The sequence below is a fragment of the Xenorhabdus kozodoii genome (assembly GCF_002632875.1).
Lineage (GTDB): Bacteria > Pseudomonadota > Gammaproteobacteria > Enterobacterales > Enterobacteriaceae > Xenorhabdus > Xenorhabdus kozodoii.
Genome location: NZ_NJCX01000012.1, coordinates 74,568 through 122,763, shown reverse-complemented (window position 1 = coordinate 122,763; position 48,196 = coordinate 74,568). Strand labels below are relative to the sequence as shown.

Annotated in this window: 39 protein-coding genes and 1 rRNA gene (1 of these 40 running past the window's edge); 32 read left to right on the top strand and 8 right to left on the bottom strand. The window is 44.1% G+C overall.

The window, feature by feature from the left end; translation table 11 throughout:
- Positions 1–472: 472 nt before the first annotated feature.
- The 3 genes from dnaB (at position 473) to Xkoz_RS10080 (ending at position 4,333) form a co-directional block, all read left to right on the top strand.
- Positions 473–1,882: a replicative DNA helicase gene (dnaB, locus tag Xkoz_RS10090; RefSeq protein ID WP_099142036.1), complete on the top strand. Its 1,410-nt coding sequence runs from the start codon at positions 473–475 to the stop codon at positions 1,880–1,882.
- Positions 1,883–1,984: 102 nt separating this feature from the next.
- Positions 1,985–3,064 carry an alanine racemase gene (gene alr / locus Xkoz_RS10085; protein ID WP_099142035.1) on the top strand — a complete coding sequence of 360 codons (1,080 nt, stop codon included), beginning with the start codon at positions 1,985–1,987 and terminating at the stop codon, positions 3,062–3,064.
- 72 nt (positions 3,065–3,136) lie between these two features.
- Positions 3,137–4,333 (top strand): amino acid aminotransferase, encoded by a 1,197-nt coding sequence (locus Xkoz_RS10080; RefSeq protein WP_099142034.1) that lies wholly within the window; start codon positions 3,137–3,139, stop codon positions 4,331–4,333.
- A gap of 212 nt (positions 4,334–4,545) precedes the next feature.
- Here the strand turns inward: Xkoz_RS10080 and Xkoz_RS10070 are convergent, their stop codons facing one another.
- The 3 genes from Xkoz_RS10070 to uvrA all read right to left on the bottom strand — a co-directional run bounded on the left by Xkoz_RS10070 (position 4,546) and on the right by uvrA (position 8,361).
- Positions 4,546–5,112, bottom strand: coding sequence for a disulfide bond formation protein B (locus tag Xkoz_RS10070; RefSeq protein ID WP_099142032.1), 567 nt, complete (start codon positions 5,110–5,112; stop codon positions 4,546–4,548).
- Positions 5,113–5,124: 12 nt separating this feature from the next.
- Positions 5,125–5,277 carry a DUF5993 family protein gene (locus tag Xkoz_RS22960; RefSeq protein WP_422646049.1) on the bottom strand — a complete coding sequence of 51 codons (153 nt, stop codon included), beginning with the start codon at positions 5,275–5,277 and terminating at the stop codon, positions 5,125–5,127.
- 252 nt (positions 5,278–5,529) lie between these two features.
- Positions 5,530–8,361, bottom strand: a complete 2,832-nt coding sequence (gene uvrA / locus Xkoz_RS10065) for an excinuclease ABC subunit UvrA (protein WP_099142031.1) — start codon at positions 8,359–8,361, stop codon at positions 5,530–5,532.
- A gap of 249 nt (positions 8,362–8,610) precedes the next feature.
- On the opposite strand from uvrA, the gene Xkoz_RS10060 reads away from it, so the two are divergent.
- Entirely contained in the window at positions 8,611–9,132 is a 522-nt protein-coding gene (locus Xkoz_RS10060; RefSeq protein ID WP_099142030.1) for a single-stranded DNA-binding protein, read from the top strand.
- A gap of 248 nt (positions 9,133–9,380) precedes the next feature.
- On the opposite strand, the gene glk is transcribed toward Xkoz_RS10060, so the two are convergent.
- Positions 9,381–10,349 (bottom strand): glucokinase, encoded by a 969-nt coding sequence (gene glk, locus Xkoz_RS10055; RefSeq protein WP_099142029.1) that lies wholly within the window; start codon positions 10,347–10,349, stop codon positions 9,381–9,383.
- A 543-nt stretch (positions 10,350–10,892) separates the two neighbouring features.
- Between glk and Xkoz_RS10050 the strand changes: the two genes are divergently transcribed.
- The 3 genes from Xkoz_RS10050 to Xkoz_RS10040 all read left to right on the top strand — a co-directional run bounded on the left by Xkoz_RS10050 (position 10,893) and on the right by Xkoz_RS10040 (position 15,107).
- Positions 10,893–12,239, top strand: a complete 1,347-nt coding sequence (locus tag Xkoz_RS10050; protein ID WP_099142028.1) for an NCS2 family permease — start codon at positions 10,893–10,895, stop codon at positions 12,237–12,239.
- A 296-nt stretch (positions 12,240–12,535) separates the two neighbouring features.
- Positions 12,536–14,185, top strand: a complete 1,650-nt coding sequence (locus Xkoz_RS10045) for a Na+/H+ antiporter (protein WP_099142027.1) — start codon at positions 12,536–12,538, stop codon at positions 14,183–14,185.
- A gap of 22 nt (positions 14,186–14,207) precedes the next feature.
- On the top strand, positions 14,208–15,107 hold the full coding sequence (locus Xkoz_RS10040) for a carboxylate/amino acid/amine transporter (RefSeq protein ID WP_141554411.1): 900 nt from the start codon (positions 14,208–14,210) through the stop codon (positions 15,105–15,107).
- Here the strand turns inward: Xkoz_RS10040 and metR are convergent.
- Complete coding sequence (metR, locus tag Xkoz_RS10035) at positions 14,992–15,948, bottom strand: HTH-type transcriptional regulator MetR (protein WP_099142026.1); 957 nt, start codon at positions 15,946–15,948, stop codon at positions 14,992–14,994. The two genes, Xkoz_RS10040 and metR, sit on opposite strands and share 116 nt — an antisense overlap.
- A 108-nt stretch (positions 15,949–16,056) precedes the next feature.
- Between metR and metE the strand changes: the two genes are divergently transcribed.
- The 18 genes from metE (at position 16,057) to hemB (ending at position 36,824) form a co-directional block, all read left to right on the top strand.
- Positions 16,057–18,336, top strand: a complete 2,280-nt coding sequence (gene metE / locus Xkoz_RS10030) for a 5-methyltetrahydropteroyltriglutamate--homocysteine S-methyltransferase (protein ID WP_099142025.1) — start codon at positions 16,057–16,059, stop codon at positions 18,334–18,336.
- Between the two features lie 688 nt (positions 18,337–19,024).
- Complete coding sequence (gene otnK / locus Xkoz_RS10025) at positions 19,025–20,299, top strand: 3-oxo-tetronate kinase (RefSeq protein WP_099142024.1); 1,275 nt, start codon at positions 19,025–19,027, stop codon at positions 20,297–20,299.
- A 696-nt stretch (positions 20,300–20,995) separates the two neighbouring features.
- Positions 20,996–21,769, top strand: a complete 774-nt coding sequence (otnI, locus tag Xkoz_RS10020; RefSeq protein WP_099142023.1) for a 2-oxo-tetronate isomerase — start codon at positions 20,996–20,998, stop codon at positions 21,767–21,769.
- A 34-nt stretch (positions 21,770–21,803) separates the two neighbouring features.
- A complete protein-coding gene (locus Xkoz_RS10015) occupies positions 21,804–22,571 on the top strand; it encodes a DeoR/GlpR family DNA-binding transcription regulator (RefSeq protein WP_099142022.1) in 768 nt (255 codons plus the stop codon).
- Between the two features lie 86 nt (positions 22,572–22,657).
- Positions 22,658–23,611 carry a D-erythronate dehydrogenase gene (denD, locus tag Xkoz_RS10010; RefSeq protein WP_099142021.1) on the top strand — a complete coding sequence of 318 codons (954 nt, stop codon included), beginning with the start codon at positions 22,658–22,660 and terminating at the stop codon, positions 23,609–23,611.
- A gap of 14 nt (positions 23,612–23,625) precedes the next feature.
- On the top strand, positions 23,626–25,005 hold the full coding sequence (locus tag Xkoz_RS10005) for a GntP family permease (protein ID WP_099142020.1): 1,380 nt from the start codon (positions 23,626–23,628) through the stop codon (positions 25,003–25,005).
- A gap of 258 nt (positions 25,006–25,263) precedes the next feature.
- Positions 25,264–26,649, top strand: coding sequence for a GntP family permease (locus tag Xkoz_RS10000; protein ID WP_099142019.1), 1,386 nt, complete (start codon positions 25,264–25,266; stop codon positions 26,647–26,649).
- A gap of 201 nt (positions 26,650–26,850) precedes the next feature.
- Positions 26,851–27,606 carry a uridine phosphorylase gene (gene udp, locus Xkoz_RS09995; protein ID WP_099142018.1) on the top strand — a complete coding sequence of 252 codons (756 nt, stop codon included), beginning with the start codon at positions 26,851–26,853 and terminating at the stop codon, positions 27,604–27,606.
- Between the two features lie 251 nt (positions 27,607–27,857).
- Positions 27,858–28,640 (top strand): tyrosine-protein phosphatase, encoded by a 783-nt coding sequence (locus Xkoz_RS09990; protein WP_099142017.1) that lies wholly within the window; start codon positions 27,858–27,860, stop codon positions 28,638–28,640.
- A gap of 69 nt (positions 28,641–28,709) precedes the next feature.
- Complete coding sequence (locus Xkoz_RS09985) at positions 28,710–29,246, top strand: DedA family protein (protein WP_422646048.1); 537 nt, start codon at positions 28,710–28,712, stop codon at positions 29,244–29,246.
- A gap of 188 nt (positions 29,247–29,434) precedes the next feature.
- The gene (rmuC, locus tag Xkoz_RS09980; RefSeq protein WP_208615242.1) at positions 29,435–30,790 is read left to right on the top strand and encodes a DNA recombination protein RmuC; all 1,356 of its coding nucleotides are present in this window, start codon (positions 29,435–29,437) and stop codon (positions 30,788–30,790) included.
- A gap of 75 nt (positions 30,791–30,865) precedes the next feature.
- On the top strand, positions 30,866–31,621 hold the full coding sequence (ubiE, locus tag Xkoz_RS09975) for a bifunctional demethylmenaquinone methyltransferase/2-methoxy-6-polyprenyl-1,4-benzoquinol methylase UbiE (RefSeq protein ID WP_099142016.1): 756 nt from the start codon (positions 30,866–30,868) through the stop codon (positions 31,619–31,621).
- A 1-nt stretch (position 31,622) separates the two neighbouring features.
- Positions 31,623–32,291 (top strand): ubiquinone biosynthesis protein UbiJ, encoded by a 669-nt coding sequence (gene ubiJ / locus Xkoz_RS09970; protein WP_099142015.1) that lies wholly within the window; start codon positions 31,623–31,625, stop codon positions 32,289–32,291.
- Positions 32,278–33,915: a ubiquinone biosynthesis regulatory protein kinase UbiB gene (gene ubiB / locus Xkoz_RS09965; protein ID WP_099142014.1), complete on the top strand. Its 1,638-nt coding sequence runs from the start codon at positions 32,278–32,280 to the stop codon at positions 33,913–33,915. The genes ubiJ and ubiB overlap by 14 nt, the downstream gene beginning before the upstream one ends.
- 234 nt (positions 33,916–34,149) lie before the next feature.
- A complete protein-coding gene (gene tatA, locus Xkoz_RS09960) occupies positions 34,150–34,416 on the top strand; it encodes a Sec-independent protein translocase subunit TatA (protein ID WP_099142013.1) in 267 nt (88 codons plus the stop codon).
- Positions 34,417–34,419: 3 nt separating this feature from the next.
- Positions 34,420–34,902, top strand: a complete 483-nt coding sequence (gene tatB, locus Xkoz_RS09955; RefSeq protein ID WP_099142012.1) for a Sec-independent protein translocase protein TatB — start codon at positions 34,420–34,422, stop codon at positions 34,900–34,902.
- Positions 34,903–34,905: 3 nt separating this feature from the next.
- Positions 34,906–35,694 (top strand): Sec-independent protein translocase subunit TatC, encoded by a 789-nt coding sequence (tatC, locus tag Xkoz_RS09950; RefSeq protein WP_099142011.1) that lies wholly within the window; start codon positions 34,906–34,908, stop codon positions 35,692–35,694.
- A gap of 116 nt (positions 35,695–35,810) precedes the next feature.
- Positions 35,811–36,824: a porphobilinogen synthase gene (gene hemB / locus Xkoz_RS09945; protein WP_099142010.1), complete on the top strand. Its 1,014-nt coding sequence runs from the start codon at positions 35,811–35,813 to the stop codon at positions 36,822–36,824.
- A gap of 183 nt (positions 36,825–37,007) precedes the next feature.
- Here the strand turns inward: hemB and rfaH are convergent, their stop codons facing one another.
- On the bottom strand, positions 37,008–37,496 hold the full coding sequence (gene rfaH, locus Xkoz_RS09940) for a transcription/translation regulatory transformer protein RfaH (protein WP_099142047.1): 489 nt from the start codon (positions 37,494–37,496) through the stop codon (positions 37,008–37,010).
- Between the two features lie 346 nt (positions 37,497–37,842).
- On the opposite strand from rfaH, the gene ubiD reads away from it, so the two are divergent.
- Together ubiD and fre are read left to right on the top strand one after the other, a co-directional pair.
- The gene (gene ubiD, locus Xkoz_RS09935; protein ID WP_099142009.1) at positions 37,843–39,315 is read left to right on the top strand and encodes a 4-hydroxy-3-polyprenylbenzoate decarboxylase; all 1,473 of its coding nucleotides are present in this window, start codon (positions 37,843–37,845) and stop codon (positions 39,313–39,315) included.
- A 10-nt stretch (positions 39,316–39,325) separates the two neighbouring features.
- Positions 39,326–40,027, top strand: a complete 702-nt coding sequence (fre, locus tag Xkoz_RS09930) for an NAD(P)H-flavin reductase (RefSeq protein ID WP_099142008.1) — start codon at positions 39,326–39,328, stop codon at positions 40,025–40,027.
- Between the two features lie 170 nt (positions 40,028–40,197).
- Here the strand turns inward: fre and fadA are convergent, their stop codons facing one another.
- The gene (gene fadA, locus Xkoz_RS09925; protein WP_099142046.1) at positions 40,198–41,361 is read right to left on the bottom strand and encodes an acetyl-CoA C-acyltransferase FadA; all 1,164 of its coding nucleotides are present in this window, start codon (positions 41,359–41,361) and stop codon (positions 40,198–40,200) included.
- A gap of 11 nt (positions 41,362–41,372) precedes the next feature.
- On the bottom strand, positions 41,373–43,559 hold the full coding sequence (fadB, locus tag Xkoz_RS09920; RefSeq protein ID WP_099142007.1) for a fatty acid oxidation complex subunit alpha FadB: 2,187 nt from the start codon (positions 43,557–43,559) through the stop codon (positions 41,373–41,375).
- Between the two features lie 273 nt (positions 43,560–43,832).
- On the opposite strand from fadB, the gene pepQ reads away from it, so the two are divergent.
- From pepQ to Xkoz_RS26865, 5 genes are all read left to right on the top strand, one after another.
- The gene (gene pepQ, locus Xkoz_RS09915) at positions 43,833–45,167 is read left to right on the top strand and encodes a Xaa-Pro dipeptidase (protein ID WP_099142006.1); all 1,335 of its coding nucleotides are present in this window, start codon (positions 43,833–43,835) and stop codon (positions 45,165–45,167) included.
- Entirely contained in the window at positions 45,167–45,778 is a 612-nt protein-coding gene (locus Xkoz_RS09910; protein WP_099142005.1) for an IMPACT family protein, read from the top strand. The genes pepQ and Xkoz_RS09910 overlap by 1 nt, the downstream gene beginning before the upstream one ends.
- A 37-nt stretch (positions 45,779–45,815) precedes the next feature.
- On the top strand, positions 45,816–47,267 hold the full coding sequence (gene trkH / locus Xkoz_RS09905; RefSeq protein WP_099142004.1) for a Trk system potassium transporter TrkH: 1,452 nt from the start codon (positions 45,816–45,818) through the stop codon (positions 47,265–47,267).
- 71 nt (positions 47,268–47,338) lie between these two features.
- Positions 47,339–47,881 (top strand): menaquinone-dependent protoporphyrinogen IX dehydrogenase, encoded by a 543-nt coding sequence (gene hemG, locus Xkoz_RS09900; protein ID WP_099142003.1) that lies wholly within the window; start codon positions 47,339–47,341, stop codon positions 47,879–47,881.
- A 120-nt stretch (positions 47,882–48,001) separates the two neighbouring features.
- A 23S ribosomal RNA gene (locus tag Xkoz_RS26865) occupies positions 48,002–48,196 on the top strand (it continues 2,937 nt past the right edge of the window).

Sequence of the window (48,196 nt, the reverse complement as noted above, 5' to 3'; positions counted from 1 at the left end):
GAAAACGACTCTGGGCAGAAAAGAATTTAACCCAGATTTAACCTGACAGACACCTGTATAAATAACCGGTAGTTGTCAGATCTAATCTGGACTAATACATATCTTCTCACTAGTAGTAACATTCGTAGTCGTTACTTTAATAGTTTTCAACTGAATACACACAATCCTCATATCTTGGAACGTTAAACGTACTGACCACGTTTTATTGTTCACACATTCACTCTCATTCTTTCTTTTCTTTTCCATTGTTTTTATCTTATGCTTTGCTTATAGGTTTGTTCAGTGTTCTATGTATAAACAATTATATAAATAAATAAGAGTAAACTCGTTGAAAAATGAGGTTTATTTATTCAATATCAATCGGTTGTGTTTTAATTGCGAGTATAGACTATATATAATTACTCAAGGCTGTTTTCATGGCGTATACTGATACCCTATTTTCGTTTTTTATTTAGTGGATTGATGCGGTTACATGGCTGGAAAAAAACCAACTAACAACAGTATGGCTGAACCAAAAGATCGCCAAATGGAAGGGCTGAAACTTCCACCACACTCTTTGGAAGCAGAGCAATCCGTGTTAGGCGGTTTGATGCTGGATAATGAACGTTGGGATAATGTATCCGAACGCGTTGCCAGCAAAGACTTTTTTAGTCGGCCACACAGGCGTATTTTCTCTGAAATGCAGCGTTTGCTCGAAACCGGCAAACCTATCGACCTGATCACATTATCGGAATCTCTTGAACAGCATGGTGAACTCGATAATGTCGGCGGGTTCGCCTATCTTGCTGAATTATCGAAAAATACCCCAAGTGCTGCGAATATCAATGCTTATGCCGATATTGTGCGTGAACGTGCGGTAGTGCGCGATATGATCGCGGTAGCAAATGAAATTGCAGATGCGGGATACGATCCACAAGGGCGAAGCAGCGAAGAGCTGTTGGATTTGGCTGAATCACGGGTATTTCAGATTGCAGAAAATCGGGCGAGTAAAGATGAAGGTCCGAAGGGCATTGAACAAATCCTGGAAGAAACGGTTGAACGAATTGAACAGCTTTATCAGCGCCCGCATGACGGTGTAACCGGCGTTTCTACCGGTTATCAAGATCTGGATAAGAAAACCGCAGGATTGCAAAAATCAGATTTAATCATCGTGGCGGCGCGTCCTTCAATGGGAAAAACAACCTTTGCGATGAACCTGTGTGAAAACGCGGCAATGATGCAGGATAAGCCGGTTTTGATTTTCAGCCTTGAGATGCCCGGCAATCAGATCATGATGCGTATGCTGGCGTCCCTATCCCGCGTAGACCAAACCCGTATTCGTACCGGTCAGCTTGATGATGAAGATTGGGCGCGAATTTCCAGCACGATGGGAATATTGCTGGAAAAACGCAATATGTATATCGATGATTCATCCGGTTTGACGCCAACAGAAGTGCGTTCCCGTGCGCGACGGATTTTCCGCGAACACGGTGGGCTTAGTTTGATTATGATCGACTACTTGCAATTAATGCGAGTTCCCTCGTTATCTGACAACCGGACACTGGAAATTGCGGAAATATCCCGCTCACTAAAAGCACTGGCAAAAGAGCTTCAGGTGCCGGTTGTTGCACTCTCCCAGCTTAACCGTAGCTTGGAACAGCGAGCCGATAAGCGTCCGGTCAACTCCGATCTGCGTGAATCAGGTTCTATCGAACAGGATGCTGACTTGATCATGTTTATCTATCGTGACGAAGTTTATCACGATAACAGTGAGCTAAAAGGCGTGGCAGAAATCATCATTGGTAAACAGCGTAACGGTCCTATTGGCACAACCAGACTGACGTTTAATGGTCAATGGTCACGATTCGATAATTATGCTGGGCCAAATTACAGTGACGAATAAACTTAAGCACCTATCGCTCATGTTCAATGACGTCAATCACCAACATTGAAGATAGGCTGTTATTTATCAAACCTGACTGAAAAATCATAAAAAGGGGATGGAATGAAAGCGGCAACTGCTGTTATCGACCGCCGCGCTCTGCGACACAATTTGCAACAAGTGAGAATACAAGCACCTGACAGTAAACTGGTTGCAGTTGTGAAAGCAAACGCCTATGGACATGGTTTATTGGAAACTGCGTACACAATGGAAGACGCTGATTGTTTTGGTGTCGCTCGCATTGGGGAAGCTCTTGCCCTGCGCAGTGGAGGGATCGTCAAGCCAATTTTGTTGTTAGAAGGTTTTTTTGAAGCGGCAGATCTACCTGTTTTAGTCGTCAATCATATTGAAACCGTGGTGCATAGTATTGAGCAGCTTGAGGCATTGGAACAGGCGAATTTGTCCCATCCAATTAAGGTGTGGATGAAACTCGATACAGGCATGCACCGTCTGGGGGTTAGAGTCGATGAGGCAGACGAATTCTATCAACGTCTGAGCCGCTGTCATAACGTTGAACAACCCGTTAATATCATGAGTCATTTTAGCCGGGCAGATGAGCCTACAGTTGAAACGACCCAGCAACAAATTAAACGCTTTATGGCATTTATTGCGGATAAAGCGGGTGAAAAATCCATCTCTGCATCAGGGGGGATTTTATTATGGCCCACGGCGCATTTAGACTGGGTTCGTCCCGGTATCATGATGTATGGAGCCTCGCCGATGGCGGATAAGACGGCGGCTGACTTTAATTTACGCCCTGCCATGACACTGAAATCCAGCTTAATTGCCGTGCGTAAGCACAAAGCGGGTGAAGCTGTGGGATATGGGGGGACGTGGAGCAGTGAACGTGACACCTACCTTGGTGTTGTGGCGATGGGATATGGTGATGGTTATCCGCGCAGTGCTCCTGTTGGTACTCCCGTATTTATCAATGGTCGTGAAGTGGCGCTTGTTGGCCGAGTCTCTATGGATATGATTACGGTGGATTTGGGGCCTGCTTGTCAGGATAAAGTCGGGGATGAAGTCATTCTTTGGGGTAATGCTTTGCCCGTTGAAAAAGTTGCGGAGCATTCGGGGATCAGCGCTTATGAATTGATTACGAAACTGACCTCACGTGTTGCAATGGAATATCTGGACGAATAATCGGGTAAGCTATATTGTCTGCTATTGTACTTTATATTTTATATATAACTCAGTAGCAGGGAGTATAACGTAATGTTCCAAAATGTTGATGCGTATGCGGGTGATCCTATCCTGTCGTTGATGGAAGAATTTAAAAATGATCCCCGCACAGAAAAAATAAATCTGAGCATCGGGCTGTATTACGATGAGCAGGGTATAACCCCAAAATTGCAGGCTGTTGCAACGGCTGAAGAACAAATGAGTACCTTGCCACCATCTGCTTCCCTTTACCTCCCAATGGAAGGATTGCTTGCCTATCGCACGTCAGTCCAGGAATTGCTGTTTGGCAAAGATCATCCGCGATTAAACCCGCAGTGCATTGCCACTATTCAAACACTGGGTGGTTCAGGCGCATTAAAAGTCGGCGCTGATTTCTTACACCGCTATTTTCCTGATTCTGAAGTCTGGTGCAGTGATCCGACATGGGAAAACCATGCCGCCATTTTTGCCGGGGCAGGCGTTAAAGTGAATTATTACCCTTATTTTGATGATAAAACCAAAGGGGTAAAATTTGACGAAATGTTGGCAACATTTAACCAACTGCCGGCAAAAAGCATTATTTTAATGCACCCTTGCTGCCATAACCCAACCGGCTCCGATCTTAGCAATGATCAATGGGATCAGGTAGTTCAGGTTGCCAAAGAGCGTGAATTGCTTCCTTTCCTTGATATCGCTTATCAGGGATTTGCCGATGGCATGGAAGAAGATGCCTACGCGATCCGCGCAATGGCGAATGCGGGGCTACCTTGCCTGGTTAGTAACTCATTTTCGAAAATTTTCTCGCTGTATGGTGAGCGCGTTGGTGGATTATCAGTTATTTGTGATGACGCAAAAGTCGCTAAACGTGTTTTGGGGCAATTAAAAGCAACGGTGCGCCGTATTTACTCCAGTCCGCCAAATTTTGGTGCGCAAATTGTTGCCAGAGTATTGAGCACCCCTGAATTAAAAAACCAATGGTTGGGGGAGGTTGAACATATGCGCTTGCGTATTCTGGAAATGCGCACAGTATTGGTCAATGCCCTGCAACAAGCACTGCCAGAGAAAAACTTCGATCATTTACTGAAACAGCGTGGAATGTTCAGCTATACCGGATTTAGTCAGGCACAAGTTGACAGATTACGCGAAGAATTTGGCGTCTATCTGGTCGGTTCTGGCCGTGTGTGTATGGCGGGCGTGAATCATCATAATGTACAACGCATTGCAGAGGCATTTGCTGCGGTGAGTGAGTGATTTTTTGTCTACACGCAAAGAAAATCAGAAAAAAATTGTTAACTATTCCAAGCCGTTCAGTGAGCGGCTTTATAGCATGTTGGATCGATAATCACGGATATATTTCGGGGAATTTTGGTGAAAATAACTCGCTTAAAAACACCCCATTGAAAAAAACAGAAGGTTGCTGGAATTATGCGGCCTTCTGTTTTATTGAGTTCAATATAAAAAAATTACTTTTTCAGTAACTGATAGAACGTTGGATTGTCATCACATTGCCCGCCACCACATTCCAACAGGGTGGAAACCAGATTGGCTGCAATTAAAAATGCGAACAAACCCATAGCAATTTTGCCTAAGGTTGGTGGGGTATATCTTGCCGGATCACTATTGCCTGCTTTCAGGGGCATAATGGCTGCGATGGCAATAATAGCCAGGATAGATAGAATTGCAGCCCAAGTATAAAAATGCAAACCGAAGAAAGTTGAACCATATCCCATATCTCCCGGCATGATATGGAGAGAAACCTGACGCATGGCAACGAAACCAGTCACAATACAGCCAAACAGTGAAAGGCTATAATGGGCATTCTTTATGCCAAAATAAATATTAAATAAAAAGCCAAAACCAATCATGATAATGCCTGCACGCTGCAATAAACATAATGGGCAGGGAAGTTCAAAACGCGCTAATTGATAATAAAACGCGACAATCAAAACCACGCAAATGCCGAACAGACCCAAAATATTCAAGGCCATTGCAAGGTTAATATTACGCGGCGCTGACAGGGTATTATTCATTACGGCCTCCGATTAGAAAGAAAGGTTCAATGCATCAGTGGCATGATATTTAAACCAAAATACTGTGACGATAAATAAAGCGAACCAAAGTGTATACGTCAGCTTTTTCTTGCCGGTAATAACAGTTGCAATTATAACTAGCGCAATTAAGAACGGTAAAAACATATACATGTTTCATCTCCATTATAAGTTTAAAGCATGTGTTATGCCATTATGGCATTAATACTTTGGCAATGTGAGTATTAATAATATTAGATCAACAATCGAATATTAATTCACGAAAGGTTGTTTCATCTGAATTAACGGTAAGGAAAGGCTTTTTTGCAGGTATGAGGATGAGTTTGGTTAATAATGGGCTATAAAAACTCCCCACCAAGTGGGGAGAATTATAGATAATTGAGTTTTGAAATTAATAAATTAATCTCGTTCAAGTATTGGCTGCAAAAAGCGAGCAGTGTGAGATTTCTCACATTGAGCCACTTCTTCTGGTGTTCCTGAAACCAATATTTCACCACCACCACTGCCACCTTCGGGACCCAAATCAACAATCCAGTCAGCCGTTTTGATGACATCCAAATTATGTTCGATGACGACAATCGTATTTCCTTGATCCCGCAATTGGTGCAGAACGGACAATAGTTGCTGAATATCCGCAAAATGCAGGCCAGTTGTTGGTTCATCAAGAATATACAGTGTCTGGCCTGTACCTCGCTTGGATAATTCTCGCGCCAGTTTTACCCGCTGAGCTTCCCCGCCGGAAAGTGTCGTTGCAGATTGCCCCAGACGAATATAGGAGAGGCCGACATCGATCAACGTTTGCAGTTTACGGGCAAGGGCAGGCACGGCATCAAAGAATTCACGAGACTCTTCGATGGTCATGTTCAGCACTTCATTAATATTCTTGCCCTTATATTTGATTTCCAGTGTTTCGCGGTTGTAACGCTTGCCCTTGCATTGATCGCAAGGCACATAAACATCGGGCAAAAAGTGCATCTCAACTTTGATTACCCCATCACCCTGACAGGCTTCGCAACGTCCGCCCTTGACGTTGAAACTAAAACGCCCCGGTGTATAGCCGCGGGCGCGGGATTCAGGAACGCCCGAAAATAATTCCCTGACAGGGGTGAACACGCCAGTATAAGTGGCCGGATTTGAACGGGGGGTTCTGCCGATCGGACTTTGGTCAATGTCGATCACCTTGTCAAAATGCTCAAGCCCTTGGATATCGATATAAGGGGCAGGATTAATATTTGTCGCCCCGTTTAACTGGCGCTGCGCGATAGGGAACAGCGTATCGTTGATTAACGTTGATTTACCGGAGCCAGAAACGCCTGTGATACAAGTAAACAAGCCAACCGGCAGGTTTAATGTCACTTTTTTCAGGTTATTGCCTTTTGCGCCAATCAATTTCAACATCTTGTCTGGATTGGCGGGCACGCGTTGTTCTGGAATAGCAATTTTACGTTCACCACTCAGGTATTTTCCCGTGAGCGATTGTGGGCTTTCCATGATATCGATAAGTTTGCCTTCGGCAACAATCTCACCACCATGTACGCCCGCTCCTGGTCCGATATCAATAATATGGTCAGCCGCACGGATGGCATCTTCATCGTGCTCGACAACGATAACCGTATTGCCTAAATTGCGCAGGTGGAGCAATGTTTCCAGCAAACGCTCATTATCTCTTTGGTGCAGACCAATGGAAGGTTCATCCAGCACATACATCACACCGACAAGCCCTGCACCGATCTGGCTCGCCAGACGGATACGCTGGGCTTCCCCGCCTGAAAGCGTTTCTGCTGAGCGGGAGAGCGTCAGATAATTTAATCCAACATTCACCAAGAATTTCAGGCGATCACAGATCTCTTTCAGGACTTTTTCAGCAATTTTGGCACGTTGTCCATTCAGTTTGATATTTTGGAAAAACGCCATCGCATGACCGATGCTGAAATCCGAAATTTGTGGCAGCGTGGTATTTTCGATAAAGACATAACGCGCTTCTTTACGCAATCGTGTTCCGTCACAGGAAATGCAAGATCGATTACTGATATATTTCGCCAATTCTTCCCGTACTGCGGTGGATTCCGTCTCTTTATAGCGGCGTTCCATATTATGCAGAACACCTTCGAACGGGTGGTGACGAACAGTCACGTCACCCCGGTCATTGGTGTATTTAAATTCGATGGATTCTTTACCTGAACCGTATAAGACCACTTTCTGAATGTCGGCACCTAACTGATTAAATGGGGTTTCGATATCGAATTTGTAGTGTTCTGCCAATGATCTTAGCATCTGGAAATAGTAGAAATTACGGCGATCCCAACCCCGGATCGCACCTCCGGCAAGGGAGATCCCTTCATTTTGGACAACGCGTTCAGGATCAAAAAACTGCTGAACCCCTAATCCATCACAAGTAGGGCAAGCTCCTGCGGGATTGTTGAAGGAGAACAGACGCGGCTCCAATTCGCTCATACTATAGCCACATATTGGACAGGCGAAATTGGCGGAGAAGACCAACTCTTCGGCCTTTGTATCATCCATATTGGCAATGACGGCCGTGCCATCGGAAAGCGCTAACGCGGTTTCGAAAGATTCCGCCAATCGCTGGGCGAGGTCAGCGCGCACCTTAAAGCGGTCGATGACGACTTCAATGGTGTGTTTTTTCTGTAATTCGAGTTTTGGCGGATCGGAAAGGTCACACACTTCACCATCAATACGGGCGCGGATATAGCCTTGGGTTGCAAGATTATCCAGCAGCTTGCTATGCTCCCCCTTACGCTCTTTGACGACAGGAGCCAATAACATCAGGCGTTGGCCTTCTGGCAATGCCAGAACATTATCTACCATCTGACTGATCGTTTGTGCTGCCAGCGTGATATTGTGCTCAGGACAAAGTGGCTCACCCACTCGCGCAAATAGCAGACGGAGATAATCGTGAATTTCAGTTATCGTTCCGACCGTAGAGCGTGGATTATGGGAAGTAGACTTTTGCTCAATGGAAATGGCGGGGGATAGCCCTTCAATATGATCGACATCCGGTTTTTCCATCAGTGACAAAAACTGGCGGGCATAAGCAGAGAGGGATTCAACATAGCGGCGTTGCCCCTCTGCATACAAGGTATCGAAAGCCAAAGAGGACTTACCAGAGCCAGATAGCCCAGTAATGACTATCAGCTTGTCACGGGGAATTATTAAATTGATATTCTTAAGATTATGGGTACGTGCGCCCCGAACTTCGATGTTATCCATATACCATTTCCCAGATTATTGATAGAGCAAAACTCATAAACGCATTATTATTGCACGAATATTGCTGAGTGGATATACAGTACTTAAGGGAAAAATAGGCTGTATCCACACAATGTAAAGTACGATGCGCTTCGCAAAGTATAATATAAAGGCTTTCTATATAAACTTATCCCTCGCATGGTAAACTACTTCGCTTATAATTAGAGACATCCGTTTTTAGCAAAATTCATTTCATCAGGAGTATTCCCAATGGCCAGCAGAGGCGTAAACAAAGTTATTTTAGTGGGTAATTTGGGGCAGGACCCGGAAGTTCGCTATATGCCGAATGGCGGTGCAGTTGCCAACATTACTCTGGCAACGTCTGAGAGCTGGCGCGATAAGCAAACCGGTGAGATGAGAGAGAAAACCGAATGGCACCGTGTCGTGTTTTTCGGCAAATTGGCAGAAGTCGCCGGTGAATACTTGCGCAAAGGTTCTCAGGTTTATATCGAAGGCTCTTTGCAGACTCGCAAATGGCAGGACCAGAGTGGTCAAGACCGTTACACCACAGAAGTTGTGGTCAATCCTATAGGCGGCACCATGCAGATGTTGGGTAGCCGCAGTGGCGCAGCACAGGATGCACCAGCACAAGGAAGCTGGGGACAACCACAACAGCCTCAAGCTCAAGCATCTCAGCAATTCAGTGGCGGCGCTCCATCTCGTCCAGCGCAGTCTCCTGCACCACAGAGCAACGAGCCACCAATAGATTTTGATGATGATATTCCGTTCTGAGTGGACTGAAAAGTTGCTCAGTATCTGACGAAGGTCGATCCCGACTTTTCTTTTCTGTCGTCGTTTAATTTGTAGTAGCTTAAATTTGATCTGGCAATTATTCGCTTTTTTTCGGTAATTGTCAGATCAAGCCAGCGTTCTCATAGTCAATGGAATGATGAGATACTTATGCTAAATAGGGCTCAAAATTATTATCAATAAATCAAACAAATAAATAGCATGAGTCAGTATCACTATCTCGGAAAGATTTACCCAATCTCTTTACCCAGTGATTGACGAATATAAGATCCCGCCCCCAATAAGCCTGGTTTATCATGAGTAATCAGATACACAGGAATATCTTTTAAATAGCGCTTAAATCTGCCTTTGTTTTCAAATCCTTGCCGGAAACCTGATTTTTGAAAGAAATCAAGAAAACGCGGGACGATCCCACCTGCGATGTAAACACCACCAAATGCGCCAATATTGAGGGCCAGGTTGCCACCAAAACGTCCTAACGCGGTGCAGAAGAGTTCCAATGCCTGTTTGCAGACAGGGCAATTTCCACTCAGTGCGCGATCAGAAATATCGCGAGGGGTAAGATCTTCTGCGATCTGGCCGCTGAGTTTTATCAGGGAGCGGTAAATATTCACCAAACCCGGCCCAGAAAGGACTCGCTCGGCGGAGACATGACCATATTCTTCACGCAGCACGGTCAACATATGATCTTCATCCGTACTGTCCGGCGCAAAATCAACATGACCCCCTTCACCTGGCAAACTCATCCATTGAGTTCCCGTGTGAATAAGGTGTGCGACACCTAATCCCGTACCTGCACCATAAACCGCGATAGGGCGTTTAGTCTGAGGCTGTTTTCCGCCAATCTGGATCACATCATCTGCCCCCAGAACCGGAATGGCGAGGGAAACGGCGGTAAAATCGTTAATCACCTCAAAACGTTCCCACCCCAGGGATGCCTGCATTTGGCTAACCGAAAAACGCCAACTGTGGTTGGTCATACTGATCACATCATCGGTTACCGGACAGGCAATAGCGATACAGCCATCATTAACTTCACAGTTTTGTTGTTCCAAATATTGGCGGATAACGATTTCAAGCGATGGATAATGTGCGCAGGGATAGATTTCCACTGCGCTCAGTTGCCCCGTATCTACATCACATAAGGCCAGACGTGCATTTGTACCGCCGATATCACCGACCAGAGCATAAGTTGCCATGGTTTATCTCCTTAATATTTACAGAAAATGGTCTCTATTCTAATGAGTCCGTCAAAAGTCGAATTGGGGGGATTTTACACAAGCTCTGGCCTAAAGGCCGCATAAAAATGTATCGATATTTTAGTGAAAAACGTCGTAATCTTCGCGGAGGAAATCAGTCGGAGATGTACCGTTCCTAAGCGACTTTGCCACCTTATGTTCTGCCGATGAATTAAGGCTCATTATTCCTATCTTCGTCATTATTGAACAAATAGGCATCAATGTTAATAAATGACTCTGCAAACAGACAGAACATGAGTTTTATCCTCTGCCAAGGTGATTAGCGCTTGATTCTTATCCCTGATCCACTGGATAATCATCCGCTTCACATTTTCTCACTGTTTCTTTACCCAAAAAGCCAAACGATTGCGCAAACGAATGGCTGGACTAATCAGTACAGCACTGATTTTGTTGTCTTGTGAAGTAATCGTTTTCGTTTGGTGAGTGAAGAGGCAGGACGGGCGTTTTTCAAGGCAACATATTTAACAAAAGCAGGGGAAAAACATGTCTGGTATGCAGGCACCAACTCAATGCAAACTCGATAGGTATTTTAAGATTACTGAACGCGGATCGACGGTACGTCAGGAAGTTCTCGCTGGATTGACAACATTTTTGGCGATGGTCTATTCCGTTATTGTGGTGCCAGGGATGCTTGGGCAAGCCGGATTTCCTCATACCGCTGTGTTTATTTCTGTCTGTCTGGTGACCGGTATCGGCTCATTATTGATGGGGTTGTGGGTTAATTTGCCCATGGCGATTGGTTGTGCGATCTCATTGACGGCATTTACCGCGTTCAGCCTGGTGTTAGGGCAGCAGGTCAGCATTCCTGTGGCACTTGGTGCAGTTTTCCTGATGGGATGCCTGTTTACGATCATTTCCGTGACAGGGGTGCGAGCATGGATTTTACGCAATATGCCAATGGGGATTGCACATGGAACGGGTATTGGCATTGGCTTATTTTTATTGTTGATCGCAGCCAATGGTGTTGGCCTGGTGATTAAGAACCCTCACGCTGGCTTGCCGGTTTCCTTTGGTTCATTGACCTCCTTTCCCGTGGGGATGACGCTATTGGGGCTGGCAGGGATTATCGGCCTGGAGAAGAAGAAAGTGCCGGGCGGTATCTTACTGGTGATCATCGTGATCTCTATTATCGGTTTGATTTTTGATCCCGCCGTTAAATATCAAGGATTGTTTAAATTTCCGACATTGGGGGAAGATGGCTTGTCCCTGATGTTGAGCATGGACATTATGGGGGCGTTACAGCCTGTTGTATTGCCCAGTGTTCTGGCGCTGGTAATGACAGCGATATTTGATGCGACGGGTACGATCCGGGCTGTTGCAGGGCAAGCCAATTTGCTGGATAAGCGAGGCCAGATTATCAATGGCGGCAAGGCACTGACCGCCGATTCGGTCAGTAGCATTTTGGCCGGGGTTATCGGCTCTTCCCCCGCGGCGGTTTATATTGAGTCTGCCGCAGGAACCGCGGCGGGTGGTAAAACGGGTTTAACCGCTGCCGTTGTGGGTATTTTATTCCTGTTGATTTTATTCTTGTCTCCGCTGTCGTATTTGGTTCCGGCTTATGCGACTGCCCCTGCCTTGATGTACGTCGGGTTATTAATGCTAAGTAATGTGAGAAAGCTAAACTTTGACGATTTTGTTGATGCAATGTCAGGTTTACTTTGCGCGGTATTTATCGTGCTGACGTGTAACATCGTGACAGGCATTATGCTGGGTTTCAGTGCGCTGGTTGTTGGGCGTATTTTTTCGGGTGAATGGCGTAAACTCAATATAGGTACAGTTATTCTTGCCATTGTATTAGTGGTATTTTATGCCGGTAATTGGGCTATCTGATATAAAATATTATGCGCAAACGCTCAGCGTTTGCGCATTCCTTCCATACCTTTCCATTCCACGATTAGCTATCTTGTAATAACCAGATACATTATAAAAATATACTCATTTTTCAACATATCCTGGCCGATAAGCATAAAATAGAGAAATGGATCAATGCTGATTGATTCACAATGTGATTGTTTTTTGATTTTCTTTAATAACTGTAATATTTATGGTTATTAACCCTGTTATTAATAGTAAAAAACAGTCACAATCTTTCCACTGACGGATTTTTGGCAATTTGTAAGGGTAACATGGAAATATTCTTTACTATCTTGATCTTGATTTTGGTGGTGTCAGTTTCTGGTGTTCTTACTAAAATGATCCCGTTCCGTGTTCCCTTGCCGATAGTGCAAATAGCGATGGGAGCATTGCTGGCGTGGCCTCGTTTTGGTTTACACGTTACTTTTGATCCTGAGCTATTCCTCGTTTTACTTATCCCTCCTTTGTTGTTTGTTGATGGTTGGAAAACACCGACCAGAGAATTTTTCCAGCATAGTCGTGAAATCGTCATCTTAGTTTTAGTGTTGGTATTGGTGACGGTTGTTGGCATTGGTTATTTAATCTATTGGTTATTGCCGGGTATCCCACTGATTGCTGCTTTTGCGCTGGCGGCGGTATTATCCCCAACAGATGCGGTGGCATTGTCATCGATTGTTGGAAAAGGACGTATTCCTAAGGATATGATGAGCGTGCTGGAAGGGGAAGCATTAATGAATGATGCTTCGGGTCTGGTGGCTCTGAAATTTGCCGTGGCGATTGCGATGGGTACGATGGTCTTTACCGTCACTGGTGCAACGGTGGAGTTTTTCAAGGTAGCGATTGGCGGCTTGTTGTCAGGTATCGCTATCACCTGGTTGTACAGTAAATCACTGCGACTGATGAGCCGTTGGAGTGGGGATGATCCCGCCACTCAAATCATGTTTATGATGTTGTTGCCGTTTGCCTCCTATATGATTGCTGAACATATCGGTGTATCGGGAATTCTGGCTGCGGTTGCCGCAGGTATGACCATCAGTAAAGCCGGCGTGATCCGCAACGCACCACTGGATATGCGTCTGCGAGCCGATAATGTCTGGGGAATGCTGGCCTTTGTCTTTAATGGTCTTGTGTTCATTATGCTGGGGCTGCAATTACCCGGTATTTGGGAAACATCGGTAGAGCAGGCTGAGCTTGATCCCAATGTTGAAACCTGGATGCTATTCGCTGCCGTTGGGATCATTTACGCGGCACTGTTATTATTGCGCTTTAGCTGGTTATGGCTGATGAAAAATACCAGCAAGATACTGATAAAGAAAAAACCGCTGCATTTTGCTACCTATACCACCCGTGAATTGTGGTTAGCTTCATTTGCGGGGGTTCGTGGAGCCATTACGCTGGCTGGTGCGCTGTCTGTGCCATTGTTCTTGCCGGATGGTGATCCGTTTCCCGCGCGTTATCAGTTAATTTTTATTGCCGCGGGCGTGATCTTGTTCTCCCTCTTTGTGGGCGTTATCGCCTTGCCTTTACTGCTGCGTGGCATGAAAGTCGGTGATAAGCTGGCAGACCTTAATGAAATCAGAATGGCAAAATCGGCAATGGCTGAGGTTGCGATTGTCAGTATGAATAAGATGGAAGAGCGTCTATCGGCCAATACCGAAGAGAAACTGGATGCAGAAGTCATTAGCGAAATTGCTTCCAGAGTCACCGGCTATTTGCGCCGCCGAACTGCAGGAACGGATGAAATTGAGCATAACCTGATGGTGGAAGATCTGGAACGCCGCTTCCGTCTGACGGCATTAAGGGCTGAGCGGGGGGAGTTATATCACTTGCGCGCAACCCGTAAAATTAGTAATGAAACACTGCAAACGTTGCTGCACGAGCTTGATTTGCTGGAAGCGCTTTTAGTGGAAAAAAATCAATAAAAAGGTAAAAGATCAATAAATTATGTGGCTGTTAACGATCACAACATTTTTGTGGGCCGCTTCATTTAGCTTGATTGGCGCTTATCTCGCAGGTCAGGTTGATAGCTGGTTTTCTGTTCTTGTCAGGGTCATGTTGGCCGCAATGGTATTTTTACCCTTTTTGCGCTGGCGTGGGTTATCGCTGAAAGTGATTTCGCTGTATATGGCCGTTGGTGCCTGCCAGCTTGGTGTAATGTATCTGTTTGTCTTTCACGCCTATCACTACCTGACGGTGGCAGAATTTTTGCTGTTTACCATTATGACGCCGCTCTATGTCACGTTATTTTATGATTTGATGGGGCGTCAGCGATTGCGCTGGGGTTATGCCTTGAGCTCTATATTAGCCGTGGCGGGTGCAGCGATTATTCGTTATGACCAATTGAGTGAATCGTTCTGGATTGGCCTGGTGTTAGTACAACTGGCCAATATTTTCTTTGCAATTGGGCAGGTCGGTTATAAGCGCTTGATGGAGATCCATCCGATCCCGCAGCGAACCGCATTTTCATGGTTCTATCTGGGCGCTTGCGTTGTCGCTGTTATTGGCTGGCTGATGTTTGGTGATCCCCAAAAACTGCCAACAACGCAGCTACAGTGGGGAGTCTTGATTTGGCTGGGTGTTGGAGCATCAGGTGTTGGCTACTTTATGTGGAACTATGGTGCCACTCAGGTGGATGCCGGAACACTGGCAATTATGAATAATATGCTGGTTCCGGCGGGACTGTTGGTCAATTTTGCAATTTGGCAGCAGCATCCCAACTGGCTGAGTTTTACCATTGGAGGCAGCCTGATTGTTGCGTCACTTTGGGTGCATCACCGCTGGATATTGAAACCCGTTTCACCAACGGTAAACTATCCACCGCGTGCTGGCGCGCAGAACGAATAAATGTATCAATAGCAGGTTGGCACTGCTCTCCTTCCCGGCTGGCGGCGTACAATCTGCTCCATAACCCTTCTCCCAACGTTTTAGTGACAACTAATCCTTGTCTTTCGAATGTTTCCACTGCCCAGTGCGGCAACGCGGCAATGCCCAATCGGGCGGCAACCATCTGAATCAACAATAAGGTATTGTCGACAGTTTTTAATGTTGGAGTCACGTCCGCTGGCTGGAGAAAACGTCGCCAGATGTCAAACCGTTGTCGCTGGACAGGATAAATCAGCAAGGTTTCAGCGGCAAGATCATGTGGGCGAATATCGCGTTTATTCGCCAGTGGATGATCCGGGGCAATCACCAGCTTCACCTCATAATCAAACAGCGGCGTATAATGCAGGTTGCTGTCTGCAATAATGTCAGATGTCAGGACAATATCCAGCTCGCGTTTTTGCAGTGCCGGTTGCGGATCAAATGTCACACCCGATTTGAAATCCACGTTAACCTGCGGCCAACTTTCACGAAAACGCTTAAGTGCGGGGGTCAGCCATTGGATACAGCTATGACACTCAATGGCAATGCGTAAGTTTGTCTCTTCCGGTTCATGGCATTGACGTAAGGAAGCGGTCACCAAGGGCAAAACTTGTTCTGCCAACTTTAATAAAACCTCCCCCTGAGGGGTTAGTTTCAAAGGCTGGCTTTTACGAATGAATAACTTAAACCCCAGCCGATGTTCTAATTCACTGAATTGATGAGAAAGGGCGGATTGCGTCTGATGCAAATAATTTGCCGCCGCTGCAAGTGAGCCACAATGGTTGAGTGCTTGTAGCGTTTTTAAGTGTTTTAGTTCGATCATGAAAAACCTTCAAGATGATAATGAATAATTTGCGCTTGTGGTTTATACACTACCTGTTGATTATAGAAGTGTAAACATCTAGACGGCTAAAATTTCACGGGTGACGACATGACGGTTTTGAATCATACATTAGGTTTTCCACGTATCGGCTTGAAAAGAGAGCTAAAAAAGGCGCAAGAAAGCTATTGGGCTGGCAAAATTTCTCAACAAGAATTGCTGGAAACAGGGCGTGAATTACGTACACGTCACTGGCAACAACAAAAAGAAGCGGGCGTTGATTTAGTTCCGGTTGGTGATTTTGCCTGGTATGACCAAGTATTGACCACAAGTTTGTTATTGGGCAATGTTCCTCCGCGTCATCAAAATGAAGATGGTCATATTGATCTGGATACGCTGTTCCGTATCGCCCGTGGTCGGGCACCAACAGGTACACCAGCGGCGGCTTCAGAAATGACGAAATGGTTCAACACAAACTATCACTATATCGTACCTGAATTTCAGGAAGGGCAGGAATTTAAACTGGGTTGGACGCAATTGTTGGATGAAGTCGATGAAGCCCTGGCATTGGGACACAAAGTCAAACCTGTTCTTTTGGGACCAGTGAGCTATTTATGGCTTGGCAAGGTGAAAGGCAAAACGTTTGACCGCCTGTCTCTGTTAAAAGATATCCTTCCGGTATACCAGCAAGTGCTGGCAGCATTGGCGGAACGTGGCATTGAGTGGGTGCAGATTGATGAACCCGCTCTGGTACTGGAACTCCCCGAAGAGTGGTTGGCGGCATTCTCAACGGCTTATCAATCACTTGAAGGACAAGTGAAATTATTGCTGACGACCTATTTTGATAGCATCGGCCACAATCTGGAAACGGTCAAATCGCTGCCCGTGCAAGGATTGCATGTTGATTTGGTGGCAGGACAGGATTCCCTTGAAGATTTGGATAAATCGTTGCCAGAAGATTGGTTACTTTCCGTGGGGGTGATTAACGGGCGCAATGTTTGGCGAGCCGACTTGAGTGAGAAATACCAGCTTGTCGCACCATTGGTTGGTCAGCGAAATGTGTGGATTGGCACTTCCTGTTCATTGCTCCATAGCCCCATTGACCTGAATGATGAAACGGGGTTGGATGAAGAGGTGCAAAGCTGGTTTGCTTTCGCATTACAGAAATGTGCGGAACTTTCTTTGTTGTCACAAGCATTGAATGCGCCGAAAGGCAGCAAACAGGCGGAACTTGATGCCTATAGCGCGCCAATTCGCGCCCGTCGCAGCTCTGCAAGGGTGAATAACCCAGTGGTCGCTGAGCGCATTGCGGCAATTAAGCCACAGGATAGTGAACGCAATCAGGTATACCCTGAGCGTGCCAAGCTCCAGCGCCAACGTTATAACTTACCACTGTGGCCAACAACGACCATCGGTTCATTCCCGCAAACAACGGAAATTCGTAGCCTGCGTCTCGATTTCAAAAAAGGCCGAGTGGACAATGCATATTACCGAACGAATATCAGTGAGCACATCAAACAGGCGATTCAAGAGCAGGAGCGTTTGGGGCTGGATGTCCTGGTTCATGGTGAAGCTGAACGTAACGACATGGTGGAATATTTCGGCGAGCACTTTGATGGTTATGTCTTTACCCAAAATGGTTGGGTACAGAGTTACGGTTCCCGTTGTGTGAAACCACCGGTCATTATTGGCGATATTAGCCGTCCAGAGGCGATAACAGTAAACTGGGCGACCTATGCGCAATCCTTGACGGAAAAACCCGTCAAAGGCATGTTGACAGGGCCTGTAACCATTCTCTGTTGGTCATTCCCAAGGGAAGACCTCAGCCGTGAAACCATTGCGAAACAGATTGCACTGGCTCTGCGTGATGAAGTTGATGATTTGCAGAAAGCGGGTATTGGCATCATCCAGATTGACGAACCTGCGTTGCGTGAAGGCTTGCCACTGCGCAGAGAAGAGTGGCAGGAATATTTGGAATGGGCGGTGGATGCTTTCAAACTCAGTGCAGCAATTGCGAAAGACGATACTCAAATCCATACCCATATGTGTTATTGCGAGTTCAATGACATCATGCCTTCCATTGCAGCGTTGGATGCAGATGTGATCACCATTGAAACGTCGCGCTCGGATATGGAATTGCTGGATTCATTTGAAGATTTCTCATATCCGAATGAGATAGGGCCTGGCGTATATGACATTCACTCGCCAAACGTCCCTAGTGTTGAATGGATTGAGGCATTGCTACGCAAAGCGGCTGATCGTATCCCGGTCGAGCGCTTGTGGGTGAACCCAGACTGCGGCCTGAAAACGCGTGGTTGGACAGAAACCCGACAAGCTCTGGCAAACATGGTCGAAGCGGCAAAACATTTACGTTCTTCATTAAACAGTTAACTTAAAGTTTAGACGTTCAATTTAAACGCAATACGTTGTGCAGATACCCGCCACAGTTAAGACAATGTGGCGGGTTATTCATTTCTCTGGTTGTTTATTTTTCAACAGTTCCATCCCTGCGGATGTTAGGCCTGGATTTTTCGGGACTTCGGATTTTACCGTTGGGAATCAGCTTATTGATTAGGTTAGGCAATCCCTAATTTTCAATCTAATCTATCCAGCATATGCTGGAATGGTTTTGATATTAAGAAGTTTTTCTTATGATAGGTTTGTCTTTCACACAAGTGTGTGAAATGGCATTTTATGTAATTTTATTAAAAATGCTTTAAATTCAAATTATTACGATTTTTTCTGTGATGAAATATAAACTATGAATGTGATATTTGTCGTTTTTTTGTGAAGTGACCTATGTGAAGATTAACAAAGCAACAAAATGTCGTACAACACCAGGGAACTACATAAATTAATAAAATAGAGATGATAAGAAGTGGAAGCAATGAAAGCCGGCATTCCAACTCAATCCTATTTGGCATTAGCATCACTTTTACTCAAGCTGATTATTGGTATGACATAAGGAGTCTGAAACTTATAAAAAAACGGATAAAAGATGAAATTTACTCCATCAATAAGAGATAACGTGTTGAATGATTAAGATGTACAAGATAGCAATTTTACCAGAGGAGCAGCTATGGCTATCAAACTTGGAGTGATTGCTGATGATTTCACTGGCGCAACTGATATAGCCAGTTTTATGGTGCAAAATGGCTGGAAGGTTACCCAGTTGTTAGGCGCACCAGATGAAAACACCCCTGTTCCCTATGATGTCGATGCTATCGTTATTAGTCTGAAAAGTCGTTCTTGTCCTAGTGATGAGGCGGTTGAGCAATCTTTAAAATCTTGTCGATGGCTACGATATAAGGCAGGTTGCCGACAATTATTTTTCAAGTATTGCTCCACTTTTGATTCAACCCCGGAAGGAAACATCGGACCCGTTATGGATGCCTTGATGGATGAACTTCAAACTGATCTTAGCCTGATTTGTCCAGCACTTCCCGTTAACGGACGGACAGTCTTGGACGGGAATTTATTGGTCTATGGGCAATTATTGAACGAAAGTGGAATGCAGTACCACCCCATTACTCCGATGAAAGATTCTAATTTACTGCGTCTGATAGAACAGCAAGCAAAAGGGACAGCGGGTTTGGTCGATCTTCATTGTGTACGTCAGGGGAAAGAGGCGATTTGTTATCAATTGAAATCATTACACCAACAAGGTATCCGTTATGCGGTAGTCGATACTGTGACTATGGAGGATTTGTCACCGATAGCTCAAGCAGTATCGGAAATGATTCTTGTGACTGGTGGTTCAGGTTTAGGAGCCGCTCTTGCTTGTTACCATACGAAACAAACGAGGACAACATCAGTAATTGGGGAAATTCCACCAGCCAGAGATAGAAAAGCTATCATTCTTTCTGGAAGCTGCTCAGTTATGACAAACAAGCAAGTCATTGAATATAAAAAAATTGCACCTGCCATGCCATTGAATGTAGGTGAATGTATCAATGATCCAGAATATGTCAACAAATTGATAGATTGGTTCATTCAGCAACCAGTAAATGGTTTTGCGCCGATGCTATATGCGACACAACCTCCTGAGTTATTGGAAATGATCCAGCAGCAGTATGGTGTTATAGCGGCAAGCCATGCTGTTGAGCGTTTCTTTGCTGAAATTGTAAGAAAACTGAGAGATCAGGGCGTTAATACTTTCATTGTTGCAGGCGGAGAAACTTCTGCTCAAGTTGTACAGAGTTTGGGAATTGACCAATTCAGTATTGGTACATCTATTGCTCCCGGTGTTCCTTGGGTACATGATCCACACACTGATTGCTGGTTTGCCTTGAAATCAGGTAATTTTGGTGAGATTGATTTCTTTCGGTATGCACAGGAGATGTACTCTATGTGAAAAGAGCCTTTCTGGCTTAGTTAGTATAAGCTGGTTTAATGTTTACTTTATGATATTAGAGGAAAATATAGGGAAGAGAATATCATTTATTCACCGCTACATTGTAGAATGACACTAAATGTATAGGGTAAAAAATGCACATTTAAGTATCGTATATCGAGCGATAATCGTATAAAAAATTTTTTATATATAACAAAATATCAAATAGATGGGATGCTATTGTATTTTCATATTCCCGTATTCAACCGTTACCTTCCATATATACCAATCTAACTTCAAGTTGCCGTTTGCAAACCAACGAGAGTGTTTATATCTTCCCGCTATGCGGGGAGATATAAGACGCATCTTGAAAGGCGATTGGTATATATCCTTTGTGAAAAATATCTTTTTTTTATCACGCCATGTTACGCCATGAGCGTAGACTATGTATTCTCTAAAAGGGAAAGTTATTTTTACTCTGGGATAATAAAGTTATTTAATAAATTGAGAGGATTGCCACAAAATGCAATACTATTTTGTTTGAAAATCATGATTCAGTTGTCGGAAGTAAGATATTACGGCAAGCTTTTTCGACATAAATGATTGGAAGATTACACAAAGCCTTATTTGACACCACTAAACAGGTTTTATTACTCCGTAATTAAATCGCATATAGGGGATTTGGCGGTGTATTGTCCCAGATAATAAAGGTAAATTATGGCTAAATTTGCAGCGAACTTAAGTATGATGTTTAACGAAGTTCCATTTACCGCACGTTTTGAGCAAGCAGCAAAAGCGGGTTTTAAAGGTGTTGAATATCTATTTCCTTATGAAGAATCACCGGAGGAACTTTCCAATTTATTGAAAAAAAATCAATTGATACAGGTATTATTTAATATGCCTGCAGGAGATTGGGATTCTGGTGATAGAGGGATCGCGTGTTTACCTGGACGAGAGAAGGCTTTTGCAGATGGAGTGCATAAAGCGTTGGAATATGCGCGAGCACTAGGTTGTAAACAAGTTCATGCAATGGCTGGAAGATGGGATAAAAAATTTACGAAGGAACAACAATGCGAGTGTTATATCACCAATCTTCAGTACGCCGCAGATGTGATGGCCAAACATGATATCAAAATCTTAATTGAACCGATCAATACTCGTGATATGCCTGGCTATTTTTTGACAACACAAAATCAGGCGGAAGAGTTACTGAAATATATTGATCGGCAAAATGTTTTTATCCAGCTAGATCTTTACCATTGTCAAATTATGGAAGGAGATTTATTGAAAACAATAGAACGGCTATGGGGTAAATTCAGCCATATACAGATTGCCTCGGTGCCTGAACGTAATGAGCCAGATAGAGGTGAAGTCAATTATTTCTGGTTGATTAGGAAATTGGATGAGATGGGATATCAAGGTTGGTTTGGATGTGAATATCATCCAGAAAATAGTACGGAAGAAGGACTTGGGTGGTTAGTAAGGGCTTAATCATGATTGTACTGTTAATGTAGCAGGAGAGGTCATGAACCCCTCAGAGCGCAGAGATTTTATTTATTTTTATTTACATGAACATAGGGCAGTCTCTATTAGCACTTTAGTAAAGTTGATAAGTGTTTCTCACATGACTGTGAGGCGAGACATCCGCATTTTAGAAGAAGAAGGAAAAGTTATTAGTATCGCCGGAGGTATCCAGCTAAATGATGCGTTGCGGCAAGAACTACCATGGAATGAAAAAGCACTTATCCATCATCGCCATAAACGAGCAATAGGTAAATATGCGGCCTCATTAGTGGAAGACGGACAGGTGGTCTATTTGGATGCAGGGACTACGACATTTGAAATGGCACAGGTATTGGCGGAACGCTTTAACCTGACAATCATTACGAATGATTTTTCGATTACTCAGCATTTGATGAATAAACCACAACTGAATTTGTTTCACACTGGAGGACAGGTAGATAAACGTAATTATTCTTGTGTAGGTAATAGCGCGGCTATGGTACTGCGTACTTTAAATGTAGATATTGCATTTATTAGTACCAGCTCATGGGATCTTGAGCATGGAATTTCCACGCCACATGAAGAAAAAGTATTGGTGAAACAGGCATTGTTCGAAATAGCCCGTAGGAAAGTATTGGTTTCTGATAGCAGTAAGTATGGAAAATATGGAATGTTTCGTGTTTGCCCTCTCTCATGTCTGAATGACATTGTATGTGATGGACAATTACCGATGTCAGTGCAACAACAATTAAAGGAATTAAATATGGATCTACACATTGTCAATATATAAGCGTAATAAAAAATAATATAAGGATATTAAAAAATATAACCTCACCTACAAAAATAGTTCTGAGAGACTATAAAGGAGAATTCTATATGAAAATCATTATTACTGGTGGCGCAGGTTTTTTGGGCCAGCAGTTAGCGTTTACTTTACTTCAAAATAGGTTAGCATTTAATTTTGACCAATTGGTTCTAACTGATATTCAATGTCCTGTTTCCCCTATCAATGATCCACGAGTGCAATGTTTAGCGCTGGATTTGACGCAAGAAAATTCGGCTGAAAAACTCATTGATGCAGAAAGTGATATTTTGTTTCATTTAGCTGCTATTGTCAGCAGCCATGCGGAACAAGACTTTGACTTAGGTATGAAAGTTAATTTTGATTCGACACGAAACCTATTGGAGGCTATTCGTAACAAGAATCCATCACTGAAATTTATTTTCACTAGTTCATTGGCTGTATTTGGGGGAGTTTTACCAGAAACAGTAACCGATCACTATGCTGTTAATCCTCAATCCTCATATGGTACACAAAAGGCCATGTGTGAGTTGATGATAAACGATTATTCTCGCAAGGGATATGTTGATGGACGAGTTCTCAGATTACCCACTATCAGTATCCGTCCAGGTAAACCCAATAAGGCGGCCTCTTCATTTGCTAGTGGAATTATTCGTGAACCATTGCATGGAGAGAGTTGCATTTGCCCTGTTTCCCGTGAGCTTGTGTTGTGGCTTTCGAGTCCTGAAACAGTCATTCGCAATTTTATTCATGCAGCCAAGATTTCAGCAGATAAATTGGGTTCTTCACGCATTGTAAATTTGCCTGGGATCAGTATCACAGTACAAGGGATGCTTGATGCACTGAAAGACGTAGCAGGACAGAAGACCACAGAGCTTATTTGCTTTGAGTTAGATGAAAACATCAACCGAATTGTGGAAAGTTGGCCTGGAAATTTTGATATTAGTCGAAGCCTCGCCTTGGGGTTTAGTGCTGACTGTTCATTCAGTGATGCTATTCGTTCATTTATTGCTAATGATAAAGATTGAGATGGAGCTTGATGATGACACCTTATATTCCACTAATTGGATTGGCTGTAGCTGTATTTACTTTGATCTTTCTAGTCTTGAAGACCCGAATTCATGCTTTGCTTGCTATGCTGATTTCGGCCGTCATCGCTGGAGTCACCGGTGGTTTAACTATTACGAATACCGTTGAAGTGATTACTAAAGGATTTGGATCAACGTTAGGTAGTATCGGTATTGTGATCGGCTTGGGGATCATGATGGGACGGATACTGGAGGTTTCCGGTGCTGCCGAAAAAATTGCTTATAGTTTAATTAATTGGTTAGGTAAGAAACGTGAGGAATGGGCGCTGGCAATGACTGGGTACATTGTTAGTATTCCTATTTTTGTCGATACGGCTTTTATTCTACTTTATCCTCTGGTTAAGGCATTGGTGAAGAAAGGAAAACGAAATATATTGACATTGGGAGTTGCATTGGCAGGAGGACTGGTAGTGACTCACCATGTTGTTCCACCAACGCCTGGGCCACTTGGTGTCGCTGGGATCTTTGGTGTGGATATCGGCGCAATGATGTTAGTCGGTATTATATTGGCTATTCCATGTGTTATTTGCATCACTTTCTATGCAAAATGGTTGGCGATTAAATATCCAGAATATCAGTATGTTGAGGAAAGCCCAGAAGACCTGAAACAGATTCATCAGCGTTACATGGAAGAAAAAGCGAATAAACCGCTACCAAGTTTAACGCTTTCTCTTTTGCCTATTATTGTCCCAATAGTCCTGATTTTGGTTAAAGCAATCAATAATGTGTTATTGCAATTTGACATATTTTTTGAAAAAGGAAAATATTTCTATTTTCAACTCTTTGATTTCCTTGGTTCACCTATTATTGCTTTAGCAATCAGCGTATTACTGGCGATTTATACGCTAATGCCAAAAGTCAGTAAACACGAGATTACTGAGCATCTGGAAACGGGGTTACAAACAGCAGGGATTATTCTGTTGGTTACTGGTGCTGGTGGAGCATTAGGCGCAGTCTTACGTGAAAGTGGGGTAGGAACTTTTATGGCGCAACAGATCGCTAGCCTACCAATAACGCCGATTTTAATCCCATTTATCATTGCGACATTAGTACGTTTAATTCAAGGTTCCGGTACAGTCGCAATGATAACAGCAGCTTCTATTTCAGCACCGGTAATCAGCCAGATACCCGATATCAATATGCTATTAGCTGCCCAAGCTGCAACTATAGGCGCACTGTTTTGCAGCTACTTCAATGATAGTTTGTTTTGGGTGGTCAACCGAATGATGGGCATTAAAGATGCAAAACAGCAAATGATAGTCTGGTCAATACCGACAACCATTGCGTGGGGGGTTGGGCTGTGTGGAATACTAATTCTTAACCTTATTATGTAATTTGTCATCATTAACCTTGCTCTGACAATTACCTATTTTACTCAGGTAATTGTCAGGCCATAACTCCCTTCTCTCTCGTTGCCACGCCCCCGATTTTCCAGCAAATACTCATCTTATCTCCGCAATACATCTTTGTGGATCACGTTGTCGAACAGATATTGCCTGGTCTGGATCCCTGGAAGAATATCGATTTCTGATAGCGAAAAGCATAGCAAATATGGCATGTTTCAGTTTATCCATATTTAATGAGGTTTTGTGATGGCGTTTTATATTCCAATTATTGGATTGGGAGTGGCAGTATTTACACTGATTTTTCTGGTCTTACGCACGCGTGTTCATGTACTCATTGCTATGCTAATTGCGGCAATCATCGCTGGAATATCAGGCGGTTTGACCATGAATAATGTCGTTGAGGTGATCGCTAAAGGATTTGGTTCGACACTCGGTAACATCGGTATCGTGATTGGATTGGGATGCATGATGGGGCGAATATTAGAAGTGTCTGGTGCAACAGAACGGATCGCCTATAGCCTGATTCAATGGCTAGGTAACAGGCGTGAAGAGTGGGCTTTGGCGATCACCGGTTATATTGTCAGTATCCCCATATTTGTGAATTCGGCTTTTGTGATCCTCTATCCGCTGGTGAAGGCATTGGCGAAGAAAGGTAAACGCAATGTATTGTCCCTTGGGGTGGCGCTGGCGGGAGGGTTAGTGGTCACTCATCATATCGTCCCCCCAACGCCAGGGCCGCTAGGTGTCGCCGGAATATTCGGGGTGAGTATCGGCCAAATGATGTTGGCAGGTATGCTACTGGCGGTTCCCTGTGTTATTGGGATTACCTGCTATGCAAAGTGGTTGGAGACTAAATACCCTGAATATCAGCTTGATGATACAGAAGAAAATGCCGCAAATTTGCAACAAATTTATCAGGATTATCGAGACGAAAAAGAGCAAAAAACGCTTCCGAGCCTATTTCTTTCCCTTTTACCCATCGTCGTACCCATTGTGCTGATTTTTATTGGTGTCATTAACGGAATGATACTGAAAACGGATGCGTTTGCCGGTAAGGAAAACGCTTTCTATTTTCAGATTTTTAATTTTCTTGGCTCACCCATTATTGCGCTAGCCATCAGTGTATTACTGGCGGTTTATACCTTGATGCCAAACGTCAGCAAACATGAAGTGATTGAACATTTGGAGACAGGGTTAAAAACGGTAGGCATTATTTTATTGGTGTCAGGAGCGGGAGGGGCGCTAGGTGCGGTATTAAATGAAAGTTCAACCGGGACGATATTAGCGCATTATATTGCCAGCCTGCCGATAACACCCGTTTTGATCCCATTTATCATTGCAACGCTTATACGCATCATCCAAGGCTCTGGTACGGTCGCCATGATAACTGCGGCCTCTATTTCTGCACCTGTTATCAAGCAGATACCGGATGTGAATATGCTGGTGGCAGCTCTGGCTGCGATGATGGGGACACTGTTTTTCAGTTACTTCAATGACTGTTTTTTCTGGGTGGTTAACCGGATGATGGGGATTAAGAATGTGAGGCAGCAGATTATCGTCTGGTCGATTCCTACCACGATTGCATGGGGAATTGGGTTGTGTGGTGTGCTGCTTCTTAATCTCGTTATGTAGATTTTGATGTGAATATTTTTGTGTGAATAGTGATAGCCCCCAATCGAGTGGGTTTGTACTTAATTGTGATATTTATCACAAATATATGTACGTGTTTCTTTTTAATGTCAATTAAAGATGATTTTAATCACTAAAAAGTGTCAGAGTATTGACTAAATTTAGGTATTCATATTTTGAATCATGTCCGTTGAGGAATCTGATATGTCTGATGTATTTCACTTAGGTATCACCAAAAGCGATCTACAAGGTGCGGCGCTGGCGATTGTGCCAGGTGATCCTAACCGTGTTGAAAAAATTGCCCGCCTGATGGATAACCCAGTGCATCTGGCTTCCCACCGTGAATTTACAACCTGGCGTGCAGAAATTGACGGGAAGGCCGTGGTTGTCTGTTCTACAGGCATTGGTGGCCCCTCAACATCGATTGCCGTAGAAGAACTGGCACAGTTGGGAGTGCGTACTTTCCTGCGCATCGGAACAACGGGAGCGATCCAGCCACATATCAATGTTGGGGATGTATTGGTAACGACCGCTGCGGTTCGTTTGGATGGTGCCAGCTTGCACTTTGCCCCCATGGAGTTTCCGGCCGTTGCCGATTTTGAGTGTACAAATGCCCTGTACGAAGCCGCAAAAGCGTCAGGTTTAGCTACCCATGTCGGTATTACGGCATCTTCCGATACCTTCTATCCAGGGCAAGAGCGCTATGATACCTATTCTGGCCGCGTTGTTCGCCACTTCCAAGGCTCGATGAAAGAGTGGCAAGACATGGGGGTCATGAACTTTGAGATGGAATCAGCAACCTTGCTGACGATGTGTGCAAGCCAGGGACTGCGTGCCGGTATGGTGGCAGGGGTGATCGTTAACCGTACCCAACAGGAAATTCCAGATGTTGAGTTGCTGAAAAAAACAGAAAGCAATGCGTTGGCGATTGTTGTGGAGGCAGCTCGTCGCCTGCTGTGATGTCTTTTTTTCATCAGGGGCCGGAACACTCTGGCCCTTCCTTCTATACACTCTTCTCTTTCCTTTATTTAAAAATTTGATAATGTCATAACATTTTGTATTAGTCGTTATGTTGCTCTAATAATGATTAATCGAATCCAGTAATATCAAACAATTATTGGTTTCCATAACATACTGTACCTCATCGATTTCAAGTTACGGCGAGTAAGGCCGTAAATTGAAAGGTATTTTTATCGCAATTAAGAGTGATTATGACTACAACATTTCTATCTCATCCTTCATTACTTCCCCTAAATGGCGGTATTAATTTTCGTGATTTAGGTAATAAGACCCTCAATAATGGCGCTAAGATTAAATCAGGATGGTTATTTCGTTCCGGTTCAATGGACCGATTGACAGAAAACGATCAGGCTTTTTTAGTCGATCAAAACCTTTTGCAGATCATTGATTATCGCGATAACAGCGAAATTATGGATAAACCCGATCGAATATGGCATGGGGCGCATTACCACCATGCTCCTGCTAACCCGCTTTCCAACGAAGTGGATGCGAATCTGGATAAGCTAGACAAAGAGATATTGGAACGATTCGACGCGAAAATGTTTATGTCCCGCTTATATGAATTGCTCCCCATCAATAATCCAGCTTATAAGACACTGGCAACATTATTGCTACAACCAGAGAAAGGTGGAATTGTGCAACATTGCGCAGTGGGTAAAGACAGGACGGGAGTCGGCTCTGCACTGGTTTTATTCGCACTGGGTGCTGATCTGGATACGGTGATGGAAGATTATTTGTTGACCAATATCACACTGGCGCCGTATCGAGACTATTTATTGAATGAGCATGCAAAAACGATGAGTGACAGCGTAGTAGAAAAATTTGCCTATGTTTATTCAGTGAGAGAAGAGTTTTTACTCACTGCAATCGATAGCATTAACCAACATTATGGTAGCGTAGATATTTGGCTAGAAAAGGATATCGGGCTAGATATTACTGCACGTGAAAAATTACAAACTTATTTTATCGAATAAATCAATTGGGTTAGCATTGAGCGGCTTGTTCAGGGCTAGCCTAAATATTCCACAGACAACACAGGAAAGATGAATGTGAGCCTGCATGAAATCATCGAATCAGTTATAAACTTTGTTAAAGCACATGAACCTTGGGCAATTCCCATTATTTTCCTACTGGCCTTTGGTGAATCGTTGGCCTTTATTTCCCTTTTGCTGCCAGCAACGATCATTTTATTGGGGTTAGGGGCATTGATTGGTGAAAGTGGGTTAACCTTCTGGCCAATATGGATAGCCGCGGCCGTCGGTGCTTTCTTTGGCGACTGGGTTTCTTACTGGTTTGGTTTCCATTACAAAGAAAATGTCGGCAAAATATGGCCACTTTCTCGCCATCCGCAAACTTTAGTTCGCGGACATCGTTTCTTTGAACGGTGGGGCGTATGGGGCATTTTCATTGGACGTTTTTTTGGTCCGTTGAGAGCCGTTGTACCGTTGGTTGCGGGCATTTGTGCCATGCCAAAACGCCATTTTCAGCTCGCAAACTTAACTTCTGCATTGATTTGGGCATTTGGTATCTTAGCACCAGGAGCGTTTGGCCTGCGTTGGTTGGCAGAATGGATGGGATAATTGCGAGTCGCTTTGCAAACTGAAAGAGAGCCAATAAATATTCTGGACATCTATACAGCCTCTATTTAACTTACATTGAAACGGGTGAATCAAAAAAGTTGGCCGAAATTTAGCGACAGTGATGTCAGCAAACAATGGTGTTAACGAAAGATAGTGTGAGCTGAAAACGGTGTTAGTGAGGGGGCTAGGTGGATATCCAGTGGTTATACATGCTGATTGGTGGTTTAAGTGGATTGCTGGGCGGAGGGATCTTCGTCTGGCTTTTTGTTCAGCAGAAGATCCAGCAAAAAGAACAGGAACTGCGTGGATTATATAGCCAATTGGCGGTCAGCCATGAAAAGCTGGAGCAATCCCATTATTGGCGTACTGAATGTGATCAACTCAGCCAAGAATTACTGGCTCAACGCGAAATTAACAGTGTGCAGGAAGCAGAGTTGCGAGAATTGAGCACTCGGCTTGAAGAAAGCAAACTGGCAGCAGAGGAAAAACAACGTTTATTGATTAACAGTGAGCAGCGATTGAGTAGCCAATTTGAAAATCTCGCCAATCGTGTCTTTGAGCAGAATCGACGTCGTACCGATGAGTATCATCGCCAAAATATCAACGATCTTCTGATGCCATTTCGTGAACAACTTGAAGGGTTCCGCCGTCAGGTACAAGACAGCTTTGGGCAGGAAGCGCGTGAGCGCCACACTCTGACCCATGAAATTCGTCATCTTCAACAACTCAATGCACAGATGGCAAAAGAGGCCATCAATCTTACAAACGCCCTGAAAGCAGACAATAAAATGCAGGGAAATTGGGGGGAGATGGTATTGGCTCGCGTTTTGGAAGCCTCCGGTTTGCGAGAGGGACATGAATTCGATACCCAAGTCAATATTAAGGCTGAAAATAACGAGCGTTTTCAACCTGATGTGATTGTGCATCTGCCACAGGGAAAAGAGGTGATTATTGATGCCAAAATGTCGCTGGTCGCTTATGAACGTTATTTCAACAGTGATAATGAAGAACAGCAGGCGCAAGCCTTACAGGAACACATCAACTCCATTAAAGGGCATATCCGTGGCCTGAGCCGAAAAAATTACCAACAATTACTTGGCGTGCGATCACTGGATTATGTTTTGATGTTTATTCCGGTCGAGCCTGCTTACTTGGTGGCGCTCAACCAAGCTCCAGAGTTACTGGATGAAGCGTTGAAACATAATATTATGCTAGTCAGCCCATCGACTTTGCTGGTTGCCGTTCGTACTATCAATAACTTGTGGCGTTATGAATATCAAAGCCAAAATGCCCGTCTGATTGCTGATAAGGCCGCCAGAATGTATGACAAAATGCGATTGTTTGTGGATGACATGCAGGAATTGGGGCAAAGCCTTAATAAAGCACAGGCGAGTTACCATTTCGCAATGAAAAAACTTGTTGAGGGAAGAGGCAATTTGATCAGTCAAGCCGAAGGATTTCGTGATTTAGGGGTGGATGTGAAGCGTCCCATTGATTCACAATTGATTGATAAATCTTCCCAATCGTTGCAGATGAATGAGTGAAGTCTGGATAGGGTTTTGTTGGAAAGGCTGGTACACTGGCTATAAATTTTTTTGAATAAAAAGCGGACAAGTAACATGGCAGATCAACCGAAAGAAACCACTGATTTTGGTTTCCGCACCGTAGCTAAAGAAGAAAAAAAAGAGATGGTGGCAGAGGTATTCCACTCTGTAGCTGCGAAATATGACTTAATGAATGATTTGATGTCATTTGGCATTCATCGTATCTGGAAACGTTTCACTATTGAGGCAAGTGGTGTTCGCCGTGGTCATAAGGTGCTTGATCTTGCGGGTGGAACCGGTGATCTGACCGCAAAATTCTCCCGTATTGTGGGGGAAAATGGTCAAGTTATTTTGGCGGATATCAACGACTCAATGTTGAAAGTTGGACGCGAAAAATTACGCGATATTGGTATCATCGGCAATGTGAGTTATGTCCAGGCCAACGCTGAAGAACTGCCTTTCCCAGATAATTATTTTGACTGTATTACTATTTCCTTCGGTTTGCGTAATGTCACGGATAAAGAAAAAGCCCTGCGTTCCATGTATCGGGTACTTAAGCCGGGTGGACGCCTGTTAGTGCTGGAGTTTTCCAAACCTGTATTGGCGCCGTTGAGCAAGATTTATGACGCTTATTCATTCCATGTGCTGCCCAGAGTCGGCCAGCTAGTTGTGAAAGATGCAGAGAGTTACCGCTACCTGACAGAGTCCATTCGTATGCATCCTGATCAGGAAACCTTAAAAAGCATGATGGAAGAAGCGGGTTTTGATCAGGTTTATTACACCAATATGACGGGTGGGATTGTTGCACTGCACAAAGGATTCAAATTCTGAGATGGAAACCCCCTTATCAAGCCATAGCATGAGTTCTGCGGTATCAAAGGATAAGGTGTTATTTCCGGTATTAACGGCCTTTTTGGAAACAACCCTGAATCATCTGTTATATCGCGAAGCTGTATTAAAACCTGCCCGCTTGAGATTGGCAGGTAAAATACTGTCCATCGAACTGAAAGAAATCAAAACACCATTGATATTGATATTCAGTGAGAGGCGAATGGATGTTTTGAGCCAATGGTCAGGATCGGTGGATTGCTCAATGAAAGCAACGCTCCCCGCACTCCTCAAGCTACGGGATCGCCAGTGTCTTTCAACCCTGATTAACAGCGGTGAAATTGTCATTGAAGGGGATATGCAGGTTATTCAACAATGGTCTGCTTTGCTGGATATGTCAGAGTGGGACCCTGCGCATTACCTTTCCCCTTATGTCGGTGATATTGTCGCAGAAGGTGCCAACCGAATGATAAAGAAAGGCTTTGAATTTGCCAGCAACGCCATTGCAAAGAAAAAAACCTATTTTATCGAATCATTAACGGAAGAATGGAAAATGGCGCCCAGTGCATTGGAAGTGGCCTATTTCAGTGAAGAAATTAATGCCGTTGCCAGGCAGATAAACCAACTCGAAAAACGGTTGTCGTCACTGGAGGGAAAACATGACACCCAGTGAAATTAGACGACTTTACTTTATCATCCGAGTCTTTCTTTCCTACGGGCTGGATGAACTTATCCCTAATATTCGTTTGACATGGCCGCTGCGTTTTGGGCGTTATTTTTTATTTTGGATACCTAACAGGCATAAAGATAAGCCTCTTGGTGAACGTTTGCGTCTGGCACTACAAGAGCTAGGACCCGTGTGGATCAAATTTGGCCAGATGCTCTCCACACGTCGTGATCTGTTCCCGACGGCGATCGCAGATCAGCTTTCAATGTTGCAAGATCGGGTGGTTCCTTTTGATGGTGCAGTGGCACGAAAATCAATTGAAACTGCATTAGAGGGTGCGCTGGAAACGTGGTTTGAGGATTTTGACCCACAACCTCTGGCTTCTGCCTCTATCGCTCAGGTACATACTGCCCGGTTGAAGGAGAATGGTAAAGAAGTCGTCCTTAAGGTGATCCGCCCAGATATTCTGCCTGTTATTAAAGCTGATGTGCGATTGATGTATCGCTTAGCAAATCTGGTCCCCCTTCTACCTGATGGGCGTCGTCTTCGCCCCCGTGAAGTGGTAAGGGAATACGAGAAAACCTTGCTTGATGAGCTGAATTTATTGCGTGAAGCCGCAAATGCGATTCAATTGCGCCGCAATTTTGAAGATAGCTCGATGCTCTACGTACCGGAAATATATCCTGATTATTGCCGGAAAGATGTTTTGGTGATGGAGCGCATTTATGGCATTCCCGTGTCAGATATTGTGGCTTTAGAAGCACAGAACACCAATATGAAATTGTTGGCTGAGCGCGGAGTTCAGGTATTCTTCACCCAGGTATTTCGTGACAGTTTTTTTCATGCGGATATGCATCCCGGTAATATTTTTGTCAGTTATGACAAACCGGAAGATCCGACTTATATTGGCATTGACTACGGCATTGTTGGCTCTTTGAATAAAGATGATAAACGTTATCTGGCCGAAAATTTTATTGCTTTCTTCAATCGTGATTATCGTCGGGTTGCTGAATTACATGTCGATTCTGGCTGGGTGCCGGCAGATACCAATGTGGAAGATTTTGAGTTTGCCATCCGTACCGTTTGCGAACCGATTTTTGAAAAACCCCTGGCTGAAATCTCATTTGGGCATGTTCTGTTGAACCTTTTTAACACTGCCCGTCGTTTTAATATGGCCGTTCAGCCCCAATTGGTTCTGCTGCAAAAAACGCTGTTGTATGTTGAAGGGTTAGGGCGCCAACTCTATCCTCAGCTTGATCTGTGGAAAACAGCAAAACCTTTTCTGGAAGATTGGCTGCATGATCAGGTTGGGTTTCCTGCCATTGTCCGTGCCTTTAAAGAAAAGGCGCCTTATTGGGCAGAAAAACTGCCAGAACTTCCAGAGCTGGTATATGGCACGCTCCAACAGCACCGACGTTTGCAACGTAGCGTTGATCAGATATCGCAACAATTCAGGGAGCATCAGCTCAGGCAACGCAAGTCTCTTTATTTATTGGGGATCGGGGCAACGCTCTTTATCTGTGGCAGTTTGTTTTTCATCATAGAGCAGAAACATCTGGCATGGGGAATAATCGGGGCGGGAATTGCATCGTGGGGATTGGGTTGGCATCATTTAAACAAACGTCAATAATTCAATAATGATGAACATTAAATGAAGGTAATTTTGCCACGATCCCTGCTATGATTGTATTAATTTTACACATAAATTTCGTTGTTTATGATTAAATCACTATATAGCTTTTCATAATAATGGGACACTCGGATTCCGTAAAATCCTGACTCCTCGCGGCGCGAGGAATAAGGGAATGTCCCACAATTTCGAAATCTTATTGAGTCATATTCTGATGAACAGAGGTAGGTCAGTATGGGTGGTATAAGTATTTGGCAATTACTCATAATTGCTGTCATTGTCGTATTGTTGTTTGGTACTAATAAACTTCGCACCCTGGGTTCAGACTTGGGTGAATCGATAAAGGGTTTTAAAAAGGCAATGAGTGATGATGAAAAACCACAGCAGCCGGAAAAAATGAATCAGGATGCTGAGTTCGAAACTAAAAATCTCACTGAAACGTCTACGGCCGCACAATCTGAAAAATCAGAGAGTAAAAGTAAAGACAAAGAGCAGGTATAACCCGTGTTTGACATTGGTTTTAGTGAACTACTGTTAGTGATGATCATTGGCTTGGTTGTTCTGGGGCCGGAGCGTCTGCCGGTTGCGGTTAAAACAGTGGCTGGCTGGATCCGGGTATTGCGCTCACTGGCGGCTAATGTCCAAAATGAGCTTGCGCAAGAGCTAAAATTGCAAGAGCTTCAGGACTCCTTGAAAAAAATGGAAGAAAAAGCCGATCTGCAATCACTTTCGCCAGAATTGAAAGCATCAATGGAAGAGCTGAAGGATGCGGCTGAATCATTGAAAAATACCTATCAGTTGAAACCGGATGAAATGGGGGAATGGGAAGAAGACGAAACGCATTTTCACTCTTCTGTGCCTCAATCAGTTGCACAGCACTCGCATCCAGGACAGGTAAGTTCGGAGCCAGTCGTTGTCGCGCAATCGGGTGCAACACCAGAGCAACAGAAAAAAAAATCTCCTGAACAAGCAAATGGCGAACACTGAAACATGTCTGTGGATAATACCCAACCGCTTATCAGTCACCTGATTGAACTGCGTAAGCGGATTTTAAATAGCTTAATGACCGTGCTGATCGTGTTTCTGGCATTGGTCTATTTTTCCAATGACATTTATCGGCTTATTGCAGCGCCTTTAATGGAACAATTACCCAAAGGCGCAAATATGATTGCAACCGATGTTGCATCCCCTTTTTTTACACCAATTAAGCTGACCATTATGGTGTCTATCTTTGTTTCGGCACCGATGATCCTTTATCAAGTATGGGCATTTATCGCACCGGCACTGTATAAGCATGAACGCCGTTTGATTATGCCCCTGCTGTTTTCCAGTAGCGTCTTATTTTATCTGGGAATGGCATTTGCATACTTTGTCGTTTTTCCTGTTGTGTTTGGTTTCTTTATCAATACCGTGCCCGCAGGGGTGGTCATCTCGACAGATATCAGCAATTACCTGAGCTTTGTCATGGCGCTATTTATGGCTTTTGGTGTTTCATTCGAAATACCCATTGCCATTATTTTGCTGTGTTGGAGTGGGGTAGTGACGCCGAACTCACTAAAAAGAAAACGGCCTTATATTTTAGTCGGGGCGTTTGTGGTTGGCATGTTGTTAACACCGCCTGATGTTTTCTCACAGACTTTGCTAGCTGTTCCCATGTATTTGCTATTTGAACTAGGAATTTTGCTTTCGCAGTTCTATGTTGGCAAATCGGGGCGCCGTAATGCAGGCAATCCAGAAGATCCGCCAAACAGCGATACGGGTGCTAATGTTAAAAAATAATGGATGCTAAGCATTCATGATTATCGCTAACTGGTTGATGATGTTAACATCATTATCATAAAGCGATGGCTATTAACCCGGCGCGTTGTCGCTGGGTTTTACATTAGGAGAACAGTATGAGCTATGTATTTCCGGGGGCATTTCCCGGTCGCCGTATGCGCCGTATGCGCCGCCATGATTTTTCCCGCCGCTTAGTTGCTGAAAATCAACTGACTGTTAATGACCTGATTTATCCCGTATTTGTTATGGAAGGAACGAATCAGCGTCAGGAAGTCCCTTCAATGCCAGGAGTGTATCGTCTGACAATCGATCTTTTGCTGAAAGAAGCAGAAGAGATTGCCCGACTGGGTATTCCTGTTTTGTCTCTGTTTCCGGTTATTGAAGCGGACAAGAAATCATTGGATGCAAAAGAAGCCTATAATCCAGACGGCTTGGTTCAGCGTTCTGTTCGTGCCCTGAAAGATGCTGTGCCTGAATTGGGGCTTTTGACGGACGTCGCACTCGATCCGTTTACTACCCACGGGCAAGATGGTGTTATTGATCAAGATGGCTATGTTATCAATGACATTACCAAAGAGATTCTGGTTAAACAGGCGCTGTCCCATGCTGAGGCCGGTGCTGAGATTGTTGCGCCAAGCGATATGATGGATGGCCGCATTGGTGCTATTCGTGAGCAGCTTGAGAGGGATAATTATGTCAATACCCAAATTATGGCTTACTCTGCCAAATACGCCTCTTGTTACTATGGGCCATTTAGGGATGCCATTGGCTCCAGCGGTAACTTGAACGGGGGTAACAAGATGACCTATCAAATGGATCCTGCAAATAGTGATGAAGCGTTGCAAGAAATTGCACAGGATTTGCAGGAGGGGGCAGATAGCGTCATGGTTAAACCGGGCATGCCGTATTTGGATGTGATCCGTCGGGTGAAAGAGACTTTTGGTGTGCCAACATTTGCTTATCAGGTTTCTGGTGAATATGCCATGCATATGGCAGCCATTCAAAATGGTTGGTTGCAAGAGCAGCCGGCGATAATGGAATCACTATTGTGTTTCAAACGAGCAGGTGCCGATGGTGTCCTGACCTATTTCGCCAAGCGTGTAGCGCAGTGGCTACATGAGCAAAAATAGTGATTATTGAATCGCTTAGTCTTAAGTTATATACCAGTCCAACTTCAAGTTGTAGCTAGCAAGGCAATGTGAGTGTTGATATCTCCCCGCACGCACAGCGGGAAGATATCAGGCACATCTTGAAAGGCAACGGGTATAGAGTGAAATAAAAAATAGAAACGGGCAATCTTGCCCGTTTCTTGATTAAATTTTAACGAAATACTTATTATCCAAAACCTTAGTGACTTCTTTATTAAGTATATTCAGCAAAAGAATAGAACGGGTTTCCCCATCTGGTTCGTTATAAATTGCTTGAATACCTTCGAAAATTCCCTCAGTGATTAAGACCGTATCACCCGTTATTGGGGTTTCTGGCGCAATATATTCTTGCTCAGTAACCGACATTAATTCATCGATTAATGTTTGTGGAATAATGGCAGGATAAGTGCTGAACCGAACGAAGTAATTTACGCCACGTGTTGAGTTAACCGTAGTGGTATGAATCACCTCAGGATCAAAGTGAACAAACAGGTAATTGGGAAATAGGGGTTCAATAACGGTGGTTCGTTTGCCCCGAATGATTTTTTCAATTTTGGCTGTAGGTGTTAAGCAAATAACGTCCTGTCTCTCTAAGTTCTCTATTGCCCTAGAGATTTGCCCACGTTTACAGTAAAGAAGATACCAATTTCCCATCATATTTCGACTCCATTGCGTAGAGTGCCTAGCATAACAAAACCAGAGCTCAAGGGTCATCAGTAAAGATAAAAGTTACTTAAAGTGTAAACCGTATTTTTTTATATTCTATCGTGTTTGTTTAAAGTCTATATATTGCATTTTAGTGAAAAGTTCTATCCTTGATCACGATAGAGATGATAATTCAAATTTCATTTTAAGTACGATTGCGCTGTATCTGAGCAATCTGCCCCACAAGTTTGCACTAAATTCATTGCTTTTTAGCAGGTTATGAGTTTTCCTTGTAACCCTCATGGGAGGGTTTATAATGGCTTTCCCTCCTTAAAAATCGACACGAATGAACAATATGAAATATCGCGATCTAAGAGACTTTCTTTCCTTGTTGGAACAATCGGGTGAATTAAAACGAATTCATATGGAAGTTGACCCGTATCTGGAAATGACAGAAATCGCAGATCGTACTCTTCGTGCCGGTGGCCCAGCCTTATTATTTGAAAATCCTAAGGGATATTCGATGCCTGTATTGTGCAACTTGTTTGGAACACCTAAACGGGTTGCCATGGGTATGGGGCAGGATGATGTTAAGGCTCTGCATGATGTTGGTAAGCTATTGGCTTTCCTGAAAGAGCCTGAGCCACCAAAAGGCTTTCGTGATTTGATCGGTAAGCTGCCTAAATTCAAACAAGTGTTGAATATGCCAACCAAGCGCCTTAATTCTGCGCCCTGTCAGGAACAGATTTGGGCAGGAGATGAGGTGGATCTTACCCGTATTCCCGTCATGCACTGTTGGCCAGAAGATGCCGCGCCCTTGATTACCTGGGGTTTAACAGTGACGAAGGGGCCGAATAAAGAGCGCCAGAACTTGGGTATCTATCGTCAGCAGGTATTGGGAAAAAACAAACTGATTATGCGCTGGCTATCACATCGTGGTGGGGCGCTTGATTTTCAGGAGTGGTGCCAGGCTCATCCAGGAGAGCGTTTCCCTGTGTCCGTCGCATTGGGTGCTGATCCGGCCACGATATTAGGGGCGGTGACTCCCATTCCTGATACGCTATCTGAATATGCATTTGCTGGATTATTGCGTGGACATAAAACGGAAGTCGTTAAATGTATATCTAATGATCTGGAAGTGCCTGCCAGCGCTGAAATTATCCTTGAAGGTTATATTGAGCCTGGCGAAATGGCGCCGGAAGGCCCATATGGTGATCATACCGGCTATTACAATGAAATAGATATGTTCCCGGTATTTACCGTAACCCATATTACCCAACGCAGTGATGCTATCTACCATTCCACTTACACTGGGCGTCCGCCCGATGAGCCTGCGGTGCTGGGGGTTGCATTGAATGAAGTTCTGGTGCCAATATTGCAAAAACAATTTCCTGAAATTGTGGATTTTTACTTGCCGCCAGAGGGCTGCTCTTATCGACTCGCGGTCGTGACAATGAAAAAACAATATGCAGGCCATGCCAAGCGAGTAATGATGGGAGTGTGGTCATATCTGAGACAATTTATGTACACAAAATTCGTTATCGTTTGTGATGATGATATCAATGCGCGAGATTGGAATGATGTCATCTGGGCGATAACAACGCGAATGGACCCGCAGAGAGATACTGTCTTAATGGAAAATACCCCCATTGACTATCTCGATTTTGCATCGCCTGTTTCTGGGTTAGGTTCAAAAATGGGGCTAGATGCAACCAATAAATGGCCAGGTGAGACACAAAGGGAATGGGGGCGCCCGATCGTGATGAGTGAGGAAATTCGGGCCCGTGTCGATGAAATTTGGGATCAATTAGATATTTTGAAGCGATAAGAGGGAACGCATGACAACATTAAGCTGTAAAGTAACATCGGTTGACTCCATTACAGATACAGTTTATCGGGTTCGTTTATTACCTGATTCGCCTTTTTCTTTCCGTGCAGGGCAATATTTGATGGTCATTATGGATGAAAGGGATAAGCGCCCTTTTTCCATGGCATCACCCCCATCAGAAAAACAGATCATTGAGTTACATATTGGTGCTTCTGAACTCAATCTCTATGCGATGGCGGTAATGGATAGGATCTTGGATCAGAAAGTTATTGATATTGATATTCCATATGGTCAGGCATGGTTTCGAGAAAACAGCGAAAACCCGATGTTATTAATTGCCGGAGGCACGGGATTCTCATATACACGTTCTATCTTATTGGCTGCATTGGAAAAAAATCCTAACCGCGAAATTGCCATTTATTGGGGAGGACGAGAATTGCAACACCTTTATGATTTGGGCGAGTTGCAATCATTGAGTGAACGTTATCCTAATTTGACCGTTGTTCCTGTGGTTGAACAGGTTGATGAACACTGGCGTGGAAGAACGGGCACCGTTCTGAGTGCGGTTTTGGAAGATTTCGGCAGTTTGGCAAACCATGATATCTACATTGCTGGCCGCTTTGAGATGGCTAAAATTGCCCGTGAACGGTTTTGTAGTGAACGCGATGCATCTATCGAACGTATGTATGGGGATGCCTTTGAGTTTATTTAAGCTGTTTACTGATAAAAAAATAAGACGACAAAAATAAAAAACCCGCCCCTAACAGGCGGGAAACTACGGCAACAACTTACTTAGAGTGATGCAATAGACAAGACAGACAAGGGAAAATCAAGAACCATAAATTCAATTGTCAGAGACATTCTATAGCCCAATTTTGATCGCTATACGCGTTCAATAATTGTCGCTATACCTTGGCCTAATCCGATACACATGGTTGATAACCCGAATTGGACATCTTTACGTTCCATCAAATTAAGTAGGGTGGTTGTAATGCGAGTACCGGAGCATCCCAATGGATGACCGAGAGCAATAGCACCACCGTTCAGGTTAATCCTGTCATCCATGCTATCCAGCAGATTCAACCCCTTGATGCAAGCCAAGGATTGTGCAGCAAATGCTTCGTTCAATTCCATGACGCCAATATCCGCAAGGCTTAACCCGGCTTTTTTCAAGGCCATTTGCGTTGCTGGCACAGGGCCATAACCCATGATGGAAGGATCACAACCAACCACTGCCGTTGAACGGATACGAGCGCGAGGCTTTAATCCTAACTCTTTCGCTTTGCTTTCGCTCATGATCAACATGGCAGAAGCGCCATCGGAAAGCGCTGAGGAGTTACCCGCTGTAACACTTCCAGTCACGGGATCAAAAACAGGACGCAGCGTAGCCAAATCTTTTAGATTAGTGTCTGGACGGATCACCTCATCAAAATCGACGAGTTTCAAATTTCCATCAGCATCATGCCCATATAGAGGGACGATTTCATTGGCGAAAGCCTTTAATTTGGTTGCCTGTGCTGAGCGTTGATGAGAACGCAGGGCAAACTCATCCTGCATTTCGCGACTAATATTGTGCATTTTGGCCAGCATTTCTGCTGTCAATCCCATAACCCCTGCCGCCTTGGCAACGTTACGGCTTAATTTGGGATGAAAATCAACACCGTGTGTCATGGGAACATGTCCCATATGCTCAACACCGCCGACCATAATAATACGGGCATCGCCGGTCATGATCATACGGGCACCATCGTGCAGTGATTGCATTGAAGAACCGCAGAGACGGTTAACAGTGACCGCAGGAACTGAATGAGGAATACCTGCCAATAAGGCCGCATTACGTGCGATATTAAACCCTTGTTCCAGTGTTTGTTGTACGCATCCCCAAGAGATATCATCAATATCTTCCGGCTTAACGGCAGGATTGCGCTTGAGTATTGATTTCATCAGATGTGCGGAGAGATCTTCGGCACGGACCTGACGGAATACACCACCTTTTGAGCGCCCCATAGGGGTACGGATACCATCAATAATAACTACGTTTTCCATGTTTTCAGACCTCACGCTTTTTCACCTGGATTAACAGCAAGTTCTGCTGGTGCAGGATAGTAACTTTCATTGCTTTCGGATTTGGCTTTCAGGCCAGCGGGGATGTGATAGAGTGGGCCTAAATGAGCATAACTCTCTGCCATCTTCACATAGGCTGCGGTTCCCATGGTATCCAGGTAACGGAAAACACCACCGTGGAATGGCGGGAAACCCAGGCCATATACCAGAGCCATATCAGCTTCTGCCGGGCTGGCAATGACACCTTCTTCTAAACAGCGAACCACTTCGTTAATCATTGGGATCATGGTTCGGGCAATGATCTCTTCGCCAGAGAAAGTCTGTTTTGGCTTGCTGATGCTTGCCAGTAACTGATCGGTAGTTTCATCCTGCCCTTTTTTCGGTCTGCCTTTTTTGTCTTGGGTATATTTATAGAAACCAACACCATTTTTCTGACCATAACGCTGATTTTCAAATAGTACATCAATGGCATCCCGATAATCGCGAACCATGCGCTCTGGAAAACCCTGGGCCATAACCGCTTGTGCATGGTGAGCGGTATCAATGCCGACAACATCAAGGAGATAAGCAGGGCCCATTGGCCAGCCAAATTCTTTTTCCATGATTTTGTCGATTTGGCGGAAATCACCCCCATCCCGCAGCAACATGCCAAAACCCGCCAGATAAGGGAACAATACGCGGTTTACAAAAAAGCCAGGACAGTCGTTGACAACAATAGGCGTTTTACCCATTTTACTGGCATATGCGACAACACTCGCAATCGTCTTATCTGAGGTCTTTTCTCCGCGAATAATTTCAACCAGCGGCATACGATGTACGGGGTTGAAAAAATGCATACCACAGAAGTTTTCCGGGCGTTTTAGTGATTTTGCTAATTCAGTAATGGGGATTGTCGAGGTATTAGAAGCCAGAACACAATCATTGCCGATATGTGATTCTGTTTCAGCCAGAACCGCCGCTTTAATCTTCGGATTTTCAACAACCGCTTCAACAACAATTTGGGATTGTTCAATACCCGCATAAGTCAAGGTTGGTTGAATGGATGCCAGAATTTTGGCCATCTTCATGGCATCTAAGCGCCCACGTTCAAATTGCTTATTGAGCAGCTTGGCCGCTTCATTGATGCCTAAATCCAGTGCCTGTTGATTGATATCTTTCATCAAGACTGGAATACCCTTGCGCGCTGATTGATAGGCTATGCCTCCGCCCATGATCCCCGCACCCAGTACAGCCGCATGTTTAGCTGTTGTGACAGCTTGCAGGTGTTTTTTCGCCAGCCCTTTAACATATTGCTCATTTAGGAAGATACCGACTAAAGCACGGGCGACAGGGGTATGCGCTAATGATACAAAACTGGCGGATTCCAGTTTCAAGGCTTCATCGCGACCCAGTGTCGCGGCTTTTTCAATGGTTTTTACCGCAGTAATGGGGGCGGGATAATGAGGACCGGCAACCTTCATTACCATCCCTTTTGCTACGGTGAAGCTCATGGTGCGTTCAATTTCATTGAGCGTTAGGGGTATCAATTTAGGCTGACGGGCGGCTTTCCAATCCAGATCGCCTCGGATGGCTTGTTCCAGAATTGAAACGGCAGAATCAGCCAGCTTTTCGGTAGAAACGACAGCATCAACCAGACCATTCTTCAGCGCTTCTTCAGCACTAATATCTTTTCCGGCGGAAATGATTTCAAGGGCATTATCCGTACCAATCAAGCGTGGCAGACGGACGGAACCCCCGAATCCCGGCATAATGCCCAGTTTAGTTTCTGGCAACCCGATACGAAGATCGGGGGATGCGATGCGAAAATCTGTTGCAAGTACCAATTCACATCCGCCGCCGAGGGCGTAGCCATTGATAGCGGAGATAGTCGGAACAGGGAGATCTTCTATGCGATTAAAGATATTATTGGCGAGATCCAGCAATTCATGCAGTTTTCCTGCTGGCGCATTAAAGAGTGATAAAAATTCCGTGATGTCTGCGCCAACAATAAATGCCTGTTTTTCAGAACGTAACAGTAACCCTTTTAGTTCAATTTCTTGCTCAAGGACGGCAACGGCTTTATCCAGTGAAGCAACCGTTTTTGTATCTAATTTATTAATTGCTGCTGGTGCATTGAAGATCAGTTCAGCAATGCCATCTTTTAGCCATTTTACTTGAATAGTTTCACTTAGGTAGAGCATGTCATTCTCCTCAATGAGTGCATACCATCTGGTATGACCAGATGTGGTTGATTGTGATTACTGTGTTAATTTAATGCAAACTAATGATTATTTTTTTGTAGAGCGGATCACAGGTAAGATTTATGACGTGGCGCAATATATTTTGTTAATATTTTGAAAAATATAAATATATTCACTTAGTTTTAGCGAGGATGTTTTTTGCGTAATAGCGGCCACAATAATGAATTGTGGTAATATTTAAGTCCCTGCCAAAAAATCAAAAGGCTAATTAAGATGGAAAAGTTGGCATCTCTGTACCAAGAACATATTAAAATTTTACAAAAACGCGCCAGAGAAATTTTGGAACGAACTCAACTCGACGCCCTGCTTATTCATTCTGGTGAATTATTACGGGTTTTTCTTGATGACAGCCATTATCCGTTTAAGGCAAATCCACACTTTAAGGCTTGGGTTCCTGTCACCAAGGTGCCGAATTGCTGGTTATGGATTGACGGTGTCAATAAACCTAAGCTCTGGTTCTATTTACCGGTAGATTACTGGCATAGTGTAGAACCCCTGCCTGATGGTTACTGGACTCACGAAATAGAAATGATCCATTTGGCAAAAGCTGAAGATATCAGTACAAAACTGAGTGGATTCTCAAAACAGAACACAGCTTATATTGGTGAACAAACTGAGCGTGCTAACTCTTTGGGTATTCTTGCTCACAATATCAACCCAAAAGCTGTTTTGGATTATTTGAATTATCATCGTTCATATAAAACAGATTATGAATTGGCTTGTATGCGTGAGGCGCAAAAAACGGCCGTTAATGGTCATTTGGCTGCCTATGATGCATTTTTATCCGGTGTAAGCGAATTTGAGATCAATATATTCTATCTGATGGCAACAGGACACCGTGATACCGATGTTCCTTATGACAATATTATTGCCTTGAATGAAAATGCGGCTGTTTTGCACTACAACAAATTACAGCAGAGGGTTCCTTCTGACATTCGCAGTTTCTTGATTGATGCCGGAGCAGAATATCATGGTTATGCTGCGGATATCACCAGAACCTATGCAGCAAAACCGAATAACGATTTTGCCTCACTGATAAAGGATCTCAATGAAGAACAGCAGGCGATCATCGGTACAATTAAAACGGGAGTTCGATATACTGACTACCATGTTAATATGCATCAACGCATAGCCAGGATACTGAAAAAACATGATATTCTTCAGGGGATCAGCGAAGAAGGTATGGTTGAGAAAGGTTTGACTACACCATTCTTCCCCCACGGACTTGGCCATCCTCTGGGGTTGCAGGTGCATGATGCGGCTGGATTTATGCAAGATGATAGCGGAACTCATAAGGCAGCTCCGAAAATGCATCCTTATTTGCGCTGTACCCGTATCCTTGAGCCAAGAATGGTTTTAACCATTGAGCCTGGGATCTATTTCATTGAAACTTTATTAGCGCAGTGGCGTGAAAGTGAATATCGCCAGCATTTTGATTGGAAAAAAATCGATATGTTGAAACTTTATGGTGGTATTCGCATTGAAGATAACATCGTTATTCACGATGGAAAAATTGAAAACATGACCAGAGACTTACAATTATCGTAATGAAGCCTTATTTGATCCCTGCGGCTTCAGTCAGCTTTACTGAAGAAATAAAAAAGAGTCGTTTCATTACCCTGCTGGAACACACCAGCGGGGTGGATGAGGCGAAGTTATTTATCCAAAGTATCAAAGATCAATATCCTGACGCTCGACATCATTGTTGGGCGTTTGTGGCAGGGGCGCCGGATGATTCCCAGCAGTTAGGATTTTCTGATGATGGTGAACCCACCGGAACGGCGGGTAAGCCCATGATTGCCCAGTTAATAGGAAGTGGCTTGGGGGAAATTACTGCTGTATCTGTTCGCTATTTTGGTGGCATAAAGCTGGGGACAGGTGGTTTGGTAAAAGCCTATGGCAATGGGGTGCAGCAAGCCCTGAAACTGTTACCAACCGAATACAAAGTCCCGCAGAAGCTGTACCAGTTACAGTGTGAATATTCGCATATTTCAATGATAGAACAGTTGTTACATCAATTCGCTGGGCAAGTGATCGCCAGTGATTATGCTGAAAATGTCACGTTGCAAGTCTCACTGCCAGCTACCCTTGCCGGGGAGATAGGTGATAAATTACGGGATTTGAGCCGCGGTGTGCTGTTTTTAACACCAAAATCGTAATTATTTCGTCATACCGGATTTCTAAGGAACCCGCCGAATGCATTTTCGCGCTATAACCCGTATTGTTGGACTACTTGTCATTCTTTTCTCTGTCACAATGATTATTCCGGGATTGGTGGCATTGATTTATCGCGATGGTGCAGGCAGAGCATTTAGCCAGACATTCGTCTTTGCCCTTGTTATTGGCTTACTATTGTGGGTACCTAATCGCGAACAAAAATCTGACCTTAAACCCAAAGAGGGCTTTTTAATTGTCGTCCTATTTTGGACTGTGTTGGGAAGTGTCGGAGCGTTACCCTTTATTTTCTCTGAAAAACCCAATCTTTCAATTACCGATGCCTTTTTTGAATCATTTTCCGGCCTGACGACAACGGGAGCGACGACGCTTGTTGGCCTTGATTCTCTTCCCAAGGCGATTTTGTTCTATCGACAAATGTTGCAATGGTTGGGTGGCATGGGAATTATCGTGCTGGCTGTGGCGATCTTACCTCTGCTTGGTGTTGGGGGAATGCAGCTTTATCGGGCAGAAATGCCCGGACCGTTGAAAGACAATAAAATGCGACCCCGTATCGCAGAAACGGCGAAAACGCTCTGGCTGATTTATGTCTTGTTGACCATAGCTTGTGCGTTAGCATTATGGGGGGCGGGGATGTCCGTATTTGATGCGATTTCTCATAGCTTTTCGACCATTGCTATTGGAGGATTCTCTACCCATGATGCCAGTATCGGCTTTTTTAATAGCCCAGCAATTAATACCATTATTGCTATCTTCTTATTGATTTCGGGCTGTAATTTTGGTCTGCATTTTGCGGTTCTTTCTGGGCGCAGCTTGAAAGTGTATTGGCGTGATCCAGAGTTTCGTATGTTCATTACTATTCAGTTGGCACTATTGGTAATCTGCATGCTGATATTATGGCAACATTCTGTTTATGAATCAGAACTGGAAGCATTAAATCACGCTTTTTTTCAAGTTATTTCTATGGCGACAACGGCTGGATTTACAACGGATTCCTTTGCCAATTGGCCTCTGTTTTTGCCTTTCTTGCTGTTATGTTCAGCATTTATAGGGGGATGTGCAGGTTCGACAGGGGGAGGTCTCAAAGTTATCCGTATCTTATTACTGTTCTTGCAAGGCTCTCGTGAATTAAAACGGTTAGTGCATCCCAATGCGGTATATACCATTAAATTAGGGCGGCGGGCATTACCGGAACGCATTATCGAAGCGGTATGGGGGTTTTTCTCAGCTTATGCATTAGTCTTCGTCATCAGTATGTTGTCATTGATCGCAACAGGCGTTGACGAGTTTTCTGCTTTTTCTGCTATCGCTGCTACATTGAATAACCTGGGGCCAGGATTGGGAGCTGTTGCTGATAACTTTACGACGATGAATCCGACAGCTAAATGGATATTGGTTGTCACTATGTTATTTGGACGTTTGGAAGTGTTCACATTATTGGTTCTGTTTACCCCAACTTTTTGGCGCGATTAGTTAGTTTTTTGGTGTGAATGGTGATCGATTGAATCTTTATAGGCGAGTTTCTGTTTAATAAGGGCGTATTTATGAGTTATTTGTTGCTCTATTCTACCCAGGATGGACAGACCAAAAAAATTATTACCCGTATCGCAGAGAATCTCCGTCGTGCTGGTATTGAATGTCATTTAAGAGATCTTGCTACAGTGAAACAGGTCAATTTGATGTCTTATCAACAAGTAATGGTAGGCGCATCGATACGTTATGGTCGTTTTAATTCCGTATTGCATGATTTTGTCATTCGCCATCAAAACCAATTGAATCAAATGCCAACAGCGTTCTTTGGTGTCAATTTAACGGCAAGAAAGCCGGAAAAAAGAACACCAGAAACGAATGCTTATGTACGCAAGTTTTTAATAAAAAGCCCGTGGCAACCTGATTTGTGTGGTGTCTTTGCCGGAGCGCTACTTTATCCACGTTATCGTTGGTTGGATCGCATTATGATCCAGCTCATTATGCGAATGACTGGTGGAGAAACAGATACGACAAAAGAAGTCGAATACACCGACTGGGAACAGGTAAATCGTTTTTCTGAGAATTTTTTGCAAATATCACAGGATAAAGCGCCTTAATAATAGACTTTTTGCTGATTATTACCTCTTTTTGTGGAAAAAAAACGCGAACGGAAGAGAATCTCAAAAAAACTATTGTCAGCGCCGAAAAACTCCCTATAATGCGCCACCACTGACCGACGATGAGCTGAAACAGGCCGCGGCGGACAGCCGGAAGAAAGCGAAAATAAACGCTTGACTCCTGAGGCGAAACGCGTAAGATACGCAGCCTCGCAGCCCGGAAGAGCCTTCCCGGTTGCACCGCTCTTTAACAACTTAATCAGACAATCTGTGTGGGCACTCGCAAGACACTATCCACGCCGAAAGGCGAAAAAG

Excerpts from the sequence above, each read along its gene's own strand:
- dnaB (WP_099142036.1), top strand. The coding sequence starts at position 473 with ATGGCTGGAAAAAAACCAACTAACAACAGTATGGCTGAACCAAAAGAT.
- alr (WP_099142035.1), top strand. The coding sequence starts at position 1,985 with ATGAAAGCGGCAACTGCTGTTATCGACCGCCGCGCTCTGCGACACAAT.
- Xkoz_RS10080 (WP_099142034.1), top strand. The coding sequence starts at position 3,137 with ATGTTCCAAAATGTTGATGCGTATGCGGGTGATCCTATCCTGTCGTTG.
- Xkoz_RS10070 (WP_099142032.1), bottom strand. The coding sequence starts at position 5,112 with ATGAATAATACCCTGTCAGCGCCGCGTAATATTAACCTTGCAATGGCC.
- Xkoz_RS22960 (WP_422646049.1), bottom strand. The coding sequence starts at position 5,277 with ATGTTTTTACCGTTCTTAATTGCGCTAGTTATAATTGCAACTGTTATT.
- uvrA (WP_099142031.1), bottom strand. The coding sequence starts at position 8,361 with ATGGATAACATCGAAGTTCGGGGCGCACGTACCCATAATCTTAAGAAT.
- Xkoz_RS10060 (WP_099142030.1), top strand. The coding sequence starts at position 8,611 with ATGGCCAGCAGAGGCGTAAACAAAGTTATTTTAGTGGGTAATTTGGGG.
- glk (WP_099142029.1), bottom strand. The coding sequence starts at position 10,349 with ATGGCAACTTATGCTCTGGTCGGTGATATCGGCGGTACAAATGCACGT.
- Xkoz_RS10050 (WP_099142028.1), top strand. The coding sequence starts at position 10,893 with ATGTCTGGTATGCAGGCACCAACTCAATGCAAACTCGATAGGTATTTT.
- Xkoz_RS10045 (WP_099142027.1), top strand. The coding sequence starts at position 12,536 with ATGGAAATATTCTTTACTATCTTGATCTTGATTTTGGTGGTGTCAGTT.
- Xkoz_RS10040 (WP_141554411.1), top strand. The coding sequence starts at position 14,208 with ATGTGGCTGTTAACGATCACAACATTTTTGTGGGCCGCTTCATTTAGC.
- metR (WP_099142026.1), bottom strand. The coding sequence starts at position 15,948 with ATGATCGAACTAAAACACTTAAAAACGCTACAAGCACTCAACCATTGT.
- metE (WP_099142025.1), top strand. The coding sequence starts at position 16,057 with ATGACGGTTTTGAATCATACATTAGGTTTTCCACGTATCGGCTTGAAA.
- otnK (WP_099142024.1), top strand. The coding sequence starts at position 19,025 with ATGGCTATCAAACTTGGAGTGATTGCTGATGATTTCACTGGCGCAACT.
- otnI (WP_099142023.1), top strand. The coding sequence starts at position 20,996 with ATGGCTAAATTTGCAGCGAACTTAAGTATGATGTTTAACGAAGTTCCA.
- Xkoz_RS10015 (WP_099142022.1), top strand. The coding sequence starts at position 21,804 with ATGAACCCCTCAGAGCGCAGAGATTTTATTTATTTTTATTTACATGAA.
- denD (WP_099142021.1), top strand. The coding sequence starts at position 22,658 with ATGAAAATCATTATTACTGGTGGCGCAGGTTTTTTGGGCCAGCAGTTA.
- Xkoz_RS10005 (WP_099142020.1), top strand. The coding sequence starts at position 23,626 with ATGACACCTTATATTCCACTAATTGGATTGGCTGTAGCTGTATTTACT.
- Xkoz_RS10000 (WP_099142019.1), top strand. The coding sequence starts at position 25,264 with ATGGCGTTTTATATTCCAATTATTGGATTGGGAGTGGCAGTATTTACA.
- udp (WP_099142018.1), top strand. The coding sequence starts at position 26,851 with ATGTCTGATGTATTTCACTTAGGTATCACCAAAAGCGATCTACAAGGT.
- Xkoz_RS09990 (WP_099142017.1), top strand. The coding sequence starts at position 27,858 with ATGACTACAACATTTCTATCTCATCCTTCATTACTTCCCCTAAATGGC.
- Xkoz_RS09985 (WP_422646048.1), top strand. The coding sequence starts at position 28,710 with ATGAATGTGAGCCTGCATGAAATCATCGAATCAGTTATAAACTTTGTT.
- ubiE (WP_099142016.1), top strand. The coding sequence starts at position 30,866 with ATGGCAGATCAACCGAAAGAAACCACTGATTTTGGTTTCCGCACCGTA.
- ubiJ (WP_099142015.1), top strand. The coding sequence starts at position 31,623 with ATGGAAACCCCCTTATCAAGCCATAGCATGAGTTCTGCGGTATCAAAG.
- ubiB (WP_099142014.1), top strand. The coding sequence starts at position 32,278 with ATGACACCCAGTGAAATTAGACGACTTTACTTTATCATCCGAGTCTTT.
- tatA (WP_099142013.1), top strand. The coding sequence starts at position 34,150 with ATGGGTGGTATAAGTATTTGGCAATTACTCATAATTGCTGTCATTGTC.
- tatC (WP_099142011.1), top strand. The coding sequence starts at position 34,906 with ATGTCTGTGGATAATACCCAACCGCTTATCAGTCACCTGATTGAACTG.
- hemB (WP_099142010.1), top strand. The coding sequence starts at position 35,811 with ATGAGCTATGTATTTCCGGGGGCATTTCCCGGTCGCCGTATGCGCCGT.
- rfaH (WP_099142047.1), bottom strand. The coding sequence starts at position 37,496 with ATGGGAAATTGGTATCTTCTTTACTGTAAACGTGGGCAAATCTCTAGG.
- ubiD (WP_099142009.1), top strand. The coding sequence starts at position 37,843 with ATGAAATATCGCGATCTAAGAGACTTTCTTTCCTTGTTGGAACAATCG.
- fre (WP_099142008.1), top strand. The coding sequence starts at position 39,326 with ATGACAACATTAAGCTGTAAAGTAACATCGGTTGACTCCATTACAGAT.
- fadA (WP_099142046.1), bottom strand. The coding sequence starts at position 41,361 with ATGGAAAACGTAGTTATTATTGATGGTATCCGTACCCCTATGGGGCGC.
- fadB (WP_099142007.1), bottom strand. The coding sequence starts at position 43,559 with ATGCTCTACCTAAGTGAAACTATTCAAGTAAAATGGCTAAAAGATGGC.
- pepQ (WP_099142006.1), top strand. The coding sequence starts at position 43,833 with ATGGAAAAGTTGGCATCTCTGTACCAAGAACATATTAAAATTTTACAA.
- Xkoz_RS09910 (WP_099142005.1), top strand. The coding sequence starts at position 45,167 with ATGAAGCCTTATTTGATCCCTGCGGCTTCAGTCAGCTTTACTGAAGAA.
- trkH (WP_099142004.1), top strand. The coding sequence starts at position 45,816 with ATGCATTTTCGCGCTATAACCCGTATTGTTGGACTACTTGTCATTCTT.
- hemG (WP_099142003.1), top strand. The coding sequence starts at position 47,339 with ATGAGTTATTTGTTGCTCTATTCTACCCAGGATGGACAGACCAAAAAA.